Below are 57,671 nucleotides of genomic sequence, written 5' to 3'. Positions count from 1 at the left end.
CGGGGGCAGGGAACAGGTCCCTGTCCGGTCAGCCCGGCTCGGAACAGCCCGTACGTGATCCGCCGCAGCGCGGCGTTCTCCAGTTCCTCCCGCAGCTCCCCGCTGCGTAGGAGCGCGTTGGGGCCGAGCAGCGCCTCGACGATGGCCAGCGCGCCGGCGGTGTCCCCGTGGTCCAGACGGGCGCGGATGTCGGGAAGGAACTCCGGACGGCGGTGTGCCTCGTCGATCGCCCGCAGGCAGGGCAGCGGGGTTCCGGTCAGCGCAGCCAACAGTTCCTCCCGGCGGATCTCCGCCGGGTCGTGGTCAAGCGGGGTGAGCACCCCGTTCACCAGGCCGATGCGGTGCCGGGCTCCCCGGCAGGCCACCAGACGTGACGCTGCCGCCAGGTCCGGAGACGCCGGGGTGGCCGGATGACCGGCCGCGAGCGCAGCGGCCACCAGCGGGTGAAGCCGGTCGACCTCGATCCGCCCGCGGCGCAACAGCTCCAGGTCAGGCGCTATCCAGGCCGCCGCGTCGGGCAGCACCGGCAGCCCGACGACGCCACCAGCCCGCGACGCCCTGATGATCCGCGCCGCAGGAGGCCGCAGGTCTGTGCCTGCCGGAACGACGTCCAGGACCAGACGACGGCGAGGCCCAAGCCGCACCGCCACGGCACCGCTGGTCCGACCCGATGCTTGGAGCAGCAACGCCGCTTCAGCCGCCCACCGGTGCACCGCGTAACCCCAGTCCCGCAACACGGTCCAGGGCGAATCATGGCGCATCGCGGCGGTATTGTCGGAAGCCAACTCCTGTGCGCCCGACCGGCCCCGCAGCTCGTCGGCTCTCCGCGCATCCCACAGGTGACGGTGCAGGTCGAGACGGAACCGACGGTCGGGACGCGGATGCGGATGCGGGCAGTCGCCCTCGTCGCGGGATCCGACCCACAGCGCGAGGCTGATCCGTTGGCCCGCATCCGCCCAGGCCGGTGGCGTCCGGGCAACGAGGTGCACCGGCTCGGCATCGTCGTGTTCCGCCCGGTCGTACCGTGCCAGTGAGACGGTCAGGCCGGGCCGCAGCAGCCCGTCGGGCGCGATCCTCGGCATGTGCCAGCGCAACAGGTCAGGCGCGAGGTGCCGGAGGTCAGCCCGGAGCCGGGCGGCCAGTTCCCGGCCGTGGCGGCGAGCCACAGCGCGCAGGTCAAGGTCGACGTCAACGCGAGCGGCGGCGCATGCGCCGGCCCAGTCACCGACGTGCCGACGAGCGGTCGCGTCTTCGATCATGGAGGGCGGCACGGCGTACTCGCGTACACGCCGCCAGAGAGAAAGACGGGAATCCGCGGTCGCGGCCAGGGAGCGCATCAGCACTCACCTTGCGCGAACCGGACCCCCAATCTGAGAGAGAGATTCATCGCGGCGGAGCATAGCGCCCCGCTGTGAGCTATGCCAAGGCCCAACCCAACCTGAACCGATATCCGGATCTGTCGCGTCAGGTGGTACTCGGAGAGCAGTCCCGAACACCTACACTGCTGGCGTCAGCAGGATCCGGTGGGTCCACCCCAGCAGGCGGGTCGCACGGAACGGGCCGGTCTAGCCGGCCGACGGTGTTGTCCTTGTACCCGACCGCCGACCAGCAAACGTCGAACGTGACCGGGTACTGACGGTTCCTGGGAACCGTTCGTGACGGTTCCCACGACGAGTGTGCCCTCGGGGTAGCGCCTGGCGATCGCGCACCATTCCACACCCGACCAGCGGGAAAAGCGGGTCCGCCGGCCGCGCATTCCGGCGTCCGACGGAAACAACCGCGCCGGGCCGGGCCGGTGTTGCAGCACCTCGAACGGCCCCGTCTGGCCGATTACGGGGCCACTCGGGTGGGTCGTCCGGCAGGTGCAGGACGTCGACCCACCCTTGAAGCAGTTGACCAAAGTCGACCCGGCCTGGGGCGGGCGGATCAGTCCAGCAGGCGCAGACGGACGCCGCTCAGCGCCTGCACCGCGAGTATCGGGCGGGACGGCTCGCCTTGCGGGGCCATCAGGAAGGGCCCGGTGAGCTGCGTCTTCGACCAAAGTTCGTCGGTGAGCTCGAGCAGTGTCCAGAGCCGGGCGGCTCCGTCGGGAATCGCGTGCAGGTCGACGTCGAAGCAGAGCTCGGTGGCGGAGACCGGATGGAAGGTCAGATCGGGTGCGGCAGGGTGCCAGGACATCTGAAGGGTCGCGGGCGGAGCGTCGGCGGGTCGCGCGAACACCACTGCCGCAGTGGGCAAGGGCCGCTCGACGCCACCCTCGGCGTACCGCCGCGGCCGCCCGTCACCGACCCAGTCGAACACGGCATCCCAATGGGCGACCGTGACCCCTCGAAGCAGAAGCCGGGGCAGATCGCCGCAGATGTCCCGACCACACCGGCGCGCCGCCTCCTCCCACCACGGATCGGCCGGCGCTGCCATGCCCGCCCCGGAGACCGCCGGGCCGGTTTCGTCGGGCAGGTGACGTACCGCCAACGCAACCGCCTCCTGCGGCGTCGTCGTCTCCCCGATCAAGACACCACACGGCGAGACGACCCGATAGGACAACCGGTCGCCCGCCGCATGCACATGCGGCACCCCGCCATGAGAAAAGGGGTACCCGGTACAGGTGGAAAACTCAATCGACCAGTGGCTGGTGTAGACATACAACTGGCGAAGCCTCGGCTCGCCGTACGCCGCCCGGACCAACTCGCCGAACTCGGGCCAGTCCGCTCGCTCCTCAACATCGGCGAAAAGCTGGCGCCACTGGTACGCCACGACGTGCTCCGGGCCGTGCTCGTGGGCCAGCGCCCGCTCGCTGACCCTGACGAAAGATGCCCGGCGTTGGATCTCGACCAGCGGTAGGCCGGCGCGCCATGCTTGTGCCAGCCGCGCCACCTCGGCCAGGTCGCCGGTGCTGCCAGTGAGCAGTTGGACGCCCTGCCCCCACCCGTCCACCGAGAAGTACCGCTCGATGTGACCGACGGAAACGCTCAGCGTCTCCCGCTCCGGCGCGACACTGACCACCTCCGCATACGACAGGGGGTTACTGTCGTTGGCTGTCACGTCGCCAACATCCACACCGACCTCGGCGCCGGCCCGTCGCAACGCGGCGGCCAGGCTGCCGGCGCGGGCGACCTCCGGCGCGCTCGTAGCTGAGCTGCTTCTTCTCCTGCGGGGTCCGCCGGCCCCTGCGACGCTCACCCCCGATCGTCACCACGCCACTTCCACAGCAGTTCCTGGAAAACGTTCTGTGAACGTGCGATACACGGGTGTGCCCGGCGGGCCATCGCGGATGGCGAACACCACGTGGTCGAATCGGTCGACCACCCGCAGCGCGTCGGCGAACGCGTCGGCAACCGTGGCGGGATCGTTGCCGAACACCCCGCACCCCCACGCGCCCAACACCACCGTCCGATGCCCGTGCGCAGCCGCGACCTCCAGCACCCGCCGGGCACGCCGGACCAGCACCGCCGGCACATCCGCAGCGTGCTCGGGCTGGTTGCGGAGGATCGCGCCCAGGTTCGGCGCCGCAGCGGTCAGAAACGACGTCGTGTACGGCTGGTCGAGCAGGTTGCCCTTGTCATCCCGGAACACCGGCACACCCGGGGAGTAGATGACCCGGTCGCTGTAACGCAGATCCCGCTGCCCGCGGTGGAACGCATAGAACTCCGGCGCGGCCAGTAGGCACGGGTACAGCGCCGACGAGCGAGCGATGCTCTCCTCCTGTGCCTTCGCCCCACCCAGGAACCCGCCACCCGGATTCTTCGCCGACGCGAACACCAGACACGCCGCACCAGACCCGAGCCGGTAGGCCGCCTGCAACGTCGACTCGTACGTCACCTCCACCTCGCCGGCACCGGGCTCCGCGTCCCCCACCACGAGCACCTCGTCCGGCAGGTAAAGACGAGTGCCGGCAACCGCGACACGTACCGTCGCGCCGATGGCGACCTCATCACCGGCACCATTGCGGTAGCGTCCCGACTCGGCGATCGACACTGTCTGCCGAGCAATCTCACGAAGACGACCGCTCACCGGCACACCCGGCGAGTCGGAAGGTGAAGGGCCCGCACACCCAGCAGGCTAGGCAAGCAGAGCGCCTACCGACAAGCAGTTTCCCCGGCCCTGCACGAGGCTGTGAACAAGCGGCTCGTTACCGACGAGATGCACGGCCTTCCCGACGAGCACGCGGCTCGACGAAAGCGAGTCCGCCAAGGCGTGGGGCCCGCCGAACCGAAGCCGGTGACGGTGTCCCTCTGCTTCGCTGGGGTAGCCACGCGGGTTCCATACGCATACGTCGCCGGCAAGCATCCAGGTTTCGCGCCGAAACCCAGCGTCACGAATTCGTCGGCGAGCCGCCGTTGCCCGGTGACCAAAGCGGCCGCGGCTCCCGGCGTGCCCTTCCCACCACGGCCGCGAGCGGATGACGGACCGCCGGGTTGCCGGAGCTCGTCGCCCGCTGCTGGGGTAAACGTCGTAGCCCGCCTTTAGGCTGGCGCCGTGAGCATAAACGGCAACTGGCTGCGCGTTTCCCCGGACGAACTGGAGCAGGCCAAGACCGACCTCGCTTGGGCCCACCGACTTGCCAGGGCGGAGCGGGACGACAACTCCGAACGCTGGAGCACCACGGACAAGGCATGGAACGGACTCGATTTCCTCCTCGACCGGCTTGACTTCGAGATTCCACTGGTCCTAGGAGCGGAGGCGTTTGTGGAACTGCCGGACGTCGAACCCGACAGCGACGAGATGCTCGACTTTCTGGAAAACCTCGAAGACGACTGGGGCTACGGGCCGCCCTCCTATCTGACACCGGTCCAGGTAGCAGTTGCAGCCTCGCAACTGGCTGCGCTCACCGAAGACGAGCTCATCCGCGGCGTCGACCCGCAGGAGTTGGACCGGGCCGAAATCTACCCCGGAGTCTGGGAAAGACCCGGCGAGCTGGCATGGGTAGCCCACTATCTGCCAGGCGTCCGAAGCTTCTTCGCGGCAGCCGCCAAGGATGGCGACGCGGTGATCTGCTGGCTGGACTGAGCGGCAGCACAGCCAGCTGGAGCGCCCCGGGCGGGCCGCCCGATGGGCGCTGACCCGCCACATGTTGATTCAGCGGTAGCGTGACCGGATGAGGGCACCCGGCAGACCATGCCCGACGGTTACCGCCTCCGTCGGCACAGTGGTCCTGCCCGAGCAGGCGTGCCGATGGATGCTGGTCCTGACCGCCATGCCCTCCACGCGACAGCGGCTGACCTGCGGTCACTCATCCTCTCGGGTCAGCCGGACACAACTCCGGTCGGTGCTCGATCGGCGGCTATGAGCGCATACAATTCCAGCCTGCGGTTGCTCCGAGTGCGGTTGACGAGGAGCGCCAGGCACCGGGTGGATGTTCGGGTGTCGCCAGATCGGCGACCATTCCGAAATGATCAGTGGCCCACACCTTGTCGACCGGTTCGTCGAAGGCCAGCCGGCAGTCGACGATGTCCAGGGTCGGGCCGTGGATGCCGCAGCGAACCATGACGTAGTCGATGCGGCGTCCCAGCTCCAGCGACATCTCGCCGGCCTGCACGAGTGGGTTCAGCGGTGTGAACGTGTGGCCGGGTTCGTCTGGGTGTATCGCAGACCAGGCATCCCGGTACGCGACGCTGCGTCGGCACAGCGACTGCTTGCCGGTCCAGAATCTCATGCTGGCAGAGTCTGGAGTGTCATCGAAATCCCCGGCCAACACCACGTGCATGTCCCGGCTGCCGAGTTGCTCCTCGATGAACTCGGCACAGACGACCGCTTGCAGCTCGCGTTCGTAGGCGTAACCCACGTGGTAGGTCGGCTTGTGGTGAACGAACAACAAGGGCCCGATCGGCGGTGGCGCTTCGATCTCGGCCACGACGGCGGCGCACCATGGCAGGTCCACGCGGTCGGTGACGTGCAGGTCAACCTCACGTACGGTACCGACCGGCCATCGGCTGGCGAGAGCAGCGCCGACGCCGTCAGCAGAGCGCCCGGAGTGACGAACGATGTGATAGTCAGGGCCGAGCAGGTCCGGAGCTTGGTCATAGCCATTACCCCAGACCGTTTCCTGCAGGGCGACCAGGTCCGGGCGCAAGCTTGCCAGACCCGCCTGTAACACCGAACGACGACGTTCCCAGTGGGCATGATCCGCCGAAAGCAGGTTGAGGGTCATGACCCTCAGATGACCTGGCCTCGCGCTGTCGTCAAACTCCGCCATACAGATCAATTACCTGGAACCGAGCTGCCGAAACACCATCTGCACATCGACCATACCCAGCCGCCGAGCAATCGACTCGCTCATCACAAGGCCACCGAGCGAGTTTTGGCACGGTACATCTGGAGACCGCGTTGAACGAGGAGATGACCGAGCACCGCTGGGTCAGGCCAGGTCGACGCGGGCGACGGCGACGGTCTGCGCCAGGTCACGGTCGGCACAGGCGGCCGGCCTCGGCGCCAGCGCGCCGTGCACGGTAACCCGGTCACCCGGGTTCAGTGCCTCGGCCGCCGCACCGGTCAACGCCCAGCGCCGCGTCCCGACCACCAGCGTGGTGCACCCGCCCGAGCGTTTCACGGTGCCGGTGAGTGTGCGCCCGCCCCACGGCAGTCCGCCCGGGATCTCCCCGCCGGATGGCGGGGGCGGCACGCCACCGCCGCGGTCCGGCGGGGGCCGCCCGGCCGACCCACCCGGGTTGGTCGACGGCGCGACGCCGGAGCCGCCAGCGGGCGAGGGCTCGATGGTCGGCACCTTTCTCGGCGGCGGTGGACCGGTGGGTGGGGCGGCCGGCCGTAGCCCAGGGTCGCCAGCCAGACCGCAGGCGGTCATCAACACCAGCACCCCGACCGCGGTCAGCACGATCGACGCTCGACGCATGGGCAGCGCACCTCCGTCATCTGGGACGCACCGTCATCCGCCGCGGTTCCCGCTAGCGCGGGTAGAAGCGTCGGTAGCGACGGATCAGCCGCCACTGCACCAGCACCGCGGCCAGGGTGAGCACCATCATCACCAGCGTGGCCGCCGCCGCATAGCCGTAGCGCAGGTACTCGAAGCCGGTCTGGTACACGAACAGCGACAGGTAGGTGGTGGCGTACGGGGGCGGGCCACCGTCGGTCACCACGAACGCCGGCACGAACGTGAAGTGCAGGCTGGCGATGGCGTCGCGGACCGCCAACAGGGCGAGTACCGGCGCCATGAGCGGCAGGGTGATCCGGCGGAACACGTCCCAGCCGGTGGCGTCCTCGACCGCGGCCATCTCGTAGACGTCCCCGGGCAGCGCCCGCCGCGCGGCCAGCAGCACCACGAAGGTCTCCCCCATGGTGAACAGGCTCATCAGGATGATCGCGGCCCGGGCGTCGGTCGGGTCGGTGAGCCACTGCGGCGGTGTGCGCCCCAGCGCGGTCAACCCGTTCTCCCCACCGACGCGCAGCACCTGGTTGACCGGCCCGTACAGCGGATTGAGCAACCACAGCCAGAGCAGGCCGTACGCGATCTCGGGCACCGCGGTGGGCAGCAGCGCCGCCGCGCGAGCAGTGCCCGCCCCGGGTGCGCGGCGGTGCAACAGCAACGCCAGGCCGAGCGCGAGCAGCATCCGTAGCGGCACGGCCACCACCGCGAAGACCAGGGTGTTGGTCAACGCGATGCGGAAGATCGGATCCTCGACCAGCGCGGTGACATTGTCGAAGCCGGCCCAGGCCGGGGGACGCACCAGATCGTAGTGGGTGAACGCCAGGGCAAGGGTGACCAGGGCCGGCAGCAGCACCAACCCGACCAGTCCGACCAGGTATGGCGCGAGCATCAACGCCAGTTGCCGCCGCGAGCGCGCGTCGGGCCGGGCCGCGCGGCCGACTCCTGTTGCCGGAGCTCGCGGACCCGTCCCACTCCCCGCGCTCACGTGTCAGCTCCTGGTCGCGATCGCGTTGCTGCCCAACCCGGCTGGTTCCCCGCGCTCACGGCGCCAACCGGCGGCCGGAGGCGGCGTCGAAGACGTGCGTGTCGGCCCAGCGCACGCCGACGCGTACCGCGGCACCCCGGTCGGGACGGCGGGCGGTCGGCACCCGGGCGACCACCGGTTTCCCCCCTTCGAGGGCGAGGTACACGTAGGCGTCCTCGCCGACCACCTCGACCCGGTCGACGGTGGCGGGAGCGCCATGGCCCACGTCGAGGGTGGCCGCCTCGGGCCGGAAGCCGATCTGCGCCTCGACGGGCAGGGCCGGCGGATCGCCGGTGGGCAGCAACGGGCCGCCGGCCGGCAGCAGGTTCATCGCCGGGGAGCCGACGAACCGGGCCACGAAGACCGTGGCGGGGGTCCGCCAGATCTCCTCCGGGGTGCCCACCTGCTCGATGCGGCCATCGCGCAGCACGGCGATCCGGTCGGCGAGCACCAGCGCCTCGGTCTGGTCGTGGGTGACGTGGACCATCGTGGCCCCGAGGCGGTCGTGCAGAGCCCGCAGTTCGGCGCGCATCTCCACCCGCAGTGCCAGGTCCAGGTTGGACAACGGCTCGTCGAGCAGGAACACGTCCGGCTCCCGCACCAGCGCCCGGGCCAGGGCGACCCGCTGGCGCTCGCCGCCGGAGAGTTGCCCGGGCCGGCGGTCGAGCAACCCGGCGCAGCCGACCGTCTCGGCCGCCGCCCGGGCCCGTTCGCGGGCCACCCTGCGCGGAGTGTCGCGCACCTCGAGCCCGAAGGCGATGTTCTCGGCGACGGTCAGGTGCGGGAACAGCGCGTACGACTGGAAGACCATGGAGACGTTGCGCAGGCCGGGCCGCTGGTCGGTGACGTCGCGGCCGGCGATGCGCACCCGCCCGGCCGTTACCGGCTCCAGTCCCGCCACGACCCGCAGCACGGTCGACTTGCCGGCGCCGGACGGACCGAGCACCACCAGCAGCTCGCCGCGGGCGACGGCGAGGTCGATCTCGTGCAGGACCGTCTCGGTGCGGTATGCGGCACTGACACCGTCGAGGACCAGTCCGGCCCCGCTCACCCGTTCTCCCCTCGCGCGAACACCGGCCGGCTCTTGGTGTCCAGTTCACGGATGACGTCGTCGAGCCGGTCGCCGCGGTGCACGGCGTTCTCCAGGATGCCGTAGCTGAGGTCCTCGATCTCCGGCCAGGTGGAGACGGTGGGCAGCGCCCGGACGGTGGGGATGGCGTCGAGAAAGACCCGTGAGTTACGCGGCGGCAGGTTCGGGTCGAGGAAAGCCGGAGAGCGGGACGTCTCGACGTGCGACGGTACGGTACGGCCCGTCGCCGCGATGATCTTCTGCCCCTCCGCCGACATGGCGTACTCCATGAACCGCCAGGCGGCGTCCTTGTTCCTCGACCCCCGGGTCATGCAGTACGCGTCGGAGTGCAGCACCCCGACCGGCCGCCGGTAGACCGGAAGCGGGGCGACGTCCCAGTCGAAGCCGGTGATGGTGCGGAAGTTGGTGGTGGCCCGCCGGGAGGTCATCAGCATGGCGAGCCGGCCGTTGACAAAGCGGGACTCGTCGTCCTCCGCCTCCACCTCCGCGTCGCTGGGCACCACGCCGTACGCCAGCCGCAGGTCGACGAGGTTCTTCAGCGCCTCCCGAGCGGCAGGGCTGTCCAGGACGAGCCGGGTGGGTCGGTCGGGGTCGTCGACGATCTCGCCACCGTTGGACCACACCAGCGGCGCGAGCCGGATGATCGACGGTTCGACGCCGAGGCCGTGCACGGCGGGCAGCCGGGCGGCGCCCTCCGCCTCGGTGCCCTTGATGACCACGCCGCGGTTGTCGCGGGTCATCGTGGTGGCGGTACCGACCAGGTCGTTCCAGGTCCAGCCGGGTCTGGGTTCCGGTACGCCGTACTTGGCAAACAGCGTGCGGTTGTAGTAGACGGCGAGGCTGGAGACGTTCTGCGGCAGGCAGAGTTGCTGATCGCGCCATTTGAAGGCGTCCATCGCCACCGGGTAGTAGTCGGCGGGGTCGACCGCCTCGGAGGCGGCGATGCGTTCGTCGAGCGGCTCGACCACCCCCTTGGCCGCGAACTGGCCGTAGAAGCGGTAGTTCATCAGGAACACGTCCGGCGGCGCACCGCCGGCGACGGAGGTGGCCAAGCGCGCCAGCAGGTCCTTGCGGTCGCTGGCCTCGATCAGCTGGACCCGATAGCCGGGCCGGGCCGCCTCGTACGCGTCGATCAGCGTCCGGTACGCGGCCAGTTCCTCGGGGGCGCCGAAGACCAGTAGCTTGACCTGGTCGCGGGAGGACGACCCGACACCGGAGCCGCAGCCGGTGACGGCGAGCGCGCCGCACAGCGCCACGGCGAGCAGGGACTTCAGTCTCACGGTGGTCATCCCCTCGATCAGTGGTCGTGCAGGAAGCGCCGCTGCGCCAGGACGAAGACGGCCAGTGCGGGAAGCGTGGCGATCACGGCCCCGGCCAGGAAGACCGGGAAGTTGGTGGGGTCCAGCAGCGACAGCGACCGCAGCGCCAGCGGCAGGGTGAACAGATCGCGATCGTAGACGTAGATCAGCGGATCGAGGAAGTTCGACCAGGTCAGGATGAAGGTCAGCGCGGTGAGCCCGGCGGTCACCGGGCGCGCGAGCGGCAGCGCCACCTGCCACCAGGTGCGTAGCGGTGACAGGTCCTCGACCTGGCAGGCGTCGTACAGGTCGGCCGGCAGCGCCCGGAAGGCCAGGTAGTAGACCAGGACGTAGAGCGGTGACGTGCCCAGCAGGGCCGGAGCTATCAGCGGCACGAGGGTGTCGGTCAGCCCCAGGAATCGGAAGATCGCGAAGCGCGGCACGAGCAGCGCCGTCGCCGGCACCATGAGCGCGACCAGGGAGGCCGCGACCACCACGGCGGTGGTCCGCGGGGCGAGCCGGGCCAGGGCGAATCCGGCCAGTGAGGCGACCAGCACGCTCAGCGGCACCGCCACGACCGCGACGAGCACCGAGTTGAGCGAGGCGCGCAGCAGGCCGCCCAGGTTGAGGGCGCGTTCGTAGCCGGTGGTGGAGACCGGGTCGGGCACCAGCTGCGGAGTGGGCGACGGCGGTAGACCCGGTTCGGTGAGCGAGCCGGAGACCAGCAACAGCAGCGGTGGCACGAACACCAGGATGACGAAGGCCGCGCCGAGGGAACGCCACAGCCGGGCGGCCCGCTCGGGCAGCGGTGAGGGGCCGCGGCTGCGGCCCCTCACCGGGATGTTGCCGATGATCCGTTCCTTACCTGAGCTTCAACTGCCAGGCGCCGAGGCCGTGCGAGGCGGCGTAGAGGATCCGCTTGCCCGGCACGATGGTCAGCCCGGCGACCTCGACGTTCGGCATGCCGTCGGCCGCCTTCACCCAGGAGGTACTGCCCGTGGCCAGCCGCAGCACACCGAAATCGGTGGAGGCGTACAGGTCGCCGGTGACGTCGTCCCGGACCAGGTCGGCGATCGGCTGGTCACCGACGTTGTACGACCGGTCGGTCCAGGTCGCCCCGCTACCGGTGGCCTTCACCTCGAACGCGTGCCCGACGGTGGCCGGGGTGTTGGAGTTGAAGCCGCTGTAGGAGATCCACGCCCGGGCCGGGTCGGCCGGGTCGACGTGGATGCTGGTGACGAAACGGTTCGGAGTGGTGGCGCTGTCGATGCGGGTCCAGGTCACCGCGGAGGCCGGCTCGGCGTCGGCGTTGCGGGTCACGAAGACCCGGCCGGTGCTGGTGGCCGCCCATGCGGTGGAGGTGTCCGAGTCGACCCGCTGGATGACCGAGACAGCACCGCCGGCCCGGTCGCCCCACGCGGCGCCGGTCAGGTTGGTGGTGCCCAGCGGCTCCCAGTCGCCGCACTGCTCCTCGTACGTGCCGGTCCACGAGTTGCAGATCCGGTTGGCCTCGGCCAGGCTGCGATCGCCCAGGCCGAAGGTCTTCGTGCGGTACACCGACAGTCCGGTGCCGGCGAACATGGTGCCGCTGACCTTCGGGTCGCTGACCACCGGGGCGTAGAACAGGTTGCCGGGCTGGCCGTAGATCGGGTCGGCGGTCCAGATCCAGCTGCCGATGTCACCGTTGTTGAAGTTCACCTCGGGCGAGACGTCGAAGAAGGTGTGGAACCGGAACTCCGGTTTGCCGACATCCCAGCCGGAGGCGCCGCCGTCACCGATCATGGTGTTGACCCAGCGCCGGCGCTCGCCCTTGTTCTCCCAGGTGCCGTTGTCCTGGGTGCCGCCCTGCAGCAGGTTCGCGTTGTGCGGGCTGACCGACAGGCTGATGAACTGCAGCGTGTTCATGCCCTTGTTGATTCCCTCCAGCTTGGAGGGAATCCTCGCCAGCATCTGCTTGCAGCGGTCCTTCTGCGCCTGCGTGGTCAGGTTGCGCTTCGGGTTGTCGCACCAGGACGACCGGTCGACGAACTCGCCGCTGGAGCGCATGACGCCGCCGTCGTTGGCCTCGAAGAACTGGTACGGGTTACGTGGGTTGGTGACCAGCGCGTGCTGGTCGGGGTGCAGGCCGTTGGGGTGCAGCTCGTCGGTACCGTCGTAGGTCATGTCGGTGCCGCTGACCCCGGCGTCGGTGGAGAGGACGACAGCCCGCTTGTGGGCCACCGTCTCCCCGTAGACGTAGCTGCCGCCGGTGTAGACGATGTCCGGGTGCCCCTCGGGGGTGTGCACGAACACGTCGTACCAGCATTGGCCGCCGCACTGGTCGTAGGTGGCGAAGCCCGGCTCGGCCGGGTTCGCGCTGGTCAGGTCGGTGAACGTCGGGGTGCCGGTGGCCACGTCGTCGCTGCGGAACAGCCGCGAGTACGGGTTGCCGATGTTGCCCTCGTAGACGTACATCCGGGTCTTGCCACCCGGCAGGGTGGTCACGTCGATCGCGGCGCGAGTCTGGAACACCGCGGCGTTGAGCGACGGCTTGATCTGCGCCCACGTCGCCCCGGCGTCGGACGAGCGCCAGACGCCCCGGGCGTAGGAGGAGGCGTAGACGATGTTCGCGTTCTTCGGGTCGAGCTTGACGTAGCGCACGCCCCGTGGCGAGCAGGAGGTGGTGTTGTTGTACTCGGCCATGCTGCCGGTGCACTGGCTGGCGTCCGCCGAACCGTTGTGGATGAACGTCCAGCGCTTGCCACCGTCGGTGGACTTGTACAGGCCCCACTTCTCGGCGTCCGGCACCGGCCTGGTGCCCCCGGTGCAGCAGGAGCTGGACACGCCGCGCAGGGCGGTGGTGGTGGCCACGTAGAGCGTCTTCGGGTCACCGGGCTTGATGGTGATCTCGCCGATGCCCTTGCCGGCCAGCACGTCCTTGCCCAGCGGACCGGACCAGGTCAGGCCACCGTCGGTCGACCGGTACAGGCCGACACCGGCGACGCAGCCGGAGCCGCAGGTGTTCGCCTCGCCAGTGCCGACGTAGATGGTCAGTCCGGTGCGGTCGTTGCGGTCGATCTTCACCGAGCCGGCGGCGTTGATGCCCAGCGGGCCGCCGAGGTAGAACCACTTGGGCTCGGCGGCGAGGATGTTCAGGGTGCCCCAGACACCGCCGCCGGCCGGGGTGACGTACGCCCGGCAGAGCAGCTTGTTGCAGTCCGGGCTGATGTCGATCGAGGTGACCCTGCCGCCGGCGACGTACTCGTTGGGCACGTAGTTGAACGCGTCGCGGTGCTCGGTGAACGGGTAGACCGCCTCGCTCGGCCCAACGTTGGTCCACCGCTGGCTGCCGCGGAAGCGCTTCTCGGCGGCGGAGTAGGCCGCCTTGGACCGGTCGAGCTGGGCGATGGTGATCGCGTTGGCTGGATAGGCCCGCTCCAGGAACTCTTGCTGGGCGGCGCCACCGGGCCCGTCCGGCGACATGCCGTCGTTGCCGGGAGCGGGCCGGCGCAGGCGCTCCAGATGGGCGCCGAGCCCACCGGGCATCTCACCGTCGCCGACCGCGGCGGTGGCTGGCGCCTCGGCGCCGGAGAAGTGGATACCGACAAAACCGGTCGATGCCACCAGGACACCGACCGCAAGGCATGCAAGGAGATGGCGACGTCTGCGCTTCACGAGGGTCCCTCCGCCAAAGGCGTCGCCGCAGCGCGGTACCTGGATTGGCGACCGTCGCGGCAGCGTCCACGCAGGAGAATGTCAGAGTTCAGGATCGGGGACAATCCCACAAGCGCATCGAAGTCCGCTCAGGGCTGCCCGCATCGGCCGGTTAACGAGATGAAGACGGCCATCCTGGACCCGTGAGCATGCCGCTCTACCTGCCCGGATCACGATCCGGCGGGACAGCGCTCTGGGCGACAAACTCCATGATCAGCCGAGCGATTCGTGGACGGGTTGACCTCAGCCCGGGCTTCACGTTGGATGCTCGGCGCGTGGACGTGACCCGCGGCGTAGTACCGCGACCTGGTGCCGCAACACGAGCACCCGACCACCTTGGCGCGCCCACCGCAGGCCAACAGGGTAATCAACCGCAGCGCTGACAAAGATTTAGTAGGTGGCCGAGCGACAGGAGCATGACCGGCCGCATGACGCCATCCGCCGATCCACAGCGGACCGGGCCGCACGTCAGCGCCTGCAACCGAGTTTCCGAACGGCACCGGCTCCCCCGGTCGACTCGGACCAGGCCACCAGCGCGGTGGTCGACCGGATCCGCGAGGCATGCGCAATGCGCAGGTGTGCTCTGAGCAATCATCATGGTTCGCATGCCACGATCGCGGGCACCTGATCCTGGTGGCTGACACACGTTTCCCGGCGCCCTTGGGGACTCGCCGCTACCGGCGGGCGTCGTCTCGGACCAGAGAATGCCTGTCAAGCAGGTCGTCGCGGAGCTGTTCGCCGGCTTGGAGCGAGACGAGCGCGAACCGCACGTCGGCCTGACCCAGGCCGTCCACCAGGCGCGGGGTCAGTCGCCGACGCCGCCGTGCGCGGTCAACGCCGCGACCGGCGGCTGGCAAACCAATACGGGCAGGAGGCTCACATGACTACATGGTTCATCACCGGAGCGTCCCGCGGGATCGGTCGGGAGCTGGCGGAGCAGGCCCTGGCGCAAGGCGACCGGGTCGCCGCAACGCTGCGCCGACCGGAACAACTCGACGATCTGGCCGCCAAGCACGGCGACCGGCTGTGGCGACGGAGTCTGGACGTGCGTGACGTCGCCCAGATCGAGGACGTGGTCGCCGCCGCGTTCGCCGACCACGACCGGATCGACGTCGTCGTCTCCAACGCCGGCTACGGCGTGTTCGGCGCCGCCGAGGATCTCTCCGACGAGCACATTGACGGGGTGATCGCCACCAACCTCACCGGCTCGATCCAGCTCGCTCGTAGGGTGGTTCCGCCCCTTCGTGAGCAGGGCGGCGGCGTGTTCGTCCAGCTGTCGAGCATGGGCGGGCACATCACCTTCCCTGGCTTCGCGATCTACCACGCGACCAAGTGGGGAATCGAGGGCTACCTCGAGACCCTGGCGGCGGAGATCGCTCCATTCGGAATCAGGACCATCCTGGTCGAGCCGGGAATGGTCCGGACAGGCTTCCAGGACGCCGCGGAGCGTGTCCCGGTCAGCGATCCCTACCGCGGTGGGCCCGCCGACATGCCACCGATCTCAGTCGAGGAAATGGTCGGCAGCCAGTCCGGGGTAGCCCACGCGATCATCGAGGCGGCGACCTCGGCGGATCCGCCCCTGCGTCTGCTGCTCAACTCCGACGCGTACATCGCAGTCACCACCACGCTGCGGGAGCGGCTCGCGTCGCTGGAGGCCCAGCGCGACAGCGCCTACCGAGCGGACGCCGACTATCCGAGGCTCGACGCCTGATCGGGCTCTGGTCTCGCCTATCGCCGTCGGATCATGCCGGAGTTGGCACTGGCCGGACTGCGCGTGACGGTCGAGGTGGTGCGGCGTGGGTCCTTCACGGGCGGCGGCAGCGGTGCTCGGAACACGCAGTCCGCGATCTCCCGGCAGATCAGCGCAACGGAGGCCGCAGCCGGGTAGCCCACTGTCCGCGCTGCGGCGCTCGCCCATATCTGGGTGAGCCTGCCGGCCCGGCCTCCGCACCCGCCACGCCTGCCCCAGAACGTGACCACGGCGGGCAGGGCGACTAACTGTTGCGGGACAGGACGTTGACGGCGCGCTGCGCGTCACCGGATCTCGTTGTCCGGGTGGTCGCCGTCGTAGGCCTGACGGGCTTGGGCGATGGCTGCGCGGTGTGCCAGTGACCAGTCGGCGAGTGCTTTGACGAGGTGGGTGAGGCTTGCGCCGGTTTCGGTGAGGCGGTAGTCGACCTGGGCGGGCACGGTCGGGTACACGGTCCGAAGGACGAGGCCGTCTCGTTCCAGGCGGCGCACCGTGAGGGTCAGCATACGCTGGGAGATCCCGTCGATGGCGCGCTGGAGTTGGCGGAAGCGTCGCGGCCCATTGGCGAGTTCGACGATCACGAGAACCGACCACTTGTCACCCACCCGGTCAAGAACATCTCGGATGCCGCAGTCTGGGTGATCCGGCTGTCCGCATGGTTCGAGCTCGGCGGCTCCTGCGGTTACCTCCGTGTGCCTTAGTGACACGAGACTGCCTCCTTGTGAGCCGCCGGACGCGGGTTCAGGATCTCACCGTAGTTACTGAAGAGAACCACGACAGGAGACCGAACCGCAATGATCATGGTGACCGGCGCCAACGGACAGCTCGCTTCCCTGACACTCGCAGAGCTCGACGAGCGGGAGGTACCTGCCCTGGGAGGGAGTCGCACTCCCACCAGCGCACAGCGCCACCTTGACTTCGACGACCCCGCAACCCTCGACCTCACAGGCGTTTCGACCCTGCTCCTCGTCTCGGCCGGGTATGCCGAGGACGACCAGGTCATCGCGCGTCACCGGACTCTTCTCGACGCTGCAGGCCGCGATGGCGTGGCCCACGTGATTTACACCAGCCTGACCAGCGCCGGGGACCACCTCGGGTTCGCACTCGCCCACCGGGCCACCGAGCAAATGATCAAGACCAGCGGGCTCGCGTGGACCATCCTGCGCAACGGGCTGTACGCCGAACTCTTCGGTGCCTTGCTCGCCTGGACTCCCGACGGCTTGGAATCAGCATTCGGGACCGGCGCACTCTCCGTGGTACCGCGGGCCGACCTGGCAGCTGCCGCAGCCGTCGTCGCAAGCGAGCCCACCGCGCATGTCGGCAAGGTCTACGACCTGGTCGGCGACCCGATAACCGCTGGCGACATCGCCGATCGTCTCGGCGTCGCCCACCGTACAATCGGACTGGGTGAGTACCGCAGCCGCCTACTCGGCAACGCCGACCTGCTGCCATTCCAGCCGCCGATGCTCGCCTCAATCGCCACCAGTGTCCGCCACGGGTTCCTCAACAACACCAGGCCCGACCTCGTGCGCCTGCTAGATCGACCGCTCACAGATCCACTCACCGTCGCCGCGGATGCCGCGGCCGCCATGCGCCCCGGCACGCACTGACACAGATGCTTCATCGCCATGCGCGACCTCGAACCGTGGGGATGCGAGCTGTACTGACGCTCGACTCGCCTGTCTGCTGAAAGAGCGCGCCGGGTCTACATGCACTCGGGCTTCCAGCGGCCAGCAGCCCGTGAACCCGGCATACTCCTGCCGGGTTGCGGCGAGCAGCAGCAGCCATCCAGCGTGCCTGGCACGCGTCGGGCGCGGGGCCGATCCCGAGGCGGCGTCAGCCGGGGTGGGCGGGCGGCGCCACGCACACGGGTGGGCCGAGTCGCCGCAGCGCGCCGTAGTGCCTGCTCCGGTCACCGTGTTGTGCTGGCTGAGCAGCGCGTACTCCATGTCCGGGGTCGAGGGCCGGCGCGAGGCCGGGCACGGTCGCCGGTCCGACTTTCGCCGTGACCAACCCCTCCGCCATCGTGCTCCTCGACCACAACCGCATGACCCGATGATCTAGATTGGCGTCAGTCGACGCGCGGGGGGTACATGACGGTTTTCGGCTGCAGGAGCTGCGACGCCACTCTGACGGTCCCGGTGTCGAGGGTGGCGCTGCCCGTCCAGGCGGACCAGAAGTACGGCAACGGGCCGGGATCGCTCGCGCCGGCACTGGAGCCCGGCACGTTCGCGGTGAATCCACTGCCCTCTGGTTCGCCACGGCGCCGGTGGGCCGAACTCGAAGCCGGTGAGGCCGAGGCGCTCGGCTGGTACGCGCCGAGGTTCAGCATCTCCGCCGGGCCGGTCGGCCGGGTGTTGCTCGCCCCGGGGGACGTCCGCGGCGCCGTCATCGACCCGGCGCTGGTCGGCGACTCCGCGTGCTGTGGCCTCGACGGCAGCGAGCCCAACATGGTCTGCGTCACCTGCGGCACGCCGGTGGCCATCCGGATCGACGACTGTGGCCTACGACAGGCAATCTGGCTGGACCCGCTGACCACCCACGTGATCGAGGACGGTCCCGGCCCGCACCCGGTGCTCGACTGGGCAGGCCTGATCGACCAGCGGCACGGTATCCCGCCGTCCGAACCGGGCGGCGGCTGGCACCCGATCTGGGCGGCCACCGCAGCCTCGGCGCTGGCACACTTGCTGGCTGCCTCGCGCGGCGACCCGATCCTGATCCCCGATCACCAGGTCGCCGAGGTCTTCCGGCCCACTCTCGACCGTCTCGTCGGCCCGGTCGGCACGGGGCCGGAGCGCGCCCTCGTCCTGGCCGGGCCCGGCCTTCCGGACGCCGACGCCGACTTCGCCCTTATCCCAGAACATCCGCAGACCGGCGAACTCTGGCCGGTGGCCCCGCCGGTGAAGCCGATCCCGCTGGCCTGGGACGCCTGGCGGCACCTCGCGTTCCACCAAGCCCCAAAGCCGGTCGGGCGGTCGGTCCCGATCCCCGGTGGCCTTCGAGCGTTCCACAGGCTCGCATGCACCGGACAGCGCGACAACCCCGAGCCCCGACCTCTTACCGGCCGGTGGCACCGTCGATGAGCTCGCGCAGGATGTCGGCGTGACCGGCATGCCGGACGGTCTCACTCGTCATGTGGGCGAGCACCCAGCGAAGCGTACGAGGCGCGTCACCGACCGGCTGCGCGGTGAGAACGTCGAGGCCAGAGGCTGCGCTGATGTGGGCATCGCTGTCGGCGATCGCAGCCCGGTAGCCGGCGATGATCTGATCCGGGGACCGGTCCGGCGCGACCACCATGTCCGAGTCGACGTCGGCGTAGCGCGGGTCGCCAGCGAACGTGTAGCCGAACCAATACCTTTCGGCGTCGGTCAGGTGCTGGACCAGGCCCAGCAGTGTGGTGTCGGAGACGACCAAGCGGCGCCGCAGCTGCTCCTCGTTCAGCCCGGCGACCTTCTTCAGCACGCATGATCGAGCGAAGGACAAGAAGGCGAGGTTGGTGTCGAGTTCGCCACCGTCGTTGCGCGGCACGGCTTCGCGTTGGGATTCGATCATGGGCCGACCTTACGCTGTTGTCATGGCGGAAGGCAGGCCGTGGACGTCGTCCGAGCCGGCCCGGCCAGACGCCCGCTCATTGGCATGAGCGGATGTCACGTCTGGTGTTGGCCGCGACGGGTGCGTTCAGCCGTACTTGGTCAGCCGTAGCCCTCACCTGGCGAACGTTGCCGCCGCCCGCCGCGCGGTGGCCAGCAGCAGCACGGCGAGTCCCATCCACCCGCCGATGAACAGGAAGGTCTTGGCCAGGGTGGCGAGTGAGTTGGCGAGGCTGAGCACGGTCAGCGGCTGCGGCTGCCCGGCGATCAGGAGCAGTGCGGTGAGGTTCTCGACGGCGTCGGCGGTCGGGGCGAGCACGAACGCGGCCGTCGTGCGCCGACCGAGCCGGTCGAGCCAGTCGCCGGGCGGCTGAGTACGCCATGCGAGCACGCTGAGCGCAGTGAAGAAGAGCAGCGTGCCGATGATGATGGTGATGTCGACGACCTGGACCCAGCCGAACAGGTCGAGCGTGCCCTTCGCCGCCAGTTGGTCCAGCGCGTCACGCTTGACCGCCAGGTCGAAAGTGACCGGGACACCACCCCAGCCGGCACCCGGGTAGCCGACCCGGCTGAACAGCGCCTCGGTGAACGACCCGCCGACCATCATGACCAGGAAGCCGGTGACGCACCAGGCGCCCACGACGACAGTACGGGGGACGATTCGCAGAGTGACAAGTGGCTTCATGAGCCGTGACGCTACGACTGCGGCCACCGCACTACCATCGCCTCACGTTGCCGATACCTGGCGTCCGGTGACACGGGAGGGTGGCAGGTGGAAAGGATGGCCGAGGCGGGTGCGTCGGTCTGCGTCGCGGTGGTGGCGAACACCGTCCGGTCGCTGGTCGCGGTCGGGGCTGATCCGGCTGCCGTCGAGCGGGTGCTCGGATTCGCGGTCGACCGGTACATCGATCCGGACGCGCACGTCCCGCTCGCCGCGCTGGCGCGGCTCGAACGCGCGGCGCCGGACCTGACCGGCGACCCCGCGGTGGCGCTGCGGCTGGCCGGCCGATGCGCCAGCGACGGCAACGTCGGCGCGATCGGGCAGCTGGCGGCGCACAGCCCATCGCTGCGAGAGGCGCTGTGCCTGGCGGTCCGTCACGCCAACGTGCTCGGCACGGGTTTACGGCTGGCGCTGCGGATCACGACCGACCGGGCCGAGCTGAGCTACCACCGCACCGAGGCGGCCTCGCGCACGACGCAGGGCGCCGAACTGGCGCTCGGCGAGATCGCCACGACGCTCCGGTTTCTGGCCGACGGCGCAGACGTCGACCTGCGCGCCGACTTCCGGCACGAGCGGCCCGGTCATGCCGCCGCCTACGCGGCGGTCTTCGGCGATCGGGTGCGCTTCGGTCAGGCAGAAGACCGGATCACGTTCGTCGCCGAACTCCTCGGCCGGCCGCCGCCCCGGGCGCAGAGCTACCTGTTCACTGTGCTGCGCGAGCACGCCGTGACACTCGCCGAACGCGTCGCGGCCACCGGCGCCGACAGCCGACAGGTGCGCGAGCACATCGTCACCCGACTGCCGCTCGGTCCACCCACCGCCGAGGCCACCAGCCGGGCGCTGGGGATCAGCCGGCAGACCCTCTACCGCCGGCTGCGGACCGAAGGCACCACGTTCGAGCAACTGCTCGACACCACGCGGCACCGGCTAGCCCTGGAACACCTCGGCAACCCCCGGTACACCCTGCACGAGATCGCCACCCTGCTCGGGTTCGCCGAGTACAGCTCCTTCCACCGCGCCGTGCGACGCTGGACCGGGCACAGCCCGCAGATGTACCGGCGCGGCATCGGCGTGCGATCCTAGGCTAGCCGCTGCCGGACCTGACCGACGTCACAATGAATGCGGCAGGCGTGGGCCTCAAGGCATGGGTTGGAGCTGGACCAGGATCATCCAGTTGTCGCCATCGGCGCGGTACGTCGCCCGGACCCGGTACGTCCTCGGATGCAGATCGGCCACGAGGTGGTTGCCCGGCTCCAACTGCGTTCCAGGCCACGCAACCGCTACGAACCCGCTGATGCTGCTGTCGACGTCGCCGCACCCATACTCCGGGTACTTGGAACTGCTCAAACCGAGCCAGTGAGCTGAAATCAGCGTCACCCGCGCCACTGGGAGCATCCGCACATCGACAGAAGCGGATGCGCCACACGGTCGATGGCGGGCCGTCGTAACGGAACGTGGTGATGGCATCCGAACCGGTCTTGTGGGTTTCGCTGCGCACGCGACGCTAGGTACGTTCAGCGGTACCTGGCCGTGGACGTCAACCCTGGTGACGTGGTGCTCGACCCGATGGCCGGCATCGGCACCACCGTGATTGAGGCCATGCACCTCGGCCGGCATGGTGTCGGGGTGGAGTACAGAGCTGGTGGGGTCGCCAAGGCCGCGGACACCGTCGGTCACGGTCGGTGTTCATTAACGGTAGCCGAATATCTGGAACTGAACTTGAGCAGGACGGTGACCTACAGCCGCACCAACCTCGTCCGGGATCAGCGCTACGGTGACCATTCCCCCGCGCAGCACCGTCACTGCCGAGTACGGCGTGGACGGCTTTGGCACCTCGTACACGGAGGACACGGACTGGAAGATCGGCAATGGATGTCCTGACGGCACGACCCCGGGGACGTCCGTGACGCCGACTATCAGTAAGCGGCGGCTGTTCAGCTTCGCCTGACAGTGAGAATGTACGTGAGTCCCGGACCGGCCGGTCTGCCCTTCGCCTGACTGATCTTCAGGTCCCTGACACGATTCGTTGCCAGGTACGGGACTCACGTGCACTCAGCGGACGCGGCGGTGATGACCTCATGGCCCTGAAGGTAGGCGAGCACCGCGCGTACCCGCCGATGGTCGTCTTCGCTGCTTGCCGGCAGGTTGAGCTTGGCGAAGATAGCGGCGATGTGCTTGCCCACCGCGGCGTCGGTCACCGTCAACAACCGTGAGATCGCTGCGTTCGATCGTCCCTCGGCCATCAGCGCCAGGACCTCCCGTTCGCGTGGGGTCAGCCTGGTGAGCGGGTCGCGGCGCAGCGCGAGGAGCTTGCTGACCACTTGTGGGTCGATCACGCAGCCGCCGCCGGCGACCCGTTCGACGGCGTCGACGAACTCGGTCACGTCGGCGACCCGGTCCTTCAGGAGGTATCCGACACCGCCGCTGCCCGAGGATTCCAGCAGTTCGCTGGCGTAGGTCGTGGCGACGTACTGGCTCAGGGCCAGGACCGGCAGGCCGGGGTGGTTGCGGCGCAGGGCGAGGGCTGCGCGCAGTCCCTCGTCGGTGTAGGTGGGCGGCATCCGTACGTCGGTCACCACCACGTCGGGACGGTCGGTGGCGACAGCATCGACCAGCGCGGTAGCGTCGCCGACCGCGGCGACGACCTTGTGGCCGAAGCGGGCGAGGATGCCGACGAGCCCTTCGCGCAGCAGCACCGAGTCGTCGGCGAGGGCTACCCGGAGCATGGCAGTTCCAATCTCAGGAGGGTCGGGCCACCGGGCGGGCTGGACAGGATCAGCGTGCCGGCAAGGGCGTCGACTCGGTCGACGAGGCCGGCCAGGCCGGTACCGCTGTCGGGGTCCGCACCGCCGACGCCGTTGTCGCGTACCTCGACGACGAGGGTGCTCCCGTCGAGGCAGCCGGTCACCCAGATCTGGTGCGCCTTCGCGTGTTTGACGGCGTTGGTCAGCGCCTCCGCGACCACGAAGTACGCCGCGGACTCCACCGTCGACGGTAGTCGATGTGGTACGTCGATGGCGATCGTCAACGGTGTGGCGGCGCTGTCGGCCAGCTCGGTGAGCGCCGCCGGCAGGCCCCGTTCGGTGAGGACCTGCGGGTGGATGCCGCGTACCAGTTCGCGAAGCTCGGCCAGGGCGGCCTTGGCCTGCTCGGCGGCCTGGTCGATGAGGGACTGGGCGGCTTCGGGGTTGTCGCGTACCTCCAGCCGGGCCATGCCGAGGGTGATGGCCAGACGCAGGAGGCGCTGCTGGGCACCGTCGTGCAGATCCCGTTCGATGCGCCGGCGCTCGACCTCGAACGCGTCGATCAGCCGCGCCCGCGACCGGGTCAACGTCCGGACCGTCGCCTCCTCGCCGGGGGCCAGCAGGAGGTGGGCCAGCGCGGCGTGGGCGATCGCGGCGAGAACCACCGCGTAGCAGATGGCGAGCACGACGACGATCATTCCGAACGCCAGGAGCAGCACGGGTGCGACGACGTCCGACAGCCCGGCGGGAGCCTGCCCACCGGCCGGCGGCGACGGTGGCGGGTCGTCGGGTTTCAGCACCAGGATGAGGACCAGTCCCGGGCTCAGGGCGAGCAGCGTGGCCACCAGGTCGAAGGCCAGCAGAACGGTTCCGTGCAGCACCGAGTACGCCAGTTCCCGCCACGTCGCGGCCTCGCTGTGGCGAAGGCGTAGCCATGCGGCGAGACCGGTCCCGTCCGGTGGCCGATGCGGGTCGGGCAGCGCCGGCCCGCCGAGCAGCCTGATCCTCCGTCGTTCGAGGGCTGCCAGGGGGTGTATCGCCAGTGGCGTCAGGACCGCCAAGCCGGCCAGCAACGCAAGGGGCAGCCAGGCCAGGGTGAAGGCGCCGACCACAGCCCCGGACGCGAGGTAGGCGAACGCCCGCAGCGGCCATGGCGAGAACGCGATGCGTAGTGGTCGGGTCCGCATCGCCTCCCAAGCGGTGCTGGCGCGGGCCTTTCCGCCGGCCACAGCGGCCCTGGTCGTCGTCACGGCCAGCACTGTACGTCTTAGTGCTGGCCCTACATTCAAGACTCGGGTGTGGGCCAGTGTGCCTGGCGGCCGGCGGCGCTTGGATGGGTCGGGTCAAGAGACCGTCCAGCACCGCATGAGGAGGAATCGTGCCAACCACGACAACTGGGCCACCCCGCACGGGGGTTCGCCGGGACGCCACGATCGCGGCGCGCGCCGTGGATGTGTGGAAGGTCTACGGCAGCGGCGAGGCCCAGGTGGCGGCGTTGCGGGGCGTCACTGTCGATCTTGGCGGCGGCCAGTTCACGGCGATCATGGGACCGTCCGGGTCGGGCAAGTCGACGCTGATGCACTGCCTGGCCGGGCTCGACACCGTCACCCGCGGCGAAGTGCACATCGGCGACATGCTCGTCACCGGGCTCAGCGACGCCAAGCTGACCCGGCTGCGCCGCGACCAGGTCGGGTTCATCTTCCAGCAGTTCAACCTGTTGCCGACCCTGACGGCGCAGGAGAACATCCTGCTGCCGTTGTCGATCGCCGGCCGCAGGCCCGACCGGGACTGGTTCGCCCAGGTCATCGAGACCGTGGGCCTCGGCGACCGGCTGTCGCACCGGCCGAGCCAGCTCTCCGGCGGCCAGCAGCAGCGCGTCGCCTGCGCCCGCGCTCTTGTCGCCCGCCCTGATGTGATTTTCGCGGACGAGCCCACCGGCAACCTCGACTCGCGGTCGGGCGCCGAGGTGCTGGGCTTCCTGCGCCGCTCCGTGCGCGACCACGGCCAGACCATCGTGATGGTGACCCACGACCCCAACGCCGCCTCCTACGCCGACCGGGTCGTCTTCCTCGCCGACGGGCAGGTCCGGGCCGAGCTCTACGAGCCGACCGCCGACGCCGTCCTCGACACCATGAGGCGCCTCGACACCGACCCGGCCGACACCAGCCAGACCGTGAGGGCCTGACCATGCTGCGCGCGACCCTCAAGAGCCTGCGCTCCAGAAAGCTGAGGCTGATCCTGTCGGGCATGGCCGTCGTCCTCGGCGTCATGTTCGTCTCCGGCGCGTTCGTCCTCACCAACACGCTCGCCGCGTCGTTCGACAGCCTCTCCGCCAGCGTGTACGCGGGCACCGACGTCGCCGTCAGCGGCAAGGCCCCGGTGTCCGGCGGCGAGCCCGACGAGAACTCCGCCACCGTGCCGGCGGAACTCGTCGGCAACGTCCGCGCGATCCCCGGCGTCGAGAAGGCCACGGGCACTGTCAGCGCCAGCGGCGCGCGCGTCATCGGCTCCAACGGCAAGGTCGTCACCACGTCCGGGCCGTCGCGCCTGGGCACCAGTTGGACCGGCACGGCGGACCTGCGCCAACTGCGTGTCGGGCGTGGGCCGCGGGCCGCCGACGAGATCGCGGTCAACGCGAGCCTGGCCGCGGCCGCCGGAATCAAGGTCGGCGATCGGCTGGGCGTGCTGACCCTGAAGCCGAAGAAGATGTTCACCCTCGTCGGCATCTTCGGCTACAGCGGTAACCGCGACACCATCGGCGGGGCCCAGGAGGTGTCGTTCATCGAGCCGGTCGCCCAGGAGCTGATGCTCGGCAAGACGGGCGTGTACTCCGCCATCGTCGTCACGGCCGCACCGGGTGTCACGCCGGACATGCTGCGCGACCGGCTCTCCGCCACGCTGGGCAACGCCTACGACGTCAAGACCGGCAAGCAACTGCAGGACGCCGCCGCCGAAAGCTTCCGCCAGTCGCTGAGCTTCTTCAACAACGTGCTGCTCGGCTTCGCCGGAGTGGCGCTGTTCGTCGGAACGTTCCTGATCCTCAACACGTTCTCGATCCTCGTCGCGCAGCGCGTCAAGGAGTTGGCGCTGATGCGGGCCATCGGTGCCAGCCGGTGGCAGATGATCGGGTCGGTGCTGGCCGAGGCGCTGGCCATCGGCGTCGTCGCCTCGGCGCTCGGGATGGGCGCGGGCATCGGTGTGGGGGCACTGCTGGCGTACCTGTTCAGGCATGTCGGCAACACCGACCTACCCATGGAATCGATCGAGATTCCGGCGTCGGCCGTGATCAGCGCGTTCGCGGTGGGCACCCTGGTGACGCTGGTGGCGGCGCTGCTACCGGCGCTGCGCGCCGCGCGTATCCCGCCGGTCGCGGCGCTGCGGGAGGTCGCGGCGCCGGACCGTCCGCTGACCCGCCTCGCCGTCGCCGGCGCCCTGACCACCGCGATCGGGAGTACCGCGCTCGGGCTCGGACTAGCGGGCCAGGGCGGCGAGGCCACGCTGTTGCTGCTCCTCGGCGGCGTGTTGGTCAGCTTCTCCGGCGTCGCGCTGCTGACGCCGATGATCGCCCGGCCGGTCGTGTCGATGCTGGGCCTGTTGTTCTCCTGGTCGGTACCGGGCCAGCTGGGCCGGCTCAACTCCGCTCGCAACCCGCGGCGCACCGCGATCACCGCGGCCGCCCTGATGGTCGGCCTAGCGCTGATCACCGGGGTGCACGTCGTCCTCGAATCCGCGGCGGCCAGCTTCACCAAGATGGTCGACACGCGGGTCAAGGCCGATCTGATCATTGCCGGTGAGCCCGGGGGTGACTCGATGCCGACCTTCGACCCCGCGGTGTTGGACCGCGCACGCCAGACCGGCGGGGTACGCGAGGTCGTCGGCGAGTACGGCGACATCGCGATGATCAACGGCAGGCCGAGTCGGGTCAACGCGGTCACCGACCTGGCGGCCATGACGCGCATGTTGCCGCTGCGGGCGATCGAAGGCACGCTCGCGACGTTGCCGGCCGACCATGTGGTCGTCGACGCCGAGCGCGCCACGGAACTGGGGCTGCACGCCGGCAGCGCCGTACAGGTGCGGCTTGCCCACGGGGGCATCCGCACCATGATCGTGGCCGGCATCTACACCGACGACGATGTGTACCGGGTCGGTGGGTGGATCCTGCCCGCCGAAGCGGTACACGACTTCCGGGTGGCCCAGCCCTCGTTCGGGTACCTGCGCCTCGCCGACGGCGCCGACGCCACCGAGATCCGCAAGCAGATCGACGCGCTGCTGGTCGACAGCCCCGAGGTCACCGTCGGCGACCGCAGCACGTTCATCGCTCAGCAGAGCGGACAGTTCGACACCGTCCTGGCCATGATCCAGCTCTTACTGGCGCTGGCGATCCTCATCGCCGTCCTGGGCATCGTCAACACTCTCGCACTGTCGGTCCTGGAACGTACCCGCGAGCTCGGCCTGCTCCGGGCGATCGGACTGCGCCGGGCACAGGCGATGCGCATGATCACCGTCGAGGCCGTGGTGATCTCGGTGTTCGGCGCGTTGCTCGGCCTCGCGGTCGGCAGCGGGCTGGGTGCGGCCGTCGTACGAGCGCTGAGGAAGGAGGGCTTCACCGAGGTGGCACTCCCCTGGGAGCAGATGGGGGCATACCTGATACTCGCCGTGATCGTTGGCGCGTTCGCCGCGACCCTACCGGCGATCCGGGCAGCGCGGGTCGACGTACTGAGCGCAATCGCGCACGAGTAACCCGACTCCTCCGCCGAACCGCGTGGCGGGCCTGAAGTCAGGCCCGCCACCCCCCATCCCTGCTCCGTGGGCCGCGGCCGGTGGCGGCTGCGCGTTCCGTGCCCACGCGCCGAGATGCTGCTGCGCTGCGGGCACCGACTCCCCCGTGGCCACGACCGTACCCGCAACACGATCGTCGCGGCCGATCGCTCGACCGCTTCGATCACGACATGGGACACATGCGGAAGCAGCTTCTGCGGCGCGGTGTTCGTCCGCCGCTTGGGCGCACCGGTCAATTGACGTCGGAGAGTCCCAGGAGGGCCCGCAGCGCTGCTCTTCCATCTGGGGTGAGCCGCACCGCCCGGCCGGACCCGATCCGCATCACCCAATCGTTGCCGAGGAACGTCTCACACAGCTTTGCCCCGGCTAACCCGGCGAGGTGCTGCCGCCGTTCCGTCCAATCGAGGCATCCGCGTGCGAGGGGTCGTTTGCCTGGCCGTAGGTCCTCCGGACTCAGCCCGAGCGTGTCGGTGAGCCAGGCCTGGCCGGCTGTGGTGAGGGCGAAGCCGCTGGTCTGGTCCAGCAGCCCCTTGTGGGTCATCGCGTCGGTCACCGCGACACCGAGCCGTCCGGCGAGGTGGTCGTAGCAGGTGCGACCACGTCGCAGGGCCGAGTTCGCAGTCACCGCCCGCAGCCCTCGCGGCGAGGCCGGGCGGTGCTCGATCCGGGCCGCCAGGTCTTCGAGAAGCTGCGCGACGGAGGCGCTGGCGAGCTGTACGTATCGGTGACGGCCCTGGCGCCGCTCGACGAGCAGCCCGCCGCCGATGAGGCGGTGCAGGTGCTCGGTCGCTGTGGAGGGCGCGATGCGTGCGTGCGCTGCCAACTCGCCTGCAGTCCACTCGCGCCCGTCGAGCAACGCGAGGCACATCGCTGCCCGGGTCTCGTCGGCCAGCAGAGCCGCGAGCGACGCCAGGTCCGAGGCTGAGATCACCTGCCCAGCCTAGGTCGTTTCCTTTCGGCCGCCGCCGAACGATTCCGGCCGTAACCTCGCCTCATGCAGCAGATCAACGGCCGCGACGCCGCCTTCGCCCTCCTGAACGACGCAGCCTTCGTGGTGCCGCCGGTTCCACCCGCGTCCGCTGGAGTCGCCTGGCTACGCGCAACGGTCGGCCGGTTCAGCACCGGAGAGGCCCACGAGCGCCGGCGCGCGATGTCAATCGCGATCCTGGACGCGATCGCGCTGGAGTCCCTCCGAGGCTACGGCCCGATGCATCCGGTGGCGGCCCTCGCCCGGGAGATGGGCGTCGGCGAACCCGTCGTGGACCTGGTGCGCAATGTCGCGCAGGCGTACCAGCCGGGAACTGGCGATGAATTTAGGGCGGACGCGGCGGTCGTCCGGCTGGTTGCGCTCTTCGGTGGCGTCTTCGATGAGTCGACCGCAGCCCGCATCGGGCTGCTCGTGCAGGCTTGCGAACCCACCATGGCCCTGATCGAACGGACTCGGCACCGCCCCGTCGGCGACGTGTTGCGAGACGAGCCGCCGGTCCCGGCGACCAAGCGGCAGGCGCTGGTCAGGACCACCGTCGGCGACGTCACGGTCGAAGCCGGCGAGGTGGTGCAGGTGAGCCTGGCGGGCGATCTGGCGTTCGGGTCCGGGTCACGCCGCTGCCCCGGCCGTGCACACGCCCTCGCCCTCGTCGAAGGAGCCTCCAGTTGAGGAACTTCGCCGCACTCCACCGCACCGGCGAACCACTCGTCCTGCCGAACGTGTGGGATGTCGCCTCCGCCCGCTGTCTGGTCGAGGCCGGCTTCCCCGCGCTCGGCACCACCAGCCTCGGCGTCGCGGCCGCAACCGGCCTGCCCGACGGCGCCGGCGCCACCGAGGATGAGACGCTGCGTCTCACCCGCCGTCTGGCGAGGCTCCCGGTCCACCTCACCGTTGACATCGAAGCCGGTTCGGTCACCGCCGCAGTCGCCGTGGCCGCGGCCGGTGCGGTCGGCGTCAACATGGAAGACGCCATGCAGCCGGCCGAGGCGCATGCGGCACTGATCCGGTCAGTGAAGCAGGAGGTACCGCAGCTGTTCGTCAACGCCCGGACCGACACCCATTGGCAGCGACCGGGCGACCTCGCCGAAACGCTGCGCCGGGTGCGGCTCTACACGGACGCCGGCGCCGACGGAGTGTTCGTTCCCGGCCTGGCGGAGCCGGCCGACATCGCCGCCGTCGTGGCAGCGGTCGACGTGCCGGTCAACGTCCTGTTCCTGCCCGTCCGGCACACCATCGCCACCCTGGCAGACCTGGGCGTGCGACGGGTCAGCACCGGCTCCCTGCTCTTCCGCGCCGCCATGGCCGCGTCCGTAGACACGGCGGCAGCCGTCCGGGACGGCCTCGCCATACGACCGAACCTACCGTCCTACGCTCAGGTCAATGCCTGGTCGCCGCCAAAGTGAGGCCAGCGGCGCCAAGCCTTCGAGGATCAAGATCCAACACCCGGTCATGCCACCAACCGGGCGTTACGCTGCGTGACGGGCCTGGGGGTGAGGCTGAACGCTGGGTCGTTTCGATGACAGGACCCCTTGGTGCCAAATTTGCGCACCCGGTCGGCGTCGAGCAGGCAACAGAGACTGTTACGGGCTTTCCGCACGCTCGTGGGTCGGCGGCTACCCGGACGTCGCGAAAGTCCAGGACGGCCTCCCGAGCGACGCGAATGAGCATTGCAAGGTTGCCACGTGCCCGCCACCGGTCCATCAGCCACAGGGCGGCCGGCCGGCCAAGCACGGCGGCGAGTTCGCCTTCTGCGACCCGGCACCTGGGGCGCCGAGCAGGCGGTCACGGTCACCGACACCCGCATCTACGGCCAGGCCCGGGCCCAGACCCAGATCGGCTGCATCCGCGGCTGACCCGCCGGGCCGGCTGGGTGGGCCACGGCGGGACGTTGCCGATCATCGCCGGCACGGTCATCCGGCTCACCATCCATCGAGCACCTGCCCAGCCGGGACACGTCGAAGTCGACCTGCCTGTGGTGGTCCAAGACCGAGGCCACCGCCGCCGACGTTGACGGCTCGCATTGGATCCTGAATCGCGAGGGTCCCGACATGTTCCAGCGGTCATCGCTGACGTCGAGCCCGATCGGATCAAGGGTCGTTGGAGGCGTCTGAGGATCGCGGGTCGACCTGGCGCAAGGATTTCGGCCAGGTCTTCGAGCGCGGCTAAATCTGGCGGGTGATCGACGAGCACCTACGGTGAGCGTGGGGGCGCGAGCTGCACGGTCCACGTTCGGGCTGTCCCGACGACCGCAATTGCCCGGCAGAGGAGGTCGCAGCCCAACTTCGGACTTCCTTCTGCGAAGCCGCGGTTGATGAAGCTGATCGCTCTCGGGTGGTCACCCGTTTCAAGAGCATTCTCGAGCCCGCTGGTCAGGACCGCGGCGAGCGCGGCGTGAAAACTGTCTGCCCCTCTTTCGCGAAGAGTCTTGGCGGGCTCGCGCAATGGTGACGGAGAGACCGCGGGCGGGGCTAACACGAAAGTCATGTACTTCTCCTGTGGTTCGGTCTCACTCGATCAGGCCAGTCAGACTGGCCGCCCACCTGCGGCCGCAAGGGCCTCGTCCTACCGCGCTGGGGAGAATTGCTGATTGTTTCCGGCAATGCGGTGGCTGACGACCTGGGCATGTCGCTGACGGGACGCCGACGCGCGTAGCTGGTCGTCGCCTTGAACGGATGCGGCATCGTCTGTCAGCATACTGAACTGTCGGTGGCGGTCGGATAGTCTGCCAACGCCCGTCCCTCACACCTCGAAGCTGCCCTGTGGACACTGTCGAGACCGCGCTGGCAGCACGCCCGGTAGGCGCTGGCCCGCCAACGACGTTGACGAACCGATTCACCACCCACTCTACGCACACTACCCGCAGCGCTGCCGCTGCCAGCTCAGCGAGCTGGTTCCGGCGGCGATCAATGTGGCTCCCTCGGTGAGGATCGACACGACCTCGTCTCGTGTCCACTGCCACGTCCGCCCGAGTGTCGCCCATCGTCCGAGCCTCGCCTGTCTGGGACCCGCAACAGTCGTTGCACCTTGGGTTGAGCTGCTGCCCGACTCGACTGGAGGAGCCCGCGACAGCGCCCCTGTCCCTGGCATCCCCACTCGACTAGCTTCTATGACATGGCAACTACGGTGCTACGCGTCCGGCTCATCGGCGGCGACCGCATGGACGTCACGTACGACAAACCGGACGTCTCCGATGAGGACGAGCTTGTGGAACACGTGATCTCGACGCTGGCGCAGGACTCCGCAGAGCTGCGCACTAAGCACGGCGACCGGCTCGTCGTGCTCTACGGCCGAGGCGTCGCAGCGATCGAAGTCGCGCCTCGCGGTGCAGTGCTATGACGGAGGCCGCACGTACGAAGCTGCGGCGAGCGCCAGGGTCTGTGCTATGGTTGCCCAGTTGCAGTTTTGATTTCCGTAGACGTTTCGGCGCCTGATGGGTTAACCAAAACCCACCCAGGTGCTTTTTTTCGTTTTCGTGTCGGTTCCGGCGCGGGTGATCAACGCGGCGGCGCGCGAGCCCGCACAGTGCGGGCTCCAACAGCCTGCGAAGGAGCAGACATGGCTACAGGTACCGTGAAGTGGTTCAACGGCGACAAGGGCTTCGGCTTCATCAGCCAGGACGGCGGCGGCGCCGACGTTTTCGCCCATTTCTCCGCAATCTCGGCGAGTGGCTTCCGCAGTCTTGAGGAGAACCAGCGGGTGGAGTTCGACATCACCCAGGGCCCGAAGGGCCCGCAGGCGTCGGATATCCGCTCGCTCTAATCCACGCACTGCCGCAGGCGGCCTGACTGGTTCAGCAGGCCGCCGTTCGGCGCATCTAGCATCATTTGTTCAGGCTCGTTTTGTGATGTCTCGTGGCCTGCGGCCCGTGCCTTCCCTGCGACGTGCCGTTCCAGGAAGGCATAACATGACCGCGATCACCACGTCACCGCGTACACCCGACAACCACCCGGCAACGGTCGTCGACAGGTTCGGCCCCAGCCGGCACCCGGTTGCCGGCGCTCCGCGTTTGCAGAGCCTGACCCCTGCCGCGGCCTACGGTCGCATGGCACAGTTTCTTGCTCCGTGCACCGCGGAAGACGAGAAGCCCGCGCCCCGTGCATCCGACTGCGGTGAGGTGGCGATGCATCGATTGCGCCACCCATTCACCCTCGCAGCCGACACGACGCCAAGATCCGGGCAGCCGACAAGCAGCTACGCCAGCTCATCACCGAGCACGGCAACACTCTGACGCTCTGGCGGCAGGATGGCAACGCAACCCCCGTCGTCACCGATCGGGTTGATGCCCTGTCCAGGGTTCTGACGCTGGAGTCTGGTGTGGTGCACAAGCAGACCTATACACGGACGAGCCCAGCTCGTATGCCCGCTGGGAAGCCAACGTGCTGTCCCAGATCGCGGACCTGGCCGACTTCACCGATCAGGAACCGCTGAACCAGTACGCCCGGTTCGGCATCGACGCGCCCCGTCCAGCCAGGTGTGTGCGTGCCACGGACCTGCGCTGAGTACGAGTAGCCACATCCGGCAGGAGGCAGCCGGGGCCCGGCCGACGTCCAGGAGGCGTTGGCGGCGCCTCGCACCCGCGGGTCGTGCAGCTCACGTCCTCTTCGTGGTCGGGTTTGCGCCATGTCCCGGTCAGGTACGCCAGGACGGCGTTGTATCACCAGTCAACTGTCGCGACATGACGTCGGTCATCGCCCACAGGATCATCGCTCGAGAGCGCTGCGGCAGCGTCTCGTAGTCGCGAGCCAGCCGGCGGTGGGTCATCAACCAGCCGAAGGTCCGCTCGACGCACCACCGTCGAGGTAGGACGGTGAACCCCACCGCGGACGGATCTCGCCGCACCACCTCGACATCGATGCCCCACGCCGCGCCATGCGCGACCACCTGCTCGTTGTATCCGCCATCAACCCATGCCTTCACTACGGCCGGATGCGCCGGGGCGAGCTCGTCCAAGACCCGCCGCCCACCAGCCGAGTCCTGCACACCGGCAGCGGTGACCAGCACGACCAGCAACAGCCCGAGAACGTCCACCGCGACGTGCCGCTTACGGCCCTTGATCTTCTTGGCCATGTCGACGCCCTGCGACGACTCCGGCACGTTGCCTGAGGTCTTCACGCTCTGCGAGTCGATGATCGCCGCGCTGGGCGCCGGGTCGCGTCCGGCCGCGACGCGGATCTTCTCCCGCAACGCGTCGTGGATCGCCTCAGCGGTACCGTCGGCCTCCCACTTGGCGTAGTAGTCGTAGACCGTCTTGTACGGCGGGAAGTCATGCGGCAGGTACCCCCACGCGATCCCGGTCCGATTGACGTACAGGATCGCGTTGACGATCTCGCGCAGGTCGTGCCGCACCCGCGCGATGCCCAACCCGACCCGCCGTTGCCGCCATTCGGCCAGGATCGGTGCCAGCAAAGCCCAGCGGGCATCGGACAGGTCACTGCGGTACGCACGACGAGCACTCATACCGCCTCAACGGCCGCAGCCGACCGACGGTAACAACAGCCGAGATCGGTATCAACCGGCATCAGATGCCCACTAAGGGACACGTCGGGCTCTGGAACCGTCCGTCAGTGCACCCGGGCCGCACCGGTAAATCGGGACGTCAGCGGCCCGCGTACTCGTCGGACGCCGGCTCCACGATCGTAATCTCTCACCGGCAGGAACGGCGGCGACGCGCAACCATCTGCCGCCGAACGTGTGCGCTGGCCCACGGGAGACCATCACAGTCTGTGGTCGACGCTCGCGCCACCTGGCACCCTGAATGCCGATGAGAGTGCGTCAATCACGCGCCGCCAGCCGGCTACCGGCGGACGTACGTGCGGAACTGCTGCGCCAGCTTGCTGAGGGTATCCACATCAGCACGGCCGCCGACTGTTGATCATGAGGACCGGTCCGTGTCTGCGCTGGTCGGCGTCGCAAGCGACGTTCACAGATGGCTCCAGAGGGCGCCGCTCGCTGCCGGAGCCGCATAATAGCTGGCCAGAGCCATCTCGGTGATTTCCCTCAGGAAAAGGACACACCCGAGGCCGGGCACTTGCTGGGGGTCGTTTCGTGGCAGGTCCGGCACGCCGGCCAGGACGGCTACCGACAGGTCGGCCCGCTCGCCAGGGTCGATATCCTGTCTCGGTGGTGCTACTGGGCAAGGCGTTCCTCATGCTCGCCGGTCTGGTCGCGGTACTCGACGTGCTCGGCGCGACGCGCCTCAAGGCGGCGGCTGAGCGGGCCGGGGCGCGGCGTGACCGGATGCTCGGCCGGAAAGACGAACTCACGGCATCGCGGTCGGTAGCCGGGCTCGCCTACCAGATGGGGGTCCACGCTGCCTCCGGGCTCGGACCGCCGCCCGGCAGCGAGCGGTTCTTCACACCGGACCAGTACCACCATTGGGCGACCCGTACCCGCGCGGACCTGTCCGGAGAGGGCCTCATCGGCGAGCGAACCGATCATGCCGTGGCCGCCGGGCATTTCGAGCGACGGGCGCATCCACTGTTGGCCGACTGCGTCGGCGCCGACGAACTAGCCACGAATGCACTCGCCGCCTACACGGCTGCCCGCGACGGCATACAGCGGCGGGCCCAGCGGATTTTCGTGACCGGCGCAAGCATCGGGGTGCTCGGCCTGCCGTTCGCCATCGGCGCCGCCCTGCTCACGGGGCAGGGTGCGCCGGGCGTGGTAACCGCGCTGGCCGTCGCCATGGCGATCATCTTCGGCGCCATGGCGGTCGCGGCAACGAACGCCGTCTGGGTCCTGGCCGCATTTCAGGCGCGGGTCAGCCACGGTGTGTTCGTCGTGCTCCTGCGCGCGCTCGGCCGCAATCAGGACGGCTTCCCCGTACGGATCACCGCCCTGACCCTGTTCGTGGCCGGTTCGTTCCTGGACATGTCCGCCGAGTTCTAACGAGCTGCGGGGTCAGGGTGGTGGGAGCCTCGGCCCCGAGACCGCGCCGGCCCTCGCCGTGCTCGTCAACCGCGGAGCGCAGACGTTGGACGCTTCTGCCCGGCCAGCGACTCGCTCCCTGACCGAAGGACAACCCGCCCTCTTTCGCTTACCCACCTTGGGGGAAGAGCTTTCTTTCCGCCTGACGAGGTCGGGATAGGTAACGAAGACGACGACCTCTTCTGCCGCGGTCCGATCGCTGCGCTGCGTCAGATGTTGTTGATCGGCGGCGCTCTCGGACGTTCCGGTGACAGTGCATGTCGGTGCGTGGAAGGCCGAACACCCGGTTGGGCGCTCAACTTTGATGGCCGAATCACACCGCTCAGGCTGGGAACAGCGTCGTTTTCTGTGACTGATTGACTCGCCGCATGGAGCTATTCATCGATGCTGGCGACGTGCCCCTACCAGCCACGCTGGACGTGCCGCCGGACAGGCCGGCGCGTGGCGCGGTCGTCGTCCTGCACGGCTCTGGCATGCCGCAGCGCTCGTATTTCCTGTACGAGCATGTAGCGCGTGCGTTTCCTGCGGCCGGCGTGGCGGTGCTGCGCTTCGACCGTCGTCCGCGTGAGCAGGGCGACGTGCCGTACGCCGTCCAGGCCGACGACGGCGTGGCGGCTATCGCGGAGGTGCGCCGACGCATCGGCGACGTCCCGGTGGGCCTGTGGGGCTGGAGCCAGGGCACCTGGCCCGCCTCCGCGGTCGCGGCCCGTCGGCCCGAGTTGGTCTCTTTCCTCGTGTTGGTGGCCAGCAGCGGTGTGAGCCCGGCGGTCCAGATGCGGTACGGGACGGCGCAGCAGCTGCTCCTACACGGCTACGGAAGCGCGGAGCTGGCCGACCTGACCCACCTGCGAGAAGCACTCGAGAGCGTCGTACGCGGGCACATCGACCGGGAAACCGCTCAGGCGGTCATCGACCGGTACGCCGACCGGCCGTGGTTTCCACTCGTGTACGTCCCGCGCGACCTGCACAGCCATCCCGGCACATGGGACGATATGGACTACGATCCGGAGCCGGTCATCGCGCAGGTGCGCTGTCCGACGTTGCTGTTCTACGGCGAGGCCGACGAATGGACTCCCGCCGAGGACAGCATCGCCGTATGGCGGCGCGCCGCCGCTACCAGCGACCTGACCATCCACCGGCTTGCCGGCTGCACTCACCTGCCGACCGTCGGCGGGGCCGACGCCCTCAAGGCCATCAGCTCCGACTACAGCAGCACGATGCTCGCCTGGGTCCAGGAACGAATCAATCGCTGAGCGGCATACGCAACCACCCGAGCGCCGCGTCGCGGGTCCGTACTGACATGCCGCTCCGGGCGGGCTGGTGTTCATCGCCGGTGGTGGCGCACGGTGATGTATGGCTGCCTCTCCTGCTTCCGCTTCCCCTGTCGTACTGGCCGATCAACTCGTTGTGCGCGCCGAGGTGTCGGCCTTCCTGGGCCGTTACCGTGGCCAGACTCGCGTGCACACCGACTCCGACCTGCGCGTCTTCCTGCGCTGGTGCGCCGACCACGACCCGGACCCGCTGACTGCGGCGCGGTGGACATCGAGCGGTACATGCGCTGGCTGCAAGACGTACGCCGTCACCAGCCCTCGACCGTATCCCGCCGACTTTCCGTCGTGGTGGGCTTCTACCGGGCCTGCGTCATCGACGCCGTCGGCGGAGCACTCGCCAGCCGACGACCTCCGCCGGCCCACGGTGCCGGCCGAGTCACCGACCCTCGGACTGCGCATCTGCAGTTCGAGGCCCTGATCACCACCGCCCGACAGTCCTCGAACCCGAACGACTTCGCCCTCGTCGCGCTCCTGGGCCTGCTCGGCTTGCGGATCGTCGAAGCCTGCGGGTCGACCATCGCCGACCTGGGCGAGGGGCACGGCCACCGGGTCCTACGCGTCCGCGGCAAAGGCGGCAAGGTCGTCCTCGTCCCGCTGCCACCTGCAGTGGCCCGAGCCATCGACCGGGCCGTCGACGAGCACACCGCCGGGCCGATCCTGCGCAACATCCATGGTGGGCGGATGGACCGGCACGCCGCGACCCGCCGACTCAAACACCTCGCCCACACGGCGGGGATCCGGATGCCGAGGATGCACCCGCACATGCCGCGCCACACCTTCGTCACGACCATGCTCGACGCCGGCGTCAGCCTGCGCGACCTCCGTCGCATCGAGACTCGTCCGGAGCCCTTGCCCGACGTGCAGATCGCCGCCCGCCACGCCGACCCGAGGACCACCATGCGCTACGACCGGGCCCGCAAGAACCTCGACCGGCACCCCGACTACATCCTCGCCGCGGACATGGCCTCCGGGACGGAGTAAACGCTCGCGGCTTTGCCGATGACAGTGCGCGGGGCAAGAACGCGTGGGAACCCTCCGTGATGCCCGACACTTCCGTGGTCTTGTTGCACATGACTTGCAATAATGTTGGTGATGATCGACGAACCCGACACCTCCGTGTTCCTGGATGCCGGAAGAACGTGTCCGACACTTACCCACAGTGCTCAGATCACCATGCCCGAACTGGTCATGGCGTGGGGTCGTGGCTGGGCCGTCTCCCGTGGTGTGCCCGGTCCCGTTGAAGTCCAGGGTGGCTTCCGAGCCGATGTGGGCAGACCCGGGCACCGAGTCCGGTACGTGCTGCACACCTGGGACACCGACTTGCTTGAGGCCCTCGACCGGCAGGTCACCGCACCTGGAACCTGGATCAAGGTCAGTGGATGCGCTACCGATCTGCGTGGTGCTCTGTCCACACGCTGGACCATGGAAAGCAGCGGCTACCTGATGACCGCTCAGTTCACGGTAGGTGCCGTCGAGCCCCCGAGTCCGTACGAGACCAGAGTTGCGACGGACGGCGAGGTCGTCGTTGCGACAGTCGTCGACGCCACCGGCACCGCGGCTGCCTCCGGCCGCCTGGCACCTGCCGGCAAGTGCGGCGTCATCGACCAGGTGGAAACCTCGCCGGCGCACCGGCGCCGAGGGCTCGGCACCACTGTCATGCGGGCGCTGAGCGACCATGCCGCGCGCAACGAACTGGCTACCGGCATCCTCGTCGCTACCGAAGACGGACGCCGCCTGTACCGCGCCCTTGGCTGGACCGTGCAATCTGAGATCGCGGTGGCATACGTCCGGGAAGACTGACATGCCAGGCACCGAGCCAGAGGGGCATCATCGAAAGGCGTACCGGCACACGGACGTCGCTCCCACCAGTCGACGCGATCTCAGCTTGATCTGAACCCACGCATGTCACTAACCGTGACAACAGTGGCACGGTTAGGGGGTTTGCCGACGTCGCAGCGGGGTGCTGATCTGCGGTTGCGTGATCCGGGTGGCCATTCGGACTACGCCTGCCCGCTTTCTGTGCACCGGCCGGCAGCGCGGTCGTGGGCCCAGGTTTCCGAAACCCTCGGCGGACGCGAGCAGGAGTAAGCCGCTCGGGTGGCGCTGCCCGCCCCCAAAGGCGGCGCAGGTCCGCGGCGAGGGGGCGGGCGAGTCGCAGCTGAGCGTAGGGGCAATGATCATCCAGGTCCACCGGTCGGCCGCCTGCGTATCGACACGCCTGCGAGGTGCGCATCTTCGATCGCTGAGCACGTGCTGTCGGTGTTTCCTGTGTTCAACGCCCTTGATCTCAACTGTGGTTGAGGTTGCACGATGAGCCAGCAAGCCCGATTGACGAGGAGCATCTACGTGAGCACGGACGGCTTCTACTCGATTATCGACTACACCGTCGACAGCGTTGACACCCAGCGGGAGCTGGTGGATGCCTTCGCGGAGATTCAGGAACGGTGGGTACGTTTCTATCCCGGCTACCGGTCGGCCCGCTTCCACGTCAGTACCGACGGCACCCGCGTGTACAACATCGTGCACTGGGCCAGTGAGGCCGACTACCGCAACTTTGTGGAGACCTCGGACACCGAAGGCCGCATGGCCGCCATCCGCAAAGCTTTGGAGGGCCTGTCCGGCGAGGCGGAAGCCCGTATGAGCGGCGCCCCTACCTACACCGTCGTCCGCGAAGTCGGCCCCGGGCCACAGCGCCTCGGCTCGTGACCGAACCGGAACCGGCTCAGCCCGCGCCCGGCGTCGGTCACGTCCGGGAGCAGCTCGACGTCATCGCCGGCATGCTCGGACGGCAACCACCGACACACTGAACACCGAGCAGAGCCGCACGTAAACGATCTACACCAGCCGACGGGACGCGGCCCGAGGCCGATCAGGCCGACACTTGATCAGTCGACGCACATCGCCTGGTGGGTGGAGCGGAAGACCCACGTGCCGCCACCGGGGGACATATAGATCAGCATTGTATAGTACTGCCCGTCCTTGCAGTCGTGGCCGACTGCAAGGACGGCTGCCCGGGCCCGCTGTTCGGCCGCTGCCTTCCCGGCCGCATAGGTGTTGCCCGCCCCGTCGACAGTGGCGCTGCGGGGGGTGTCATAGTCGTCGGCATGCGCGGCCACGGGTGTGGTTGCCAGGCCGAGCGCCACTGCTGCTGAGACGAGGCCGAGCCGGCGGAGCCAAGTGACTTTTCGCATGCTTCTCCTTCGAGGGTCGCTAGATCGATTATTATGAATTTTCGAACAGACCGATGTGGGGCGGTATTGGCCACTCGGTCACTAGAGTGCGGCCATAATGTCGTTGTCCACACGGTGGCAAGGTCCTGATCGGCGTTGACTCCTCGAGGATCGGGTCCAGGTAGTCGGCTAGCTTGATCTTCAACCTGTGCGTCGTGGCCTCGGGCTATTCGAGGTTTTCGTCTTCTTGGTGCTGCTGTTCGGCTTGTTGCTGGTAGCGGCGGTGACGATGTGGACGTCGTGGCCGGCGGGTCGGTGGCGGGTGGGGTGTCCGGGCGCGTCAGCGGCATGGATGTGGTTGCTGGCGACTGGGACCGGATCAGCGCTCAGGAACGGTCGTTGACGACGAACTTCAGCTCGTGATTCGTCGGGCCGGGTTCGGAATGCTCGCCATGCCCGAGGCCGTGGCCCACTGGGGCACATGGCTCCTCTTCGGGCTCCTGCTTCTCGGCGCGTTGATGAACGTCGCCTCCTCAAGCACCTGGGTGCGATACTTCTGGGGCCCGTACGCACTGATCATGGCCGGCCTGTGCTTTGCCGTAGCCCGTAGCAACGCAACCTGAACACCGTCCCAGCGCTACGGCCACCATCCGCCTCTGCCGCGATCCGAGCGCTACGTAGCGCAACCCAGACATTCCCTGTCGATCATGCTGATCTGCCGAGGTGAGTGCGTTGGTTTGCCGGACGACGTAGGGGTGTTTCTGTCGGTTCAACGGAAGGCGATCACCGTTCCGATCGCGGCGGCGACTGGCACGAAGAGCTCTCCGGATGCTGCTCGACACAGCGGGACCTTGTTGGTCTGGAGGAGGTTCTTCGTCGCGGCTAGGTCGCGGACTTCGACCGTGTAGGCAACGAGGGCGGGCAGTGCCGGTGGTTGCTGTCCGGGCAGAGCCTCGGCGAGGCGGGATGCCGGCACCAGGGTCAGTGTTGCCGCACCGAGATCGAACACATACCCACGTCCGTTGGCCTTGGGTGTGCGGTCAAGGTAAGCCTCGTAGCGTGTCCGGATCGCGTCCAACTCAGGGTCGGCGATGCAGAGCGTAGCGCCGACGAGACCGACAGCACCGTTGGGATGGTCGGCCGCGCGGGAGCTCTGGATTCCGGGATCCAGATCCGCAGCGACACCGATCCTGCCTTCGGCCTCCACGCCAGGTTGAACGCCGTCGATCTCTAGATATCGGACTGTTTCGACTTGGGGGCCTACTGGGCGTCGCACGGTGTTGACCCCGCCGTGTTTTACCCCGGAGTTCGTGAGACGAGCTGCGGTCGCCTCGATATCGGACGAGGACAGCATCAGGATGTGCAGGCCCTCGTACCGGTCCAGACAGTCGGACAGGTTGGCGCTGGTGGCGTTGATCCGCTCCATCAGCGATGGCAGCACGGTGGGCGGGGCGTTCAGCGGGACCAGTCGCGCGTCGGCCGGCACTCGAGTACCCACGCCGTCGGCGTCGACGACGGTCACCAGTTCGACGAAGTCCTGAGGAAAGTCGGCGTGGGTGTTGGCTGCGCCGAACGGCTCGAGTGTGCCTCCGCCCTGCGGCACCATCGCGGGATAACTCGGCGCGGGCAGCGCGAACCCTAGCCGTCGATACAGCCTGAGCGCGGCGGACATATCGCGGACCACGTGACCGACGTGGTGCAGGCGGGTGATCTCAGGGGTCATGTCGACCACGCTAGAAGTAGTTTGACCATATGGTCAAGCTACTTTGGGGGTGGGTACCCTGAGACGAATGAGCGCGCAGCACGTAGACGGTCGGCGTCTGCGTTACCAGCACCGACGGCCCGAACTACTCGATGCCGTGGTCAACTACGTTCTCGCGCACGGGTTAGCGGATCTGGCGATGCGGCCGTTGGCCGAGGCAGTAGGGGTCAGCCACGGGACTCTGCTGCACCACTTCGGCACAAAGGAGGCCCTCCTCATCGAGGTGACCGATGTGCTTCGCCAGCGGTTGGCCGACGCGGCCGGCCTAGCCGACTCATCCGGCAGCCTGGCCGACCTCGGCTCGTGGTGGCGGCGGACGACGACCGCGGACCGCCTGCCGGTCTATCGCTTGTTGTTCGAGGTCTTCGCTCAGGCCACACGAGAGCCGGAGCGCTACGAGCGTTTCCTTCAGCAAGCAATGCACGACGCGCTTGGGCTCATGCAGCGGCTGGTCTTGGCGGAAGGATGCCCCGGCGAGCAAGCGCCCTTGATCGCATCGATGATCGTGGCCCAGGCACGCGGCCTGCAACTCGATCTCCTAGCCACCAACGACCGCGAACGCGTCGACCACGCCTTCTCTGTCTTCCTCGACCTCATCGACCACCTGAAGCAAAGCTGGACCAGCGAGCAACCACCAACGCAACCGCACTGACTCCCACCCCCTCGTCCGAGGTCGCGTCGGAGTGCACCCTCATGCCGCTCCGGGTGCGCTGGCGTTGATTGCGGCTGATGACGCGGTGATCTATGACTACCTCTCCCGCTTCAGCTCCCAGTGTCATGGGGGCCAATCAGCTCGTTCTGCGGGCCGCGTGTCCACCTTCTTGGGCCGCGTCAGTGGCCGCGCCCCCACCCACGACCTGCGCGAGATCTTCGACGCCATCCTGTACGTCAACCGGCACCGGCATCGCCTGGCGCTACCTGCCCCACGACTTCCCGCCGTACCGCACCGTCTACGGCTCCTTCGCCGCCTAAAGCACCGAAGGCATCTTCACCGACCTGAACTACCAGTTCACCGGCCTCGCCCGCGACCACCACGGCTGCAGGATCGCACCCACCACGTCGGAGGAATTGTCAAGAGTTGTGGACGGTTCCGGCGTGGGGTTAAGCGCGCATCCGGATCTGGGACCGCTCCACCGCACGGGCTTCATGGGGTGTCTCGGCGGCACCCCGTGCTCGGTTCACGCGCTCAAGCTTGGTCCATCCGGTCCAACCTCGTTTCCGCAGCAACTCGATCAGCCGACGGGCCCCCGGCACAGTGTCGAACGCCAGTTCGTCCATCAGCTTGACCAGCGGTGGCTCGATGTCGGTGTCGTCAACGTAGTCCTCGCCCTCTTCTTCCGCCAGCCGCGTGAGGTAGGCGGCTAGTTTTTCGGCTAGCTCGACCAACGGCGGGTCGTCGGCGGTCCGGTCGAGAGCCTGACTCAGGCTGAGAAAGAAGTCCGTGAGCTGCGGGTCGGCGATCTGCTCCCGCTTTCGTGCTATCCACTCGGGGACCCGCTCGGGTGAGTGCGCGGCCAGCAGGATCCAGCCGTCGCGTTCGGCTTGGACGATCCGCTCGTCGACCCCGAACGCCCGCAATCGGTCGAGATACTCGACCACCGCCGGGGGCAGCGCCAGGTTGTCCCCAACGGCGAGCCGGGCAATCTGCGCCCGGTGCCGCTGCCGCTGCCGGATCTCGGCCCGCAGCCGGCTGTCGATATCGCCAACCGCTGCGGCGAACTCCACCTCGTCCGCCTGTAGCAGCTCCCGCACCCGCGCCAGTGGGACCCCGGCCTCAGCGAGGATCCGGATTTTGATCAGCTCGACCACGGCGCCGGCGTCGTACCTGCGGTAGCCGGAGTGGTCCCGTTCGGGCTCTGGCAGCAATCCCTTGGCGTGATAGTGCCGCACAGCGCGTACCGTCACTCCGGCGTACGACGCCAGCTCACCGATGGTCAGCATCGCACCAGTCTCCTACGGCGTGTTCATCGAGTCGGCCTCGCCCGCTGCGCTGTGTGCACTCCGGATGATTCGGGCAATTTCCGGGGCGCGAGTGAAGACCAGCCGGTGGTCGGCATCGAGCCAGGACGCGGTGATCTGCGGCTGCTCGCGGACAAGCCGCTCGACGCCGGCCCGCCAGTTCTGATTGAGCCTCAGCGCATGCACTTCGCCGCTGTCACCGGCCATCGAGGTCGACATGATCATGCTGATCGGCTGGTCGATCTTTCTGTACCGATCAAGGATCCCCGACCGCACCGCATCGATTTCGATGTTCAGGTCGAGAATCTCCTCGGCAGTGAGCAGCACCTGACGCGCGGTGCCCCGCACGGCCTCCTGCTGCATCGTCAGGTCTTCCCACATTGCGCGGAACTGCGGCGCGAGGGCCTCGGTAATGAATGGTTCAGGCACCGGGTTTGCCCCGTCGATGAGAACAAGCTCGGCGACGGTGCCTGGGTGCTCGGAGGCATAGTGCACGGCCAGGTCCGCACCGAGCGAGTACCCCACAAGCACGGGTGCCGCGGGCAGGTCGAGGTGTCCCAGTTCCGCCATCACGGCGACGAGATCGCTGAGAAACGCCTTGAAGGAGTACCGGTCGGCGGCCGAGGCGAGGCCGTGGCCCCGCAGGTCGAAGGTCACCACGTCGTAGTCGCGCTGCAGCAGCTCAATCAGCTCATGCAGATCCGCGTGTGTCGAGTTTAGCCCGGGGCACAGGACCAGCGGTCGTCCCTGTCCGCCGCGATAGATCGGGATCGTGACATCGTCGTGGTGAACCGTGAACTGCCGCATCGTCCCACGGCTTCCGTCGGCCCTCTTACGATCGGCGCTGTAGGACTTGCCGGGTCCGGTTACCTCGATCGCACTGGTTCTCGTAGTCATGTCAACCATGCTGAAAGGTTGACGCTGCGTCAGGGTCAACCGTCGAGGGCGATATAGCCTCCGCAACACTTGCGGGGCCGCCGCCATCATCGCGACCCCTTGTGCCCGACGGCGTCGCCCCGAAACCGTCGCGGTCTCGGAACCCTCCGCCACCCAAGGCTGGCAGCGAACAAGGTCGGCCCGAGGTGGTCAGCGAGGATGCCGGCCAGCTCTGGGCAGGCGTGGACGCGGTGCCGTAGACGTCGTAGACGGTCCTCGGTCAGGCCGCCGCATCGACACGTTCGACTAGTCGCCACCAGGCACCACCACCCACCCCACGGAGACCAAAACCTGGGTCGACGCGGCTCCAAAACCGCGTCGTCGAAACACGGCGCCCAACTCAGCGTCGACGTCGAGACCGTCACCAAAGACCCACAGGTCAAAGGCTTCAGCGTCGTCAAACGCCGCTGGGTCGTCGAACGCACCCTCGGCTGACTCATGCACCAGCGGCGACTCGTGCGCGACTACGAAGCCCGACCCGACAACTCCGCCAGCATGATCACCCTCGCCACGATCGACAACCTCACCAAACGCCTCACCACCCGAAACCACCCCAACCCGGCGGGACGACTAAAACCACATAACCGACCAGGTACGTGAATCAGGCATCCTCTAATTTGGAACCTGTCTCGTCCCGGCGGTGTCGATCATTCATACACCTACCGAAAGGAGATGGCGTATGCCCGCCACGCCGCACCGCGAGCTGATCGTTTGGAGCGAGGCCAACCCGCCCCATGACGGGCTATCGTCTGACCGGTGGCCGCAGACCGCAGATAGGTGGCGCCGCCGAGCTGGTAGCGCCTTCATCGCGGCGGCGTTGTTGGCGGCGATTGGCGTTTCGGTTAGACACGCGGCATCTGACGAGAAGGTCAGCCGGGTTAGCGCCGCGGTGGCAGCGGACGCGACGTACGTCGACAATGCCGTTACCGAAGTGGACGCCGGCGAGGTGAACGGGACGCGATTCGATGCCCTATTCGTCGAATTCGTCGACCGCGACCACGGGTTCGCGCTGACCGCGACATGCCCCGACGGTAAGCAGTTTTGCTCGTACGGACTGGCCGTCAGCATCGACGGTGGTCGAAGCTATCAGCATCGGGAGCTTCCGTTGGCGAAGGTTGCACCGCCCGAGGGCTATAGCGCCGACCTGCACGCCGTCACCACAGATACCGTCGTGATCGAAGACCGCGGAAAGTGGTGGGTGAGCATCGACGCCGGCCGTACGTGGCGTTCGGCACCGGACTCCGTTGCGCGAAACGTCGCCGAGATCCCAGCCGCCGGGCGTCTACACACTCGTTGTGGCGATACGAACTGCGACAGCCGCGAACTGACGGTGATCGACCCGGACACCGGCATGCGCTTGAAGATGCCCAACGTGCCGCTGGAACAGATCCACGGCTCGTCGGAGTCCACGATCGCCCCTGACGGCACCCGATGGATCTCCGGCATCGCCCGGGGCGATGTCCCCGCTCTGGCCACTACCCGCGACGGTGGCCGTACCTGGTCGGTGTCACGATTCCCCAAGCCGGACAAACTGCTGTCCGCGCCCAGGCTGCTGGTGGGACCCGGCAGCCTCCGGTACGCGATGTTCTCCGTCCAGCGCACGGACGCCAAGAACGGCTTCGGGCCCATGTACGCCAGCACGGACGCGGGCCGAACGTGGGCCCAAGTCCGAGACGGCGAAGGGCAACCCGCCTCGATCCTGGGCGCGATCGTCGGGCCGGATGGACGGCTGCTGATCGGCACGGAGCTCAACGGTCCGATGATCAGCGCCGATCGGGGTCGCACCTTTACGAGACTGGAGGCCGGGCCCAATGTCTCCAACTTCATCGAACGCAGCGGGATAATCACGGCCCAGAGGGGCGACGGGTCCTACTCGACGTCGCTGAACGGCGGGGCGACGTGGTCACCGATCTCGGTACCAGCGCCGTAGCTGGCTCCTCAGACCAAATGTATCCGTATTCGCCGTCCGGTTCTCAGCGAGGACGCGGTTCGGTGATCTGTAGGGTGGGTCTCAAACTGTGGTTCAGGTTGGACGGATTCACATCCCCGGGACCGAGCGCCAGCGGCCCGTAGGGTAGAAGGGTGAACAGTGAGCACATCCTCGCCGAACTCGACCGAGCCGCCGCAACGGATCGATTCGGGCAACTGGAGCATCCGTACCGCTACCTGGTGACCGCCCGGCTGCACGCCTACAGTGACGCCGCCCGATGGGCACTCCTCATGGAGACGGTCGGCTATGATCCGCGTGCCGGCAACGTCGTCGATGTACTGCATCCGGTCGGGAACTGTGTCGTCGGCGAATCGCCGGCCATCCGTGACCGTCACCTCGGCCGGGTCGACAATATGGCCGAGTTGTTCGACGAGGATGCGGAGTGGCCTTGGCTGTTCCGGCAGGTACCGCTCGTGATCCGCGGCCAACAGATCCACCTCGACGCGCCACCGCACATCGAACCGGAGGAACTCTTCCGGATGCTGGTGCCCCAGCACCGGGAGCTGCTGCTGGCCGATGAGTCGGAGCTGCGACAGCTCATCCCCGCCGATCTGCCCGAGGTGCTGCGGTTGGAAGACTGGCACCATGAGGTCCTCATCCCGCTCTCTCCCTACCATCACACCTCCCAGGAGGCGGGACGATTGATACTGGTGGGGCCGAGCGACATCGAGGCGTACCAACAGATTGCACAAGTGCTCGCTACCGCCGACGCAGCTCTCTATCGGCCAACGCTGCCACCGAATACAGATTGGAGAAACTGGCCCATGTCCGGCCGACTGTGAGCGCCCCGCAATCGAGCCGTTGCCCAGAGATGCCGCACCAGAACTGCAGACAGCAGCCATCAGCCGGGTACCCGGGTCTGGATGACTCGCGGGTCCGCCGCGTTCCACTTCGACCAGGACGTGGATCGCCGTCAGCGACCTGAATCGGGCCGCCTTCGTTCGCTGGACGCCGCGCAGACAGACGATCGTCCACAACGTCCGCCCGCGGTAGCGGATGGTTTGGTTCGGCGCCAACGACTGCTATCGCCGGCGGCACCTCGTCTGGACGCCTACGCCGCACCACGCTGAAACCCGGCACGAGGTGATACGGCAGCGCCAGGACGAGCGCAAGCGGCAACAGGAGAACGAACAACGCCGGGCCGAGCAACGGCGCCAGGCTGAAGCCGAAGCCCGGCGCCAGGAGAAGGAATGGCAACGCAAGATCAGAACGGCGGAAGATGCCCCCCGCGGGGAGGAGCAGCAGCGGCAGTGGGCGATCGAAGCCGAACAGGCCCGGCAGCGGTGAGAAGCCGAGGAGCAGCAGCGGCAGGAGCAGGCCCGCGCTGCCCAGAAACTACGGCTCCGGCAGGAGCAGCAGGAGCAGCTGGCGAGTCGCCTGGCGCGGTTGGCAGGAGCAGCTGACTCGCGTACTCGGCCTCAGTCGCGTCACGGTGAACTAGGGGCCTGGCCCGGCTCGCTCGGGCCGGCGCGGTCACGCTGACGGATCGTGGAATCGTCGTGGCCGACGGGCACGCCTCGACCCCGTCGCCGGGGATTGACCGACCCTCACTCGGCCAGCTCGCGGATCGTTGCCGGCGACGGCGGCTGCTCGTCGGCCTGATCTCCACCCACCGTCAGCCCGCGACCACCTTGTCCAGAAAGCCAACCAGGTTGGCCCGGGTCCGGTCGATCTTCTCGGCCAGAGTGATCGACTCGTGGAGTCGACCGCCGAGCCCGGTCTGTTTGCGGCCCCGCAGGTAGAGCGAGCAGGCAAGGTCGGTGCAGATGTAGACGCCCACCGAGTTGCCCTGCTGTCCGGCCCGCCCAGCCTTGCGGGCGGTCATCAGCGATACCCCGTCACCGGAATGGTTGGTCAGGCACAACGAGCACATGCTGCGCCGGGCCCGTCCGGCGGACGGTGCCGCCAGTCGCAGCGCCACCCCCACCGCCCCCTGGTCGGACTCGACCACCAGGTAGGCCCGCTGGGGTGCGGCGGGGTCCCGCCAGCCGAGAAAGTCCAGGTCGGCCCAGGGTCGTTCGGTCAGGTCCCGGGGCAGGGCAAGGCGCTTCGTCTCACCCTTGGTGCAGTTGACGAATGACGCGCGGATGTCGTGCTCGGTCAGGGGAACCATGCCTCGAAGCTATCTCACCCAGGCTAGAAGTGCCATCCAATATGCGTTAGCCTAGAGCTCCTAGGCAGGAGGGTAACGTGGCACGCACAAGAGTGACCGTCGAACGCCTGGTCAACGCTGCGGCGGACCTGACGGACGAGGTGGGATTCGACCAGCTGACCGTTTCGGCGCTCGCCCGCCGCCTGGACGTACGGGACGCGAGCCTCTACTCGCACGTCCGCAACGTGCAGGACCTGCGGATGAGGCTGGCGGCGCTGGCGCTGACCGAACTGGCCGACCGGGTGGCGGAGGCCCTGGCCGGTCGCGCCGGCAAGGACGCGCTGGTGGCCTTCGCAAACGCCTACCGCGACTACGCCAAGGCCCACCCGGGTCGGTACGCCGCCGCCCAGATCGAGATCGACCCGGAGTCACCCGCCGGCAGCGCGGCACGCCGACACGCCGAGCTGACCCGGGCGATCCTCCGGGGCTATGCGCTGGCCGAACCCGCCCAGACGGACGCGGTGCGCTTCCTGCACAGCACCCTGCACGGCTACGTCAGCCTGGAGAGGGCCGGCGGGTTCCGCCATCACCCGCGCACAGCGGACGACTCCTGGCGGAGGTCCCTGGACGCCCTCGACGCCGTCCTGACCGCCTGGCCGCCGGACTAACCCGCCCGCGGGACACCATCCGGTCCCCGGGCAGGCGCCGGTTGCTGCTCAGGCCGCGTCGACCGCCTGACCGGGAACGAACCGGTATTGTCGGCGGGGTTGGCGTCCGTCCTGTTGCCCCAGTCGCAGCGTGTCGACGTAACGCACCCACCAATGGACCATGATCATCGTCATGACCCGCCGCCTCGCCCGCCACCAACCCACCTGAACCCCTTATTTACCAGGCTCTTAGTACTGCAGCTGCACCCGGCCGACCGCCTGCCCTTCTTCAGGAACCCGGTGTCGTCGACGATCGCACACCCGCCGGGGCCGCCGAGGTGCTCGACCACGTAGTCCCGCCCATCGTGACCTGACCTACCGACGTCAGTCGCGCACGAGCCTGACCGGTCGTCTCACGGACCCGCGCCACACCAACAGCGATACCGGCGAAACCGGAGGCGACCGCCCGAGCGGCGATCTGCTCAACCACGTGGTCGACCGCTGCCAGCTGCTGCGCGGTGTGGACGCCAGCGGCTGGCCGATCTTGGTCAGTGTTTAATAGCTTGGTTGGGAAGATCCCGCATGATGCGGGGTGCCTCGAAGTTGCGGTTGTCGATGACGATGTCGGCTCGTTCGGCTGGGCGAATCTCGGCCAGGTAAAGCTCCTCGCCGGGGATGTAGTACGTGCGGTACCGCTCAGCCGCGGCCTCCGCCGAGGCCATCCACGCCTGATCGCGGATCGTGCCGCGGTGTAGCACGTCTGCCACCTCGATGTGGAGGTAGATCAGCAGATCCCAATGTCGTGACAGAGCCGGCTTCTGCAGGAACCCGCCGTCCGTTACCAGGATCGCGTCGTGCGGGGCAACGTGGACGCCGGAGTCGATGGGCGTACGACCGCTGACGTCCATGATCTGAGTGCGGTAGCGCCGGTCGCCGCCCGGACCCAGCGGTGCCAGCAGCTCGTCGCGGATGGCGTCGACGTCGAACATCTCAAAGTAGTAGCTCTCCGGCGAGCCGGCCGGATACCGCGTACGCAGGTCGACACGCCGTTTGAAGTGATCGATCGTGACCCGGAGCACGGGCCGCGCCGTTTTCCCGCCCAGGATGGCGGCCAGCTCGTCGGCCAGGGTTGTCTTGCCAGCCGCGGAGTGGCCGTCGATCCCCACACGTGTCGGGTGATCCAGTCGCAGCGCGAGGATCCGGCCCGCTAATCTGCCGAGCACCTGCTGCCGTGTCGTGGTCACCGAAGCGATGATGTCGGAAGCTGGATTGGCACCTGCACAGGATGCCGCGTCAACGGCCGCGCCCACAAATGGTTCACGGAGGGTTCCGTCGTCGCGCTTCCGCGATGAGCGAGCCTTCAACTCACCACACACCTCTGCACGGAGGCGGCGCTCCGTCTGCGACGGATCCGGATGCCCGCGCTTGGTGTCGCGTACGACGTTGGCGATGGCGCCCACCGGTCGTGAGCCACGATAGCTGCGCTTTCGCGGCGATCGGTGACATCGGCATGTCCAGCCGCGCCCTGTCACCGCTCGCGGCCGTCGGGCTCGTGCGACCTCACATCCGCGATCTCAGTACGTCGAACTCGCAGCCTGGCAAGAACGGGTCGAAGCCGTGTTCGATCAGCCAGCGGGACGCCAGCAGGCTGCGCAACGACCACCAGGCGCGGATCACCTCCCGGTCGACGTCGGTGCCGTAACCGGCGAGGAGATCGCCGACACATTCCTCGTGCCCGAGGGTCAGGGTGGCCAGGTCGAACAGCGCATCGCCGGGCGCCGCCTCGGACCAGTCGATCACGCCGGTGACCTCGTCGCCGTCGGTGAAGATGTGGGTGACCTGCAGGTCGCCGTGCATGAACACCGGCGTCCACGGCCGAATCGCGGCCTCGGCTATCTCGCGGTTGCGGTCGACCAGGTCGGCCGGCAGGACGCCGCTGTCGACGAGCCAGGCGCATTCGCGTTCGAGCTGCGCGTCCAGCCCGACGAGCTTCTTGCCGGCCCACGGCGGCAGTGGCGCGTCGTGCAGCTTCCGGATCACAGCACCCACTGCGGCCCATGCCGCTGGCGACGCGGGCGACGGCTCCCCGAGACGGCCGAGCGCCTGGCCGCAGACGGCGGCGATCGCGAGGACGGGCGGCTTGCGCCACAGGACCTCGGGGGTCGGGACAGGCGCCAGCCCCATCGCCTCGACCTCGACATCGATACGCGCCTGATCGCCGTCGACCTTCAGGAACACGTCGCCGACGCGCAGGGTCGCGCGCTCGTTATGGGCGACGACGACCGTGACCTCCTCCACACCGGCCATTGTCGCGAGCTGATCATCGACGCCGCACGGGGTTATTGCCTGCGAATCGAAATGCGTTACAGCGCACAGGTAAGCGATCTGGCCGACTCGCGCCCATCGGCTAGAAGCAGATGCGCCACACGGTCGATGACGGGCCGTTGTAACGGAACGACGATGGCCCGTCCCTCTGCGCGACGCTGTGCACATTCAGCGAATCTGTCGCTGATCTTGTGACGATCTATCACGCTTAAGCAGGATCCGTTTGCGGAGCAGGTCGAAGTTTGCCCGACCGTAGCCGAGGCGTTTGATCAGCTTGGCCCTGGTGTTCTGCCCCTTCGACCTGGCCGGAACTCCAATATGTGGAGGGCGCGACAGGGGCTGCGCGGCGCGCCTTAAATGCGTTGTACTTGGCATTGAGGACGTAGACATAATTTAGCAATTCTTCCGCCAACTCAAGGGCGTCCTGCGCATCGGCAGCGCTGATGAATATCGTCGTATCGTGGGCAGCTTCATTCCCGAGAGCTCGAAGGTCGTGCGACCAGTCGGTGAGCTTCCCCTCAATGATTCCTTTAGACTTCAAGTCGTTCAGCTTGCCCTGAAGACTGCCGGTCGCGGCCCCCTTGTCGATACAGACCGCCTCGAGTGTCCGCCGGACCATCAGTGCGGCAGCCGTGAACTGTCCAGCATGATGACAAGCGCGCGCCTCCTCAAACGACTTGCGATTCTCGCCGATCCAACCAGCAGGTACAGACGAGGTTGCGTTGCGACAAGACGTGCAAACCACGCCAACCGGGTTCAGGGCTTCGCTCACGAGCGCAAATCGTACGACTCAAACGGCTGTTGAGGAAGCTATCCGATGACACCTTTCGCCGCTTACGACTGACCTTCGGCCAGCAGGGTCAGGTATCATTGCATCCCGCGCGGATATGATCGAGTGCACTCATTTGCCGCCGATCGAGCGTCACAGCGTGTGACGGACGTGCAGTGGTGCCGCCGGTATGTTGCCGCCCGGTCCAGGCTTACCTCGGCCAGTCGATCGCATCGAGGAACTCCTCAACCGCCGTCACCACCCGAGCCAGCACCGCGATCGACTCGGTCAGCGAGCCCGGCAGGCACATTCCGTGGTCGGCGTCCTCGACCTCCAACACATGCGGGGTCAGTCGCCGCGCCAGCTCGCCGTCCCAGAAGTTGTCGGCCGTGCCGCCCACAAGCAGGAACGGTGCACTGGCCTGCCTCAGCGCGGCTGCCACCAATGGCGCGGTCAGCAGCGGGGTCAGCCACACCGCCGGCAAGGATCGTGTGCAGCAATCGCGGCGCCGAACGTGCCAAGGGATTTGCCGATCAGCAACGGACGCCCAACCATCGCATCGGGAAGCTGCCAGATCTCGCCTCGCACCCACCCCTCCAACTGGGCATCGAACCCGGACGGCGGCTCCTGCGACAGACGTGTCGATGCACCCGGGCCCCGCGACGTTCAGCCACGTCGCCGACGTACATCAGCATTCCGGCCGCCGGTCCGAACATCCCACCAGGGATCACAACAGCGTCAGCCACGTCGACGAAGGTACCGCCACCCTCCGCAGAAAGCTCGATCCCGAAACCCTCCAAAGGTTTCGAAGTGCGGCGGCGAAACCGGCCGGCAAGGGACTCGCCACCGGCATCTCCGGCGGGCTGCTGTCCACGCCACTTCCAGCATCGCCACTGTCACCCGCCGCCCAAGACGGCCTTCGGGTGATCATCGACAACCTGCTACGCGCGCGTGGAAGAGGCCACGCGAGGAAGCGATCACCAGGCACAAGCCCACCACGCAGGCCCGGACAACCGCCAACCAAACCAAAGCCCGAGAACCCATAGCCCAGGTATGCCAGTCGGCAATGGTGCGCAACCCGACGCCGTCGCTCACCTGGCAGCCACGCTCGGCCAGCAGCGGCCGCACCTCAACGACGCTGCGCGTGATCGTCGAGCGGTGCACCCCGACCCACGCGGCCACCACGTCATGGGTCAACCCATGACGCAGATGCACCAACGTGGCCAACAAGCAGTCGGCGAAGCCGAACCGATGCTTCGCGCCAGCGCCGATGTGGCGACTACATGCTCGCGCGGCGAGCCGGTCCCGGTGACGAGCCTGCCACCAAGGTGCCAGTTCAACGACCAGGCCCGCAATCACCTGTTCGACCGGCACCGTCCGCTGCCCGTGCCGCACCGTCAAACCCTTCACCTGCGCCATATCTGCACCTCCCAACCACCAACCCGCCGCATCGACCAACCGCCGCCGGTAGCGGCTATGCACCCGACCCGCCCCCGCACCAAAGCCAGGACACACCCGCAGCCGCTCGTCGTGACCGCCTCGATCCGAACCCGACCTACCTTGACCCAGATCCGATCCAACCGAACCGCCGCCAGGTGCGGCAGCAACACCGCAGCACCCTCCACAATCGACGTGCCACATGGTCAACTCAAGTGATCACGAAACCTGAACCAGAGCTCGGCGGCTTGGGCGACATTTTTCGTGTCCACTACTCAATTGGGGTCCACATAGGAGAAATTACACCCAAACCGTTCACTCCGACCGCACGCTCACGCAGCTGTTTACATTGAAAGACGCCTTTCGGTATTGTCACCGTCATGATCCCCCTGCTAGCCTGATGCCCGATGTCGGGCAGGCCCAGGGGCCCGAATGCAATAAACCTCACCCCACCCGGGTCAGTCAATGTGATAGCCCGACAACAAAGGTTGGTTGTGCGTACGCTGCTACTCTTCGACGGCCTTGGCGGCACCAATGATAATCTCCTGCGGGCGCTGCGTGGGCTGTATTCGGGTCCGGAGAACGCTGCATTCTTCCAGGTCGTCTTCGACACAATCGACGAGGTGGTGACCCATCTCGACCGATCGGCGGTGACGGAACCGTCCGCGGACGGATTCGCAGTGCGGCAGTGGCTGGATCCGGGCACTGCCACCCCGGACGGCGTGCTGGGAAACTCGGTCGCCGCCGGCCTGTGCGTTTACGTCTACCAGACCTGTCATCTGCAACCCGCCCGGTACGGCGGGGACGATGTCGTCGCGTCACTGGGCCACAGCATCGGCCTGCTGGCCGCCATTGTCGCCGGCCTGCGACTGCGGCGGATGGACGAGTTTCTCGACATCGTGGCCTCCGGTCTTCGGCTGGTGGCGGTGAGCCTGGCCCGTGCCCAACAGGTCTCGGGCGTACCCGATATCGACCCTGACCTGCTGGGTCGGTACAACGCCAGGGTGCGGCGCGGCGCGGGACCCGGACCGATGGCCGCGCTGTCCGGGCTGCCCCGCGACCGGCTGCGCGACCTCGTGGCGGATTTCAACGCGGCCGGCCCGGCGCTCTCGGTGGGTCTGGCCAACTCTCCGAGCGCGCATGTGCTCAGCGGGCCGACGGCCGACCTCCTCGGTTTCTACCTCCGCCACGAAACCACCTTCGACCGGCCCGGTGTGACCTGGACCTTTCTGACCAACACGGTGCCGTTCCACAGCCCGCATCTCGCTCCGGCCGCACACCAGGTCGACGACGATCGCCCGTTCATCGGTTGGTTACCGGGCGGCGACCAGCTCAGACTTCCGGTGTACGCGACCGATCGACCGCGCAATCTGCAGGAATCGCCGGACCTGGTGGACGAGTTCCTTCAGCAGGTGTTGCTGCGCCCGATTGAGTGGGGGCTCGTGACGCGTCATGCGGTAACTGATGCGGCGATCGGTCGGATCGTGGACTGTGGGCCGGGGGCGGCGGCGCGTCGGTTTACCAAGGAATGCCTGAGCGACGGCGACCGGCAAGTGCGCTTCGAGTCCGTTCACCAATTTTTCGCACCACGGGCGCTAGGAGGTCAGCATGCGATGTCTGCTCTTTCCGGGGCAGGGCGTACAGCGCAGGGGAATGGGAGCGGGGCTGTTCAGCGAGTTTCCGGACAGCACCGCCCTGGCGGATGAGATCCTCGGTTACTCCATTGAGGAGCTGTGTACCCGGGACCCGGACCGGAAGCTGCGGGACACCCGCTATGCGCAACCTGCCGTGTTCGTGGTCAACGCGCTCGCCGGCCGGCGGCAGATCGCCGGACAGCCCGACGGCTACCGGTTCTTCGCCGGGCACAGCCTGGGCGAGTACAACGCCCTGGTCGCCGCCGGTGTGCTCGGGTTCGAGGCGGCCCTGCGGCTGGTGAAGCGGCGGGGTGAGCTGATGGCCGACATCACCGGCGGGGGCATGTCCGCCGTGCAGGGCGTGCCGGCCGCCTTCGTCCAGCGCGCGCTGCGGGAGACCGGCCTGACCAACGTCCACGTGGCCAACTTCAACGCCGACACGCAGACCACGATCGCGGGCGACCGGGTCGAGGTCGCCGTAGCGGCCAAGGCGATCGGCACGCTGCCCGGCGCGCGGGTGGTCCCGCTCAACGTCAGCGGCCCCTTCCACACCCCGCTGATGACGCCGGTCGAGTCGGCGTTACGCGCGCTGCTGGAGAGCTCTGAGTTCGCCCCGGGAGACGGCACCGTCGTGTCCAGCGTGACCGGTGAGGTCTTCCCGCCCGACGAGGGGACCGACCTGCTGGCCCGCCAGGTGTCCAGACCGGTGGAGTGGGTCCGCGCCGTCGCCACGCTGCGCGCGTCGGGAGTCACCCACTTCGACGAGGTCAACGGAAGCACGCTGAGCGCGCTCGTGAGCAGGATTCACTGAAGGGATAGACGCACGATGAGCATCGCGATCGTTGGTACCTCGGTGGAGCTGCCAGGGGTGGACGGCCTGGACGCATTCTGGCGGGTCATCAGCACCGGCACCAGCCTCACCCGGCCGTTTCCGCAGCACCGCAGGGACACGCTGAGCGAGTACATCCACTACCTGCGGGCCACCAGCGTGGAACCGGTGGAGGACACCGACCTCGACTATCACCACGGTTGCTACCTCGACGCCGTGGACACCTTCGACTATGCGGCGTTCGGCATGACTCCCCGGCAGGCTGCCCTGACCGACCCGCATCACCGGATGGTCATGCGTGCCATGTTCCTGGCGCTGGAGGACGCCGGATACTCCGCCGACCGGCTGCGCGGCAGCCGGACCGGGGTGTTCGTCGGCTTCGCCACCAACCCGGGATCGACCTATCTCGACTACATCTCCCGGGTCGATCCGTCGCTCAACCAGCAGGCGATCACCGGCAACATCCCGGCCATGCTGGCCAACCGGTTGTCGCACCTGCTCGACCTGCGCGGCCCCAGCCTCGTCGTGGACACCGCCTGCTCGGCCACGCTGGTGGCGGTGCACCAGGCGAAGAACGCCCTACTCGCCGGTGACTGCGACATGGCGGTGGTCGGCGGGGCGCGAATCGTCTTCGCGCCCGTCAAGCACCCGCACTCGGCCATCGGCATCGAATCGTCCGACGGGGTCACCCGCGCCTTCGACGAGGCCGCCGACGGGACGGGATTCGGCGAGGGTTCCGGCGCGGTGGTGCTCAAGACGTTGGAGCGGGCCCTGGCCGACGGGGACCAGATCTACGCGGTCATCAAGGGCAGCGCGGTCAACCACGACGGCCACACCGACGGCGTCACCAGCCCGAGCGCGCACGCACAGGCGGACCTGCTGCTCGCGGCGTGGCACAACGCCGGAGTCGATCCGCGTACCCTCGGCTACCTCGAGGCGCACGGCACCGCCACCCGGGTCGGCGACCCGATCGAGCACGAGGGCATGAAGCTGGCCTTCGCCCGGCACACCTCGGACGAGCACTTCTGCGCGGTGGGCACGGTCAAGGCGAACGTGGGGCACCTGTTCGAGGGATCCGGCGTGATCGGACTGCTCAAGGCCGTGGCCGTGCTGCGCAACCGGACGCTCCCGCCGCAGGCGAACTTCGTCAACCCCAACCCCAAGCTCGACTTCACCGCCGGGCCGCTGTTCGTCCCGACCGCCCTCACGCCGTGGGAAGCCGCCGAGGGGCCACGCCGCGCCGGGGTGAGCGCGTTCGGCCTCGGTGGCACCAACGCCCACGTGGTGCTGGAGGAGTACGTGGCAC

Annotated in this window: 53 protein-coding genes and 4 pseudogenes (1 of these 57 running past the window's edge); 29 read left to right on the top strand and 28 right to left on the bottom strand. The window is 68.2% G+C overall.

Annotation, left to right across the window (positions count from 1 at the left end):
- The 3 genes from E1182_RS03000 to E1182_RS02990 all read right to left on the bottom strand — a co-directional run.
- Positions 1-1,337, bottom strand: partial view of a hypothetical protein gene (locus tag E1182_RS03000; RefSeq protein ID WP_132261067.1) — the 5' portion only. Its footprint begins 58 nt before the window's first position; only the first 1,337 of its 1,395 coding nucleotides appear in the window; it begins with the start codon at positions 1,335-1,337; its stop codon lies off the left edge, out of view.
- Between the two features lie 589 nt (positions 1,338-1,926).
- Positions 1,927-3,042 carry a DUF6193 family natural product biosynthesis protein gene (locus E1182_RS02995; RefSeq protein ID WP_132261066.1) on the bottom strand — a complete coding sequence of 372 codons (1,116 nt, stop codon included), beginning with the start codon at positions 3,040-3,042 and terminating at the stop codon, positions 1,927-1,929.
- Positions 3,043-3,189: 147 nt separating this feature from the next.
- Positions 3,190-4,011: a TIGR02452 family protein gene (locus E1182_RS02990; protein ID WP_132261065.1), complete on the bottom strand. Its 822-nt coding sequence runs from the start codon at positions 4,009-4,011 to the stop codon at positions 3,190-3,192.
- A 465-nt stretch (positions 4,012-4,476) separates the two neighbouring features.
- On the opposite strand from E1182_RS02990, the gene E1182_RS02985 reads away from it, so the two are divergent.
- Positions 4,477-5,007: a YfbM family protein gene (locus E1182_RS02985; protein ID WP_132261064.1), complete on the top strand. Its 531-nt coding sequence runs from the start codon at positions 4,477-4,479 to the stop codon at positions 5,005-5,007.
- 274 nt (positions 5,008-5,281) lie between these two features.
- Here E1182_RS02985 and E1182_RS02980 read toward each other — a convergent pair whose 3' ends face one another.
- The 7 genes from E1182_RS02980 to E1182_RS02950 form a co-directional block, all read right to left on the bottom strand.
- Positions 5,282-6,148: an endonuclease/exonuclease/phosphatase family protein gene (locus tag E1182_RS02980; RefSeq protein WP_165942487.1), complete on the bottom strand. Its 867-nt coding sequence runs from the start codon at positions 6,146-6,148 to the stop codon at positions 5,282-5,284.
- 207 nt (positions 6,149-6,355) lie between these two features.
- On the bottom strand, positions 6,356-6,847 hold the full coding sequence (locus E1182_RS02975; protein WP_132261062.1) for a hypothetical protein: 492 nt from the start codon (positions 6,845-6,847) through the stop codon (positions 6,356-6,358).
- A 52-nt stretch (positions 6,848-6,899) separates the two neighbouring features.
- Positions 6,900-7,769, bottom strand: a complete 870-nt coding sequence (locus tag E1182_RS02970) for a carbohydrate ABC transporter permease (protein ID WP_132261061.1) — start codon at positions 7,767-7,769, stop codon at positions 6,900-6,902.
- 151 nt (positions 7,770-7,920) lie between these two features.
- Complete coding sequence (locus E1182_RS02965; protein ID WP_132261060.1) at positions 7,921-8,955, bottom strand: ABC transporter ATP-binding protein; 1,035 nt, start codon at positions 8,953-8,955, stop codon at positions 7,921-7,923.
- The gene (locus tag E1182_RS02960) at positions 8,952-10,283 is read right to left on the bottom strand and encodes a sugar ABC transporter substrate-binding protein (RefSeq protein WP_132261059.1); all 1,332 of its coding nucleotides are present in this window, start codon (positions 10,281-10,283) and stop codon (positions 8,952-8,954) included. The genes E1182_RS02965 and E1182_RS02960 overlap by 4 nt, the downstream gene beginning before the upstream one ends.
- Before the next feature lie 8 nt (positions 10,284-10,291).
- Positions 10,292-11,128 (bottom strand): carbohydrate ABC transporter permease, encoded by an 837-nt coding sequence (locus E1182_RS02955; protein ID WP_132261058.1) that lies wholly within the window; start codon positions 11,126-11,128, stop codon positions 10,292-10,294.
- Between the two features lie 25 nt (positions 11,129-11,153).
- Complete coding sequence (locus E1182_RS02950; RefSeq protein WP_132261057.1) at positions 11,154-13,946, bottom strand: sialidase family protein; 2,793 nt, start codon at positions 13,944-13,946, stop codon at positions 11,154-11,156.
- 743 nt (positions 13,947-14,689) lie between these two features.
- Here E1182_RS02950 and E1182_RS02945 point away from each other — a divergent pair.
- Genes E1182_RS02945 through E1182_RS32905 form a run of 3 tightly spaced genes read left to right on the top strand, consistent with a single transcriptional unit; the run spans position 14,690 to position 15,873 of the window.
- A complete protein-coding gene (locus tag E1182_RS02945; RefSeq protein WP_132261056.1) occupies positions 14,690-14,869 on the top strand; it encodes a hypothetical protein in 180 nt (59 codons plus the stop codon).
- Positions 14,866-15,696, top strand: coding sequence for an SDR family oxidoreductase (locus E1182_RS02940; RefSeq protein WP_132261055.1), 831 nt, complete (start codon positions 14,866-14,868; stop codon positions 15,694-15,696). Before E1182_RS02945 ends, E1182_RS02940 begins: the two co-directional genes overlap by 4 nt.
- A gap of 33 nt (positions 15,697-15,729) precedes the next feature.
- Positions 15,730-15,873, top strand: coding sequence for a LysR family transcriptional regulator (locus E1182_RS32905; RefSeq protein WP_371687506.1), 144 nt, complete (start codon positions 15,730-15,732; stop codon positions 15,871-15,873).
- A gap of 146 nt (positions 15,874-16,019) precedes the next feature.
- Here E1182_RS32905 and E1182_RS02935 read toward each other — a convergent pair whose 3' ends face one another.
- A complete protein-coding gene (locus tag E1182_RS02935; protein ID WP_243704851.1) occupies positions 16,020-16,340 on the bottom strand; it encodes a helix-turn-helix domain-containing protein in 321 nt (106 codons plus the stop codon).
- 189 nt (positions 16,341-16,529) lie between these two features.
- On the opposite strand from E1182_RS02935, the gene E1182_RS02930 reads away from it, so the two are divergent.
- Together E1182_RS02930 and E1182_RS02925 are read left to right on the top strand one after the other, a co-directional pair.
- A complete protein-coding gene (locus E1182_RS02930; protein ID WP_132261053.1) occupies positions 16,530-17,345 on the top strand; it encodes an NAD(P)H-binding protein in 816 nt (271 codons plus the stop codon).
- 483 nt (positions 17,346-17,828) lie between these two features.
- Positions 17,829-18,818, top strand: coding sequence for a hypothetical protein (locus E1182_RS02925; RefSeq protein WP_371687505.1), 990 nt, complete (start codon positions 17,829-17,831; stop codon positions 18,816-18,818).
- Here the strand turns inward: E1182_RS02925 and E1182_RS02920 are convergent.
- Complete coding sequence (locus E1182_RS02920) at positions 18,793-19,287, bottom strand: DinB family protein (RefSeq protein ID WP_132261052.1); 495 nt, start codon at positions 19,285-19,287, stop codon at positions 18,793-18,795. The two genes, E1182_RS02925 and E1182_RS02920, sit on opposite strands and share 26 nt — an antisense overlap.
- 153 nt (positions 19,288-19,440) lie before the next feature.
- Positions 19,441-20,010, bottom strand: a complete 570-nt coding sequence (locus E1182_RS02915; RefSeq protein ID WP_132261051.1) for a hypothetical protein — start codon at positions 20,008-20,010, stop codon at positions 19,441-19,443.
- Positions 20,011-20,106: 96 nt separating this feature from the next.
- Between E1182_RS02915 and E1182_RS02910 the strand changes: the two genes are divergently transcribed.
- Both E1182_RS02910 and E1182_RS32900 read left to right on the top strand, forming a co-directional pair.
- Complete coding sequence (locus tag E1182_RS02910) at positions 20,107-21,129, top strand: AraC family transcriptional regulator (RefSeq protein WP_132261050.1); 1,023 nt, start codon at positions 20,107-20,109, stop codon at positions 21,127-21,129.
- A gap of 456 nt (positions 21,130-21,585) precedes the next feature.
- A pseudogene (locus E1182_RS32900) lies at positions 21,586-21,682 on the top strand (DNA methyltransferase); the annotation flags it as partial.
- A gap of 406 nt (positions 21,683-22,088) precedes the next feature.
- Here E1182_RS32900 and E1182_RS02895 read toward each other — a convergent pair.
- Positions 22,089-22,772 (bottom strand): response regulator transcription factor, encoded by a 684-nt coding sequence (locus E1182_RS02895; protein WP_132261048.1) that lies wholly within the window; start codon positions 22,770-22,772, stop codon positions 22,089-22,091.
- Complete coding sequence (locus tag E1182_RS02890; RefSeq protein ID WP_243705993.1) at positions 22,760-24,040, bottom strand: sensor histidine kinase; 1,281 nt, start codon at positions 24,038-24,040, stop codon at positions 22,760-22,762. The genes E1182_RS02895 and E1182_RS02890 overlap by 13 nt, the downstream gene beginning before the upstream one ends.
- Positions 24,041-24,168: 128 nt before the next feature.
- Between E1182_RS02890 and E1182_RS02885 the strand changes: the two genes are divergently transcribed.
- Together E1182_RS02885 and E1182_RS02880 are read left to right on the top strand one after the other, a co-directional pair.
- Positions 24,169-24,975, top strand: a complete 807-nt coding sequence (locus E1182_RS02885; RefSeq protein ID WP_243705992.1) for an ABC transporter ATP-binding protein — start codon at positions 24,169-24,171, stop codon at positions 24,973-24,975.
- Positions 24,976-24,977: 2 nt separating this feature from the next.
- Entirely contained in the window at positions 24,978-27,530 is a 2,553-nt protein-coding gene (locus tag E1182_RS02880; RefSeq protein ID WP_132261047.1) for an ABC transporter permease, read from the top strand.
- Positions 27,531-27,801: 271 nt separating this feature from the next.
- Here the strand turns inward: E1182_RS02880 and E1182_RS02875 are convergent, their stop codons facing one another.
- Positions 27,802-28,500, bottom strand: a complete 699-nt coding sequence (locus E1182_RS02875) for a helix-turn-helix transcriptional regulator (protein ID WP_132261046.1) — start codon at positions 28,498-28,500, stop codon at positions 27,802-27,804.
- A gap of 63 nt (positions 28,501-28,563) precedes the next feature.
- Between E1182_RS02875 and E1182_RS02870 the strand changes: the two genes are divergently transcribed.
- The 5 genes from E1182_RS02870 (at position 28,564) to E1182_RS32660 (ending at position 33,056) form a co-directional block, all read left to right on the top strand.
- Positions 28,564-29,226, top strand: coding sequence for a hypothetical protein (locus tag E1182_RS02870; protein ID WP_132261045.1), 663 nt, complete (start codon positions 28,564-28,566; stop codon positions 29,224-29,226).
- Complete coding sequence (locus E1182_RS02865) at positions 29,223-29,960, top strand: isocitrate lyase/phosphoenolpyruvate mutase family protein (protein ID WP_132261044.1); 738 nt, start codon at positions 29,223-29,225, stop codon at positions 29,958-29,960. The genes E1182_RS02870 and E1182_RS02865 overlap by 4 nt, the downstream gene beginning before the upstream one ends.
- A gap of 1,708 nt (positions 29,961-31,668) precedes the next feature.
- Positions 31,669-31,893, top strand: a complete 225-nt coding sequence (locus tag E1182_RS02855; RefSeq protein WP_132261043.1) for a hypothetical protein — start codon at positions 31,669-31,671, stop codon at positions 31,891-31,893.
- 219 nt (positions 31,894-32,112) lie between these two features.
- Entirely contained in the window at positions 32,113-32,316 is a 204-nt protein-coding gene (locus E1182_RS02850; RefSeq protein WP_121398059.1) for a cold-shock protein, read from the top strand.
- Between the two features lie 617 nt (positions 32,317-32,933).
- Positions 32,934-33,056 (top strand): hypothetical protein, encoded by a 123-nt coding sequence (locus E1182_RS32660; protein ID WP_256370798.1) that lies wholly within the window; start codon positions 32,934-32,936, stop codon positions 33,054-33,056.
- A gap of 130 nt (positions 33,057-33,186) precedes the next feature.
- Here the strand turns inward: E1182_RS32660 and E1182_RS02845 are convergent, their stop codons facing one another.
- On the bottom strand, positions 33,187-34,014 hold the full coding sequence (locus E1182_RS02845; RefSeq protein WP_132261042.1) for an IS5 family transposase: 828 nt from the start codon (positions 34,012-34,014) through the stop codon (positions 33,187-33,189).
- Positions 34,015-34,677: 663 nt separating this feature from the next.
- On the opposite strand from E1182_RS02845, the gene E1182_RS02840 reads away from it, so the two are divergent.
- The 5 genes from E1182_RS02840 to E1182_RS02815 all read left to right on the top strand — a co-directional run bounded on the left by E1182_RS02840 (position 34,678) and on the right by E1182_RS02815 (position 39,521).
- On the top strand, positions 34,678-35,445 hold the full coding sequence (locus tag E1182_RS02840) for a hypothetical protein (protein WP_132261041.1): 768 nt from the start codon (positions 34,678-34,680) through the stop codon (positions 35,443-35,445).
- A 407-nt stretch (positions 35,446-35,852) separates the two neighbouring features.
- Positions 35,853-36,737 (top strand): S9 family peptidase, encoded by an 885-nt coding sequence (locus E1182_RS02835; RefSeq protein ID WP_132261040.1) that lies wholly within the window; start codon positions 35,853-35,855, stop codon positions 36,735-36,737.
- Positions 36,738-37,037: 300 nt separating this feature from the next.
- Positions 37,038-37,796 carry a tyrosine-type recombinase/integrase gene (locus tag E1182_RS02830; RefSeq protein ID WP_207921238.1) on the top strand — a complete coding sequence of 253 codons (759 nt, stop codon included), beginning with the start codon at positions 37,038-37,040 and terminating at the stop codon, positions 37,794-37,796.
- A gap of 111 nt (positions 37,797-37,907) precedes the next feature.
- Positions 37,908-38,615 carry a GNAT family N-acetyltransferase gene (locus E1182_RS02825; RefSeq protein WP_165942486.1) on the top strand — a complete coding sequence of 236 codons (708 nt, stop codon included), beginning with the start codon at positions 37,908-37,910 and terminating at the stop codon, positions 38,613-38,615.
- A 546-nt stretch (positions 38,616-39,161) separates the two neighbouring features.
- Entirely contained in the window at positions 39,162-39,521 is a 360-nt protein-coding gene (locus E1182_RS02815; protein ID WP_132261038.1) for an antibiotic biosynthesis monooxygenase, read from the top strand.
- 179 nt (positions 39,522-39,700) lie between these two features.
- Here E1182_RS02815 and E1182_RS02810 read toward each other — a convergent pair whose 3' ends face one another.
- Both E1182_RS02810 and E1182_RS02800 read right to left on the bottom strand, forming a co-directional pair.
- Entirely contained in the window at positions 39,701-40,006 is a 306-nt protein-coding gene (locus E1182_RS02810; RefSeq protein WP_132261037.1) for a hypothetical protein, read from the bottom strand.
- 748 nt (positions 40,007-40,754) lie between these two features.
- Entirely contained in the window at positions 40,755-41,708 is a 954-nt protein-coding gene (locus tag E1182_RS02800) for a VOC family protein (RefSeq protein WP_132261035.1), read from the bottom strand.
- A gap of 67 nt (positions 41,709-41,775) precedes the next feature.
- Between E1182_RS02800 and E1182_RS02795 the strand changes: the two genes are divergently transcribed.
- A complete protein-coding gene (locus tag E1182_RS02795) occupies positions 41,776-42,399 on the top strand; it encodes a TetR/AcrR family transcriptional regulator (protein ID WP_132261034.1) in 624 nt (207 codons plus the stop codon).
- Between the two features lie 178 nt (positions 42,400-42,577).
- Positions 42,578-42,809, top strand: a pseudogene (locus E1182_RS32895) (transposase); the annotation flags it as partial.
- Positions 42,810-42,848: 39 nt separating this feature from the next.
- Here the strand turns inward: E1182_RS32895 and E1182_RS02785 are convergent.
- Both E1182_RS02785 and E1182_RS02780 read right to left on the bottom strand, forming a co-directional pair.
- The gene (locus E1182_RS02785; protein ID WP_132261033.1) at positions 42,849-43,688 is read right to left on the bottom strand and encodes a MerR family transcriptional regulator; all 840 of its coding nucleotides are present in this window, start codon (positions 43,686-43,688) and stop codon (positions 42,849-42,851) included.
- A gap of 12 nt (positions 43,689-43,700) precedes the next feature.
- A complete protein-coding gene (locus E1182_RS02780; protein WP_207921237.1) occupies positions 43,701-44,603 on the bottom strand; it encodes an alpha/beta fold hydrolase in 903 nt (300 codons plus the stop codon).
- A gap of 718 nt (positions 44,604-45,321) precedes the next feature.
- On the opposite strand from E1182_RS02780, the gene E1182_RS02770 reads away from it, so the two are divergent.
- The 3 genes from E1182_RS02770 (at position 45,322) to E1182_RS02760 (ending at position 47,919) form a co-directional block, all read left to right on the top strand.
- Positions 45,322-46,572, top strand: coding sequence for a hypothetical protein (locus E1182_RS02770; protein WP_132261032.1), 1,251 nt, complete (start codon positions 45,322-45,324; stop codon positions 46,570-46,572).
- 152 nt (positions 46,573-46,724) lie between these two features.
- Positions 46,725-47,414, top strand: coding sequence for a hypothetical protein (locus E1182_RS02765; RefSeq protein ID WP_132261031.1), 690 nt, complete (start codon positions 46,725-46,727; stop codon positions 47,412-47,414).
- 214 nt (positions 47,415-47,628) lie between these two features.
- Positions 47,629-47,919: a hypothetical protein gene (locus tag E1182_RS02760; RefSeq protein WP_132261030.1), complete on the top strand. Its 291-nt coding sequence runs from the start codon at positions 47,629-47,631 to the stop codon at positions 47,917-47,919.
- Positions 47,920-48,247: 328 nt separating this feature from the next.
- Here the strand turns inward: E1182_RS02760 and E1182_RS02755 are convergent, their stop codons facing one another.
- Positions 48,248-48,745, bottom strand: coding sequence for an FBP domain-containing protein (locus tag E1182_RS02755; protein ID WP_132261029.1), 498 nt, complete (start codon positions 48,743-48,745; stop codon positions 48,248-48,250).
- Between the two features lie 77 nt (positions 48,746-48,822).
- Here E1182_RS02755 and E1182_RS02750 point away from each other — a divergent pair, with 77 nt between their 5' ends.
- A complete protein-coding gene (locus E1182_RS02750) occupies positions 48,823-49,392 on the top strand; it encodes a TetR/AcrR family transcriptional regulator (RefSeq protein WP_132261028.1) in 570 nt (189 codons plus the stop codon).
- Positions 49,393-49,919: 527 nt separating this feature from the next.
- On the opposite strand, the gene E1182_RS02740 is transcribed toward E1182_RS02750, so the two are convergent.
- The 6 genes and pseudogenes from E1182_RS02740 to E1182_RS02720 all read right to left on the bottom strand — a co-directional run bounded on the left by E1182_RS02740 (position 49,920) and on the right by E1182_RS02720 (position 53,884).
- On the bottom strand, positions 49,920-50,831 hold the full coding sequence (locus E1182_RS02740) for a uridine kinase (RefSeq protein ID WP_132261027.1): 912 nt from the start codon (positions 50,829-50,831) through the stop codon (positions 49,920-49,922).
- Between the two features lie 100 nt (positions 50,832-50,931).
- Entirely contained in the window at positions 50,932-51,678 is a 747-nt protein-coding gene (locus E1182_RS02735; RefSeq protein WP_207921236.1) for a phosphotransferase family protein, read from the bottom strand.
- Positions 51,679-51,864: 186 nt separating this feature from the next.
- Positions 51,865-52,021: pseudogene (locus E1182_RS31905) on the bottom strand (transposase); the annotation flags it as partial.
- A 93-nt stretch (positions 52,022-52,114) separates the two neighbouring features.
- Positions 52,115-52,441 (bottom strand): annotated as a pseudogene (locus E1182_RS32655) (DUF4145 domain-containing protein); the annotation flags it as partial.
- A 235-nt stretch (positions 52,442-52,676) separates the two neighbouring features.
- On the bottom strand, positions 52,677-52,940 hold the full coding sequence (locus E1182_RS31895) for a hypothetical protein (RefSeq protein WP_243705991.1): 264 nt from the start codon (positions 52,938-52,940) through the stop codon (positions 52,677-52,679).
- A gap of 452 nt (positions 52,941-53,392) precedes the next feature.
- Positions 53,393-53,884 carry a transposase family protein gene (locus E1182_RS02720; protein ID WP_243705990.1) on the bottom strand — a complete coding sequence of 164 codons (492 nt, stop codon included), beginning with the start codon at positions 53,882-53,884 and terminating at the stop codon, positions 53,393-53,395.
- A gap of 512 nt (positions 53,885-54,396) precedes the next feature.
- On the opposite strand from E1182_RS02720, the gene E1182_RS02715 reads away from it, so the two are divergent.
- From E1182_RS02715 to E1182_RS02705, 3 genes are all read left to right on the top strand, one after another.
- Positions 54,397-55,608 (top strand): ACP S-malonyltransferase, encoded by a 1,212-nt coding sequence (locus tag E1182_RS02715; RefSeq protein WP_132261024.1) that lies wholly within the window; start codon positions 54,397-54,399, stop codon positions 55,606-55,608.
- Positions 55,556-56,347, top strand: coding sequence for an ACP S-malonyltransferase (locus tag E1182_RS02710; protein WP_165942485.1), 792 nt, complete (start codon positions 55,556-55,558; stop codon positions 56,345-56,347). Before E1182_RS02715 ends, E1182_RS02710 begins: the two co-directional genes overlap by 53 nt.
- 15 nt (positions 56,348-56,362) lie before the next feature.
- On the top strand, positions 56,363-57,671 hold a 1,309-nt coding region (locus tag E1182_RS02705), incomplete at its 3' end, for a polyketide synthase (RefSeq protein ID WP_132261022.1).

This window comes from Micromonospora sp. KC721 (assembly GCF_004348355.1).
In the GTDB taxonomy this organism is placed as follows: Bacteria; Actinomycetota; Actinomycetes; order Mycobacteriales; family Micromonosporaceae; genus Micromonospora.
This window is presented reverse-complemented; position numbering and strand designations above follow the sequence as displayed.

Excerpts from the sequence above, each read along its gene's own strand:
- E1182_RS02855 (WP_132261043.1), top strand. The coding sequence starts at position 31,669 with ATGGCAACTACGGTGCTACGCGTCCGGCTCATCGGCGGCGACCGCATG.
- E1182_RS02770 (WP_132261032.1), top strand. The coding sequence starts at position 45,322 with ATGCCCGCCACGCCGCACCGCGAGCTGATCGTTTGGAGCGAGGCCAAC.
- E1182_RS02970 (WP_132261061.1), bottom strand. The coding sequence starts at position 7,769 with ATGCTCGCGCCATACCTGGTCGGACTGGTCGGGTTGGTGCTGCTGCCG.
- E1182_RS02720 (WP_243705990.1), bottom strand. The coding sequence starts at position 53,884 with ATGGCGCAGGTGAAGGGTTTGACGGTGCGGCACGGGCAGCGGACGGTG.
- E1182_RS02980 (WP_165942487.1), bottom strand. The coding sequence starts at position 6,148 with ATGACCCTCAACCTGCTTTCGGCGGATCATGCCCACTGGGAACGTCGT.
- E1182_RS02835 (WP_132261040.1), top strand. The coding sequence starts at position 35,853 with ATGGAGCTATTCATCGATGCTGGCGACGTGCCCCTACCAGCCACGCTG.
- E1182_RS02945 (WP_132261056.1), top strand. The coding sequence starts at position 14,690 with ATGCCTGTCAAGCAGGTCGTCGCGGAGCTGTTCGCCGGCTTGGAGCGA.
- E1182_RS02850 (WP_121398059.1), top strand. The coding sequence starts at position 32,113 with ATGGCTACAGGTACCGTGAAGTGGTTCAACGGCGACAAGGGCTTCGGC.
- E1182_RS02910 (WP_132261050.1), top strand. The coding sequence starts at position 20,107 with ATGGCCGAGGCGGGTGCGTCGGTCTGCGTCGCGGTGGTGGCGAACACC.
- E1182_RS02760 (WP_132261030.1), top strand. The coding sequence starts at position 47,629 with ATGGTTTGGTTCGGCGCCAACGACTGCTATCGCCGGCGGCACCTCGTC.
- E1182_RS02870 (WP_132261045.1), top strand. The coding sequence starts at position 28,564 with ATGCAGCAGATCAACGGCCGCGACGCCGCCTTCGCCCTCCTGAACGAC.
- E1182_RS02795 (WP_132261034.1), top strand. The coding sequence starts at position 41,776 with ATGAGCGCGCAGCACGTAGACGGTCGGCGTCTGCGTTACCAGCACCGA.
- E1182_RS02960 (WP_132261059.1), bottom strand. The coding sequence starts at position 10,283 with ATGACCACCGTGAGACTGAAGTCCCTGCTCGCCGTGGCGCTGTGCGGC.
- E1182_RS02810 (WP_132261037.1), bottom strand. The coding sequence starts at position 40,006 with ATGCGAAAAGTCACTTGGCTCCGCCGGCTCGGCCTCGTCTCAGCAGCA.
- E1182_RS02710 (WP_165942485.1), top strand. The coding sequence starts at position 55,556 with ATGGGAGCGGGGCTGTTCAGCGAGTTTCCGGACAGCACCGCCCTGGCG.
- E1182_RS02940 (WP_132261055.1), top strand. The coding sequence starts at position 14,866 with ATGACTACATGGTTCATCACCGGAGCGTCCCGCGGGATCGGTCGGGAG.
- E1182_RS02880 (WP_132261047.1), top strand. The coding sequence starts at position 24,978 with ATGCTGCGCGCGACCCTCAAGAGCCTGCGCTCCAGAAAGCTGAGGCTG.
- E1182_RS02735 (WP_207921236.1), bottom strand. The coding sequence starts at position 51,678 with ATGGCCGGTGTGGAGGAGGTCACGGTCGTCGTCGCCCATAACGAGCGC.
- E1182_RS02930 (WP_132261053.1), top strand. The coding sequence starts at position 16,530 with ATGATCATGGTGACCGGCGCCAACGGACAGCTCGCTTCCCTGACACTC.
- E1182_RS02785 (WP_132261033.1), bottom strand. The coding sequence starts at position 43,688 with ATGCTGACCATCGGTGAGCTGGCGTCGTACGCCGGAGTGACGGTACGC.
- E1182_RS02800 (WP_132261035.1), bottom strand. The coding sequence starts at position 41,708 with ATGACCCCTGAGATCACCCGCCTGCACCACGTCGGTCACGTGGTCCGC.
- E1182_RS02825 (WP_165942486.1), top strand. The coding sequence starts at position 37,908 with ATGATCGACGAACCCGACACCTCCGTGTTCCTGGATGCCGGAAGAACG.
- E1182_RS02780 (WP_207921237.1), bottom strand. The coding sequence starts at position 44,603 with ATGACTACGAGAACCAGTGCGATCGAGGTAACCGGACCCGGCAAGTCC.
- E1182_RS02925 (WP_371687505.1), top strand. The coding sequence starts at position 17,829 with ATGACGGTTTTCGGCTGCAGGAGCTGCGACGCCACTCTGACGGTCCCG.
- E1182_RS02895 (WP_132261048.1), bottom strand. The coding sequence starts at position 22,772 with ATGCTCCGGGTAGCCCTCGCCGACGACTCGGTGCTGCTGCGCGAAGGG.
- E1182_RS02755 (WP_132261029.1), bottom strand. The coding sequence starts at position 48,745 with ATGGTTCCCCTGACCGAGCACGACATCCGCGCGTCATTCGTCAACTGC.
- E1182_RS02830 (WP_207921238.1), top strand. The coding sequence starts at position 37,038 with ATGCGCTGGCTGCAAGACGTACGCCGTCACCAGCCCTCGACCGTATCC.
- E1182_RS02975 (WP_132261062.1), bottom strand. The coding sequence starts at position 6,847 with ATGCGTCGAGCGTCGATCGTGCTGACCGCGGTCGGGGTGCTGGTGTTG.
- E1182_RS02920 (WP_132261052.1), bottom strand. The coding sequence starts at position 19,287 with ATGATCGAATCCCAACGCGAAGCCGTGCCGCGCAACGACGGTGGCGAA.
- E1182_RS02915 (WP_132261051.1), bottom strand. The coding sequence starts at position 20,010 with ATGAAGCCACTTGTCACTCTGCGAATCGTCCCCCGTACTGTCGTCGTG.
- E1182_RS02845 (WP_132261042.1), bottom strand. The coding sequence starts at position 34,014 with ATGAGTGCTCGTCGTGCGTACCGCAGTGACCTGTCCGATGCCCGCTGG.
- E1182_RS32905 (WP_371687506.1), top strand. The coding sequence starts at position 15,730 with ATGCCGGAGTTGGCACTGGCCGGACTGCGCGTGACGGTCGAGGTGGTG.